Source organism: Mucilaginibacter dorajii (assembly GCF_024808255.1).
GTDB classification, from domain to species: domain Bacteria; phylum Bacteroidota; class Bacteroidia; order Sphingobacteriales; family Sphingobacteriaceae; genus Mucilaginibacter; species Mucilaginibacter dorajii.
This window is the reverse complement of the sequence record NZ_JANTYS010000037.1, coordinates 1-49,483: the sequence shown is the minus strand read 5'-3', so window position 1 is coordinate 49,483 and position 49,483 is coordinate 1. Positions and strand designations below refer to the sequence as shown.

Genomic DNA, 49,483 nt, shown 5'->3' with positions numbered 1-49,483 from the left:
ACAAATTAAACAATAAATAGATATTTGAATTTACAGCAATAAAACATTAGTAATAAAAAAGAGGCTGATCATGATTTATGATACAGCCTCGTTTTTATGTGCTTTTTAATTCTAAGGCTAAGCCACTAATGAACTAATTAACCAGTGAACCAATGAACTAAAGCAAATCAAACCCGATATCTTTCCTGAAATACATGCCATCGTAGTAAATGCGGCTGGCATCGGCGGTGGCTTGCTGCAGGGCGGTAAACATGTCGTTTTGCAGGGTGGTTATAGCTAAAACACGACCACCGGTGGTGATCACATCCTCGCCCTGGGTACTGGTGCCGGCGTGGAACACAATGGAATCACGCACGTTTTCGGTGCCGGTTATTACTTTATTTTTGAGGTATTCGCCGGGGTAACCGCCTGCAACCATTACTACCGTGGCAGCTGTTTTGGGCGATATGGTTAGCTCCCTTTCGTTAAGGTTGCCTTCGGCAACGCCTTGCAGCAGGTCAACAAAGTCGGTTTCAATGCGGCGCATAACGCTTTCAGTTTCCGGGTCGCCCATGCGGCAGTTGTATTCAATTACCCACGGCTCGCCATCCTTGTTCATCAAACCAATGAAAATGAAGCCCTTATAAGGGATATCATCCTTTTTAAGACCTTCAACTGTAGGGATAATCACTAACTCTTCTACCTTTTTCATGTAGGCAGCATCGGCAAACGGCACGGGCGAAATTGAGCCCATACCACCGGTATTTAATCCCGTATCTCCCTCACCTATACGCTTATAATCTTTAGCTTCGGGTAAAATTTTATAGTTGGTGCCATCGGTCATTACAAAAACCGATAGTTCAATACCTTGCAGAAACTGCTCAATAACCACACTTGAACTTGCATCGCCAAACTTGGCTTCGGCAAGCATTTGGGTAAGCTCTGACTGGGCTTCTTCAAGACTGGTACAGATCAATACACCTTTGCCGGCGGCAAGGCCATCGGCTTTGAGTACTACCGGCAGGCCAGCTGTGGCCAGGTAGGTAAGTCCCTCTTGCAGCGTATCTTTGGTGAAAGTACGGTAGGCCGCTGTGGGCACGCCATGCCTTAACATAAACTGTTTACTGAAATCCTTACTGCCTTCTAACTGTGCGCCAAGCGCTTCGGGGCCAACAACAGGTACGTTTTTCAGCTGCTCATCGGCCAGGAAAAAGTCGTGGATGCCCTTTACAAGGGGTTCCTCGGGGCCAACCAGTACCAGGTTAATAGCCTCGTTAACAACTAGTTGTTTAATGCCCTCAAAGTCGGTAACCTTGATGTTAATGTTGGTGCCGTACTGGTGGGTACCGGCATTGCCGGGGGCAATAAATAACTTTTGGCATTTAGGGCTTTGCGCAATTTTCCAGGCGAAGGCGCTTTCCCTTCCGCCCGAACCGAGGATCAGGATATTCATGGGGCAAAGATAGTTTTTTTGAACCGTTAGTTTGATGATGGAATCAGGGCTTTTCAGCATGAAATAAATACGCCAAAAAAGGAGAAAAAATTGAGACAAATACATACCCTCTGATAAATATTGATCAACTAATTTCAAAAAATATGCAGCTGCGTTCGGCATTCGTCGACACAAAGCAACCATTCATCCGCACATGATATAAATGCGTTGTAACGCCTAATATTTTTAATGTAAATTAACCGTTACAATAGCATTCAATCACCCCTGATAAATTTAAGCAAATGAAAGTATTAAGCCTGCTCATCGCGGCATTGCTGTTCTCGTCGGTTACCTGGCTGGGCGACTTTTCTGAGGCCAGTGCCGAGGCCACCAAACAGGACAAACTTATCCTGGTTAACTTCTCGGGATCTGACTGGTGCGGCCCCTGTATCCGCCTGCGCAAGGAGATCCTGGAATCGGCAACCTTTGAGGGTTATGCCAAAGACCACCTGGTACTGGTACGTGCAGATTTCCCTCGCCAGAAAAAAAACCAACTGGAGGCGGCCCAGGTAAAACGCAACGAAGCCCTTGCCGATAAATATAATCCCGACGGCAAATTCCCCTTCACCCTGCTATTGGATAAAAATGGCAAGGTGTTAAAAACATGGGATGGCTTCCCCGGCGAGTCTGCCAATCAGTTTGTATCCGAAATTAATACCAGCGCCAATGCAAGCCGTTAAAACAGCCAACAGCCTTGCCGTATATAAACGCGCATTGCGTTTGATGGGCAACCGCTTTGAGCTAAGCGTAGTAGGCGATAACGAAACACTGGCCCAGGCACAGATAGATGCCGGCATAGCCGAAATCAGCCGGATAGAAAAGCTGTTCACCACTTTTGCTGACGATAGCCAAACCAACCGGATAAACCAAAACGCCGGCATAAAGCCTGTGCAGGTTGATAAAGAGGTATTTGAATTGGTGGCCCGATCGTTAAGAATTTCAGCTATGACACAGGGGGCGTTTGACATCACCTATGGCTCTATTGATAAAAGCCTGTGGAACTTTGATGTGAACATGAAGCAACTGCCCGATGCCTTAACCGCCCTTAATTCGGTAAGGCTTATCAACTACCGCAATGTGATTCTTGATGCCGCCAATACCACCGTGTATTTGAAGGAAAAAGGCATGCGGATAGGCTTTGGCGGCATAGGTAAGGGTTACGCTGCCGAACGTGCCAAAACGGTTATGAAGGCTGCCCGAGCCATTGGTGGGGTGGTAAACGCCGCGGGCGACCTCACCACCTGGGGCCACCAGCCAGACGGCAGCAAATGGACTGTAGGTATTGCCAATCCCGATCTATCCAACCAGGTATTTTCCTATATGGCCATTACCGATATGGCGGTAGCTACATCGGGCAATTATGAAAAGTATGCTATAATTGACGGCCAAAAATACTCGCATACCATTAACCCGCGTACCGGGCTGCCGGTTACCGGCATTAAAAGCGTTACCATTATTACCACCAACGCCGAAATTGCCGATGCCCTGGCCACGCCCGTGATGATCATGGGTATACACACGGGCATGAACCTTATTAACCAGATTAACCAGGTAGAGGCCGTGATCATCGATGATCAAAACCGGCTTTATACCTCCAATAATATAAATCTCAGTTAACAAATGAAAAATCAATTACTAAAAGCAACGGCTATTGTAGCGGTGATGGCCTCCCTATCATCCTGCGTGCATTTAAAGGAGTACCAGAAAAGCCGGCTTAACGACTCGGAAATGGCGCTGAGCAACCGCAAGGTTGAAAAAAACGAATTGAATTTTCAATCGTACCGTGAGGCTGCTTCGGGCGCCAACGCGGGAAAAACAGGTGGCGGCTGCGGCTGCAATTAATCATATTTAATACCCCCCCCCTTAACCTATATGAAAAAGGTTTATTTATCCGTTTTTGGCTTTGCTATGCTATGCCGCATTAACGGTTACGCGCAAACCCGGCGAGATACTCTTGCCAAAAGCAAAACGCCCTTTAGCCTGGCTACCCCTATTGAAAGCGGCAGCGACACCAGTGCCTACCGCCCCCACCGCTTACGATTAGACGAGATTAACCTGGTAAGCAGCTATTACAGCCAGGATGGTAACCACTCGGCCATTACCGGTGGTATTGGCACCGAAAAGGTGACTGACGTATCTAACGGTATCGACCTTAAATTTGTGTGGCTGGGCCAAAACAACAATAAAAACACGCTCTCGGCCGGCCTGGGCATAGATCATCATACCTCGGCCTCATCGGCCTTTGTAACCACCACCGGCAAGGGCAAAAAAGATGGCACCCGCATTTACCCCTCATTGGATTGGACGCTGGAGAACGCCAAATCTGGCAATACCTTTGGTTTGGGTACTTATTACTCAACCGAATATAATTACAAATCATTCGGGGCCGATGTGCATTTCTCCATCAAAACTGCCGATAAAAGCGGCGAGTTTGGAGCCAAGCTGCAAGGCTATTTCGATCATGTAACGTTAATTTACCCTTCGGAACTGGTGGCGTCGTTAAGTCCCGCTGCACCGGCGGGGGCTACCTACGTTACCACGGCCAGCGGCAACACGGTATTAAGTTCGGGCGGGAGCACCTCATCGGGCCTGGCAACAAGTCCGCGTAATACGTATACGGCGGCGCTGTCTTATACCCAAATCATCAATTCGCGCCTGCAGATCAGTTTATTAGGCGATGTGGTGGCACAACACGGCTACCTGAGCCTGCCGTTTCACCGGGTATATTTTAATACAGGGAAGGACACCATCGAAAAGCTGCCCTCATCGCGGTTTAAGCTCCCCATAGGTATCAGGGCCAATTATTTCCTGGGCGATAACATTATCCTGCGTTCCTATTACCGCTATTATACCGATAACTGGGGCAGCCACTCCAACACGGCCAACCTGGAAGTATCTTACAAAATAACGCCCTTCTTTTCCATTTCGCCCTTTTACAGGTATTATACCCAAACGGCGGCCAAATATTTTGCCCCATATGGCACGCATACCGAAAACGAAACCTACTACACCAGCAATTTTGAATACGCCAAATTCAACAGCCAGTTTTACGGCATAGGCTTCCGCGTAGCCCCGCCGGCAGGTGTTTTTGGCTGGCAAAGCTTGCACGAGTTAGAGCTTAGGTACGGGCATTATACCCAAACTACGCAGCTGACTTCGGATGTGGTATCGTTGAGTTTGGGGTTTAAGTAGGGATGGGGATCGTTGTTATAAGGCAGGAGCGATGGTAAATACATGTCTGGGGTATGCCTGGAAAAAATGGTGATGACATTTTAAAACAAGATCGTCATTATAAGTTTTAAAATCCGGGAACTTTGAAGGAGGAAATGACATATAAATCCCGTCATTGCGAGGCACGAAGCAATCCCCGATTTACAGAGTCGCAGTGCAAATCCGCCCTGTAATTTGGGGATTGCTTCGTCGTTCCTCCTCGCAATGACGTTTTTTTTATATTGATGATCAATAACTTACAGTCACACCATTGTAAGAAGGTACGACGAAGCAATCCCGAACTGTGACATCCGTCTGTTTGGGGAACGAAATTACTTTATAGAAGCGAAAACATCGTCCCGCTCATTCGCCGCGGGAAGGGCTTGTTACTTTTGCTTGATCAAAAGTAACCAAAAATCAAGTCAGCAGAAATGCTTCTTTGCGCTCATGGGCCTTTGCCCCGCAAAACTGCCAAAACCTGGGCTGGAATTATTTTGCCCTCACCCTTCCGGCCTCTGCCGCAAAAACTTCCTATGCCCTGCCGCCACACAGCCCCGCATTGTTTTGGCCGTTTTCGCCGGAAGCTGTTCTGCTGACACTTAGGGGAACACATGAGCTTTTTATTATGAACCACACGCAGCTAAAATCAGTAATGCAAGTAATTATGTGGAAAAGGCAGATATTGATGGAGGTAGAAACTTTGTTTTGACGGATCAAAAGTCCGCCATCGCTCATTTTCGTTACAAAAGACTTTCGCTAACGGGTGCCGAAAAGAATAATTAATATAGATTATTAAATATCAAAAATTACTCTGATATTCAATAATAGATAAACCTAAAACTCTGCATATGGCAACCATAGTTACAACCCTAAATGGCTTACGAACTTTCGCCGCCCCCCCTCAAGTTAATGATATTTATGAAATTACTGATTATGGGACCGGAATCTGGTATTATGACAGCACAGATACCTTTTCAGCAGATAACACAGGAACGGTTGTAGTTTCATCTCCATACAGGTTTAAAAGAATATTTACAGAACCAGCCATAAATATAACCTGGTTTGGAGCTATCGGAGATGGCGTAACAGATTGTTACGATGCAATTCAAGCCACTATTAATTATGTTAATGGAAATGGGAGAATATTAATACCAACAGGAGTCTTTTATTTGAATAAACCGCCGCTCAATAGCACATCGCAAATAATAGGGGCGCTTAAATTACCGGTTGACGCAAAAGGTATAGTTATTTCAGGTCAGGGCAAAAGTTCTGTGATAAAACTCAGTGCTAACGTTCCCCGTGCATTTGATATACCTCTTCCACCCAATATTACAACCGTTTATACATATAAAAATATCGCCTTAGAAAAATTTGATGTTGATGCAAACAACATAGATGGAAATGCCCTGGGTCCGACAGTTACCGTAACTGCGGTAGGTGGCTTGGTTGGTTCTTATTATGAGGTTACCGTTAATAGTTCTGCCGGAATGGTAGGGGCTGGGTTTGTTTTTTATCCTTACTCCAATACGGGAACAGCAAAAGCAATTACTGGTTATTATCAAAAAAAAATAGGATTTGCTAATGTATTACAGCTTATGTTGGAAACCGGAGTAACCCTGGCGGTAGGAGATCTGATAAAAGGCTTTTGCAACATGCACGTACTTATTGGCACCTATTTCAACTCTTACCAATATAATATCAATACAGATAATATAAGGATCACAGACATCGATCTGCTAAACCTCCCGCCAGGGGAAATACCCGTTATGCCATATGCAAAAACACAAACAGGAAGGCAGGGAATCAGGATCAATTCTGGCACCCCTGGTGATATTGGGATTTCTGGCGGGTATGACGGCGTTGTATTTGCTACCAACATTTTAATTGAGCGGGTTAGGGTATATGGTGGAAGTACTGGCATAGTAATTACCGATGCAAGCTCGACCGGAATAAGTCATTACTATATTGATAATGTAACTTTTAGAGATTGTTATCATAATACATTGACAAATTATACAGTAGCAGCAGGAAGTGCAAATTTCCAAATAGGTAACAACGCATATGGAAACACTGTATTGATAGAACGGTGTACGGGACATAATAGCGGAGATGTAGGTATTGAAATTGATAGTTTGGCCAATGGCAAAATTATTGATTGTAGTATATCAAATGCTTGCACCGCCGGGTATTATTTAGTGAACTACAATAAAATATCTACCATTCCAACCCCTATTACAACAACTTTAACCACTTCCATATTAAGTACAGATACCATTCTAACTATAGCAAGTTTTCCTGATGTGGGAAGCAGCGGTTTATTAACAATAGATAGTGAGTTAATTTATTATGACTATACTGATTCTCTTAATTTGAATATAATTAGAGGCTGTAATGGAACTGCTTCGGCGAATCATTCCTCTGGCGCAGCCGTTATGTTCGCTCCTATAACAACAACTATAACAGCTTCCGTGTCAAGTACTGATATGACAATGACGTTGGCGGCCTTCCCAAATGTTGAAAGTAATGGTTTCTTAACTATAGATAATGAATTAATTTATTATAATTATACAGGTTCAACTATTTTAAATTTAGTTAGAGGCTGTAATTCAACCGCTGCGTTAGCGCATGCATCAGGTGCAATAGTTACATTTATTGAGTTAAGTAAACAAAAAACTAAGCTCATTGCCTGCAGTTACATAAATAATGTCCCGGGAAATCTATCAAGAGGTTTTTCCATTGTTACAGCTCTGTCTGGCTTGTATCCATTACCTCCGGTAGATATTGAAAATTGCACTTATACAAGGTTAAATAGTAATAACTTAGGTACAGGAGAGGCGTTTTTTTCTTTAGGTAATCCTGACATAAATATAAATGGCTTTGACTGTAATATAAAAGGAATCAACCAGGAAGCTGCGTCAGTTAGTTCGTATAGTTCAGCTATATATATATCAAACAGCATAAATGCCACCATAATAGCCCAATTACCCGCATCCAATGTTAATATGCGAAATGTTAATATTATTGTCGATGGCATTTTAGATAATTGGGGCTACACAAGATATTGGGATATATTCTTAGAAAAAGGAAACTGGCATTTAGATTGGACAAATATTAATATTAAGAATAATTTATTGACCACTTTTACGGGAAGTTCTGGAGGGATCCAATCAGTAGGTTTAGTATTAGGATCAAATGGTAACCCTAATATATCAGGAGTTATTGATGGGTACAAATTCTCATCAAGTGTAGGTTCTGCATCTCCGGCAGGTATAGTGTTTAGTTCTGCCCCTCTTTTTGGCAGGTTATTAATAAGTAATCCTGATTTTACAGATTTAGTTTATGACAATGCTACAAACAATGATAATTATAAACCCTGGAACATAGATCCGACTTTAGCAACATTTAAAAATGTTATATTTTCAAATGTTAAGCATTCAAAACTAATCGCGTTAAGTGCAGCAAGCCAGGTTAAAAACAGGGTGAGCATTAATTCTAATTATACCGTAAGCCTGGCAGAGGAATATTTAGGAGTTAATACAATAAGCGGGGCTGTAGGCATAGCCTTACCAAGCGTAGAGGCTGGAATAACCAGATCTAAAACCAACTACGGGTATACGCTGATTGTAATTGACGAGACATATAATGCTGCTTTTAATAACATAACAATAACGCCATTTGCGGGAGAGAAGATCAACAATTCAACAAGTCCTTTCGTATTAAATACAAATGGAGGTTTTGTTACGCTCATAGCTATACCAGCAGGCTGGGTAATTGTTACCAATTCATCAGTTACCAGCCTGGCAGATAACACGGTTAACGGCGTAGCTATAACCTGGGCAAACAGAAAAACCATACCAACGCCGACAGTTGTCTTGGGAGCTATCACGCCAAGTAACATAACCAGTTCCGGGCAAATTAACGTGGGTACATCCGTAACTAATCCAACAACAGGCTCTCTGGCTCTATCACGTAATGGCGGACAACAATTTTGGGAACAAACAACCGGAGGAACTGACGAAAAACTTTGGGATATTATTAACGCTGGAAATGTTTTTAGGTTGCGGGCTGTAAATGACGTTAATAGTGCGGCTACCACTTGGATACAAGTAGGAAGAAGCGGTACATCCATTAACTACGTTGCATTTCCAAATGGTCCGGTTGGCATAGGTACAATAGCTTTGGCAGCTTCGGCTAAAGTACAAATTGTAAGTACAACACAAGGGACTGTCCCTATGCCTGTAATGACGACAGGGCAAAAACTCGCAATTGTAAGCCCTATCGATGGGCTGCAGGTATATGATAGCACCCTTCATACCCCATCGTACTATAATGGAACAACCTGGCAAACCTTAATTACACCTGTTGTGGAGATAATAACGACTTCACAAGCTGCATCAGTTGATACAAAGTATATTGCTAATAATGCCGGTTTAGTTGTAATCACACTTCCTACAGCAGCCACATTGGGACAACAGCTACATATTAGAGGCAAAGGTGTTGGCGGTTGGAAGGTAGCCCAAAATTCAGGACAAACTATTCATGGGGCAACAAGCACAACAACAGGCACTTCCGGCTCTATCGCTTCACAATCTCAATATGATACAGTCACATTAGAATGTATCGTTGCTAACAGCGATTTTGTTATAGTTAGCAACACCGGGACTTTGACCATTGTTTAGAGATAAATAACAGTATCAATTAAGGCCATATGTCCGGTTCTGCGGCAGCGTAACAACTAACAAACATTCAAAGCAGGGATTTTTTTCATCCCCATTTATGCCCCTACACAAAACTTGCGTTAAAGGGTTTAAACTAAAAATCCCTTGCAATGGATGGAAACGGATACAAGGTCACGAGTCTAATGCCTTGTGCACTTAGTATACCGGGCATTAGGCATCGCTATGGAAAAGAATCAAGTGTTGAAACGAATTGCTTTTTCCCTTACGCTATCTTTTTGTTTCTCCGTCAGCAGAGCAGCTTTGGGCGAAACCGGCCAAAACAATGCGGGGTTGTGCGGTTGCAGGGCATAGGAAGTTTTTGCGGCGGGAGATAATGAAGGCGAGGGCAAAATAATTCCGGCCCAGGTTTTGGCCGGTTTGCGGGGCACAGGCCTTGCGCGCAAAGAAGCATTTCTGCTGACAGCCGTTTGGTTACTTTGCGGCTACAAACGGCGATTGAGCGAGCCGATATTGTCGATTATAACACAATGCTTCGAGAAGCCTTTATGATGACTCTGTAAGTTGGGGATTGCTTCCTACCTACCCATTCATGCTGAACCTGTTTCAGTACCCCACAGGACAGATTTTCCCCATGATGTATACTTAGTGAGTGGGGTGCCAAACAAGTTCGGGCATGACATTGGGTTTAAAGTTGCTTTTTCATTTCCACCTTCACAGTCCGCGGATTTTAAAACTCGCAATAACCATCCCAAGGGAAGTTACTCCTTGCCTAACATAACAAGTCTGGCATCTGCACAACCTGTCGTAGAGCTTCATATGCGCGTCAACTTCCCAGCCAAAGTCCTCACTCCTTTGTCCAAAAATCCTAAAATCCCGCAGTCTAAAAGTCCTTATTAAAGTAAACCCACAACGTGTAGCTTTAACAATTAATCCAGGCATCGAAACAATGCCTCATTTTATACGTAAACAAGCCCATTCGCGGCTGCGGAATATTAATTTGGTTAGTTGAACAAAGTAAACGTACGCCTACTTATTGTTTAACGATGCCAAATAGGTATCTTTAAATTTTCATGCCTTTAGCTTAAAAGGCAACACTTTATTATCAAATGAAAAAAGCACTGGTTATTGGATGGTTGTGTATTTTATGCATGGCTATTGGCGGCATTTTTTGGTATAACGATTATGTTTACAGCCTGCCAACACCGGTACCTGCCAATTACCAGTCGGTAGCCAATGGTAAACATATTGATATCCCATCGCAATTAAAGTTTAGCAACCATAAACCGGTATTCCTGCATTTTTTTAATCCCGACTGCCCATGTTCGCGGTTTAATATCGCCCACTTTAAAACGTTGGTAAAGGAGTACGGCAACCAGGCCAACTTCGCGGTAATATTGATGACCGATAAGTATTATACCGCGGCGCAGGTTAAGCAAAAGTTTAATATTGATGTACCCGTGGTTATTGATGCGACCCTGGCTGTTAAATGCGGGGTATATTCAACGCCGCAGGCCGTATTGTTAAATACCGGCGGCAACCTGTATTACAGGGGCAATTATAACAGCAGCCGCTATTGCACCAATGCCAAAACCGAGTACGCCCGTATGGCTTTAACTGCCTTGCTGCAAAACAGTCAACCTATTGCATTTAACCCCTTGGCTTTAAAGGCCTACGGCTGCAGCCTGCCAGGCTGCAAAAAATAAACCAACCTTTAATGTTCATGGAAAACGCCGCTATTGAATACCAACTTTACAGTAACACCTTAAAAGCCGAAGTAAAAAAACGATCTGATAGATTGATGGACTTTTTTATGGGTGGCTATTTTATAGTTGGCTTGCTGCTGGCCGGCTTTTATGACACCTGGTTTATTGCCATCAGCATTAGCAGTTTGGCCTTGCTGGCCTATTACTCAACCCGGTTTTTACTACCCCGGTCAAACCTGTACCAATACGTTTTGAGCGGGGTAATGGCGGTGTTTATGGCGCAGTTTATTTATGAGATGCATGGCATGTTTGAGATGCATTTTTTCGCGTTTATAGGTAGCGCCCTTTTAATAACCTATCAAAACTGGAAACTACAGCTCCCCATGCTTATTGTGGTGGGCATACACCATGCCTTGTTTGCCTACCTGCAAAACTCGGGTGTTGGCGGTATTTTTTTCACGCAGCTCAACTACTTTGATTTGCAAACGTTTGTGATCCATATTTTGTTAACAACCGTTATATTTTTTGTGTGCGGTTTGTGGAGCTTTCAGCTTAACCGGGCAAGCGAAAGGCAGGTGGCGCAAACCATTCAAATGAAAGAGCTGCAGCAGGAAGCCATGCTGAGCCAGGAGCGCAAAGAGAACCAGGAAAAACTGCAAAGGCTTAACCGGGAGCTTATTGAGTTTAACCAACAGCTGGATGGGTCACGCCGCGAAGCCGAGGAAGCTAACCAGGCCAAGAGCGTGTTCCTTGCTACCATGAGCCACGAAATACGCACGCCGATGAACGGGGTTATCGGCATGTCGACCCTGCTGGCCGAAACTGCCTTGTCAGATCAGCAGCGCATGTATACCGAAACCATTACCAATTGCGGTGAAAGCTTGTTAACAGTAATTAACAACATTCTGGATTTTTCGAAGATAGAAGCAGGTGGTATGGAACTGGAGCATGAGGATTTTCATTTGCGGCTTGCTATTGAGGAGGTACTGGATATATTTAGCACCCGCGTAGCCCAAACGGGTATTGAAATTGGTTATTTTATTGAAGAAGGAGTTCCGCCCCAGTTAGTTGGCGATAAGGTGCGCCTGCAGCAGGTACTTACCAACTTAGCGGGCAACGCCGTAAAGTTTACTTTTCAGGGCGAGGTAATGATATTTGTAAACCTGCTGGATGATACCGATCCTGAAAACCTCATATTGAATTTCGAGATCCGCGATACCGGCATTGGCATTCCCGAAGAGAAAAAAGAACGTCTGTTTAAAGCCTTTAGCCAGGTTGATTCATCAACCACCCGCAAATATGGCGGTACGGGATTGGGGCTGGTGATATCAGAGAAACTGGTTACCCTGATGGGCGGCCGGATAAACGTAAGCAGCGTGAGCGGCAGCGGATCGGTTTTTTCGTTTACCATGGCTACCAGCGTTGGGGTTAAAAAATTGCAGCCTTATAGGGAGTACGATATGACCACACAGGAGGGTAAACGTATTTTAGTGGTAGATGATAACTTAACTAACCGCCATATCCTGGAAATTCAGCTTCAAAACTGGAAGCTGAAACCCGAAACGGTATCGTCGGGCGATGAAGCCCTGATATTGCTTAAGGATAATGCCGACTTTGACCTGGTGATCACCGATGCGCAAATGCCAAACATGGATGGTGTAACGCTATCACAGCAGATTAAGGCGATGTATCCCGGTTTACCTATTATTTTGTTAAGCTCCATTGGCGACGAAAAAAAGAACAAAAAGCACAATATTTTTAGCTTTATACTTACCAAGCCCATTAAACAACATGCTTTAAGCAAATACATTTTGCACAGCCTGCAACCCCGGCCGGAAGCCGGCGCGGGTACCACCCAACACAAAATTCCCGTTGAGTTTAGCCATAAATATCCGATGAATATTTTGGTGGCCGAGGATAACGTGATAAACCAAAAAGTAATATTGCATATGCTGATGAAAATGGGTTACCAGGCGGCCATTGCAGCCGATGGCAGCGAGGCCGTAAAACTAACTTTACAAAACTCATATGATCTTATCCTGATGGATATGCAAATGCCCGTGATGGATGGGATTGAAGCCACCCAACTGATTAGGGCGCGCAACATTAAACAACCCGTAATTATTGCCCTTACGGCCAACACCCTCAAAGGCGACCGCGAAGAATGCCTTGCCGCCGGCATGGATGATTATATTGGCAAACCCATCAAAATAGATGACCTGGTGGGTAAGCTGGAAAGCTGGTACCTGGCGAAGGTATAGGACTTTGAGGTGTGAGGGTCGGGGTGCGGGGGGCCAGATGCGAGATGCTTGCTTGACGTTATGCAGAGTTGTAAAATTTCGCGGAATTCTGAAGCTGGAATGACACTATACAGCTATGTAATTGCGAGTTATAAAATCCCGCGGACTGTGAAGGTGGAAATGACAATCACCTTTACCCCCACTATCATGCTTAACTTGTTTCAGCACCCCAATGCTAAGTATACTTCATGCGGAAAACCCGTGTTGTGAGGCCCTGAAACAAGTTCAGGATGACTTCCTTTTTTATAACTTGTTATGGGTAGGTACGAAGCAATCGCGAACCATACAGAGCGGGTTTGCATGCGTGCGATTGCTTCGTATCTTATAATGACGTGATTGTAAGTTATTGATTATCAAATATATTTTTGTAGAGAGGTAATCTTTTGCGTCTCTACACAAGCGCGTTAACGATGTCATCACTATTTTTTTCAGTTGCGCCTGATGGTTACTCGCAATGACGTAATTGTAAGTCATTGATCATCGATATATAAAAAACCGTCATTGCGAGGAGGAACGACGAAGCAATCCCCTACTTACAGAGCGGATCTGCAAGCGCACCTGCCTATTGGGGATTGCTTCGTTCCTCGCAATGACGATTCAATAAATAACCTCATCATTTTTTTTTCAGGTGCGCCTGATGGTTACTTATAATGACGTCCACGCAAGTTGTTGATTATCAAATATGTTTTTTTTGTAGAGACGCAATATTTTGCGTCTCCCGCTATACAGAGTGGATTTGTGAGATTTTAAATTTGCGTGTTGCATTTGCACGCGGGAGACGCAAAATGTTGCGTCTCTACACAAGCGCGTTAACGATGTCATCACTATTTTTTTCAGGTTTATCCTTGATCGATACTCGCAATGACATGACTACTGAGCGGATAACTACAACCGTGACCTTAGTTATTTTTAAACTTTTAACAAATTGCGCTGTACCGCCTCAAAAATATCGCGAAGCCGCTGCCTTTTTTTGAGGGTGCGGTTGCGGTGGGTTTGCTTAATTAAAAGGATAGGCTTTTGCACCATAGGTAGCTCAATCAAATAATCGCCATGGCGTTTTACCCCGCTGCTGTTAAGCCAAAACTGATCATAGATAGCGTAATATCGCTCGTGCTCGTTGGTTAATTTAGCTGTAAGCTGGTTATCGCAGCCAACGCAAATTGCTTTGGTTATGCCAAAATCAACTGCTGCGGCCTCCAATACTTTCAGTAAAATAGTGGCCATATTATTATCACTAAAGTATTTTGTGGCGGCGTATGCGTTTTCGACCTGGTTACCAACGCGCTGCAAACAGGATATAAAAACGATGTTCTCATCTTCAAGATCAAAAACATCGCCAGGGGCAAATGAAAATAACAAGGATGCTACTTTTTGTTTATTCATTTCAAATACCAGGGACAACGAGCCCTCAAATTCAAGCGCTTCACTTGGCGCAAGTATCACCCTATACTGGTTTTGCTCATGTTGTTCTGCATAAAAAACAATACCGCCGTTATACAATTGACTTAATTGCTCCCCGATAAAAACCTTTCGTAAAAAACCATAGTGGTGTGCAAGTATCTTACGTTTATGGCGTGTGGTAATAGCCCCCGACAGGTACGAAAAAAGATACATCACAGAAGTTTTGAAAACTGGCCTACCAGGCGGCGCAGCTCTTTTTAATATCTGCACCAGCGCCCGGTGTTGTTTCAAATTTGACAACGCCCTCTTATTCCATATAAAATGCAGTGATAGTACTCGGGCAAGCCTGCACCATTTTTTCATATATCCCATTTACGTTTTCAGAATATTTAACTAATAGGATCAATGATTTATAATTGATAAAGTTTTTTTCTTGAAAATGTTTTACATTAGTGACATTTAATGTCACCCGGTTGGGAAATAACACTTAGAAACATCCTGCAATACCTGGTGAGCAAAAGAGCACCATCGCATCACAAGGCTTCCATGCTGATACTTTTACAGCATTTTATATTGATAAATTGGACGAATTTGGATTTCAATCCCGATATCCGCTATCTTGTATCGTTATGAAAAACAGCACAGCTATTGCGTTTATATTATTCATTTTTTGCGGGCTGCAAAGCATCGCGAAAGCAAAACCTACTGACACCCTTTTTGCTGCCGATCTGAAGCCATTGGGCCGCACTATGATTAACGATAAGCACAATTTAGAGCTGATCACCTCTGCCGCGCATTTTGGGTTCCGTTTTAAGGGTACCGAATGTGCCGTATATGTAAGCATTGCAAACGCCGGCGAACATAATTACCTGCAATATGAGCTGGATGGCGTGTATCAAAAGAAGATAAGGATTGAAGGGAAAGGGAGTGCAAAAGAGCCTTTAATTATAAAAGCTACGGGTAATGGCCTACACCGCGTTTGGATCTATAAGGCTACAGAGGCGCATACCGGGGCTTTAATATTTTCAAAAATCGCGGCGCATGATATCAAAAGCCTGGCAATAACCAAACTACCGTTGATTGAATTTATAGGTAACAGCATTACCTGTGGGGCAGCGGCCGATGATTCGGAGATTCCCTGCGGTACCGGCGATTACCACGATCATCACAATGCCTATATGGCTTACGGCCCAAGCGTATCACGAAAATTAAACACGAATTTTGTTTTGGCCAGTGTAAGCGGTTTTGGCATTTACCGCACCTGGAACAGGGATACACCATCTATCCCGCTGGTTTATGAAAATACCAACTTCCAGGTAAACAGCACGCAAAAGTGGAATTTTAAAACCTACACGCCCCGCATCGTAAGCATCGCTTTAGGCACCAACGATATGAGTAAAGGCGATGGCACGCCGCGGGCCGCGTTTGATACCGCTAAGTTTGTGGCCACCTTTGTAGATTTTGTTAAGCTGGTAAAATCAAAATATCCCAAAGCGCAAATAGCCTTGCTATCCAGCCCGATGATGAAGGATACCTCCAGGGAGATTTTACAAAGATGCCTGACCAACATCAAAAAACAAATTGATGCTGCCTACCCCACAGATAAATCCGTAGCCACCTTCTTTTTTGAACCGATGGATCCACATGGCTGCAGCGGGCACCCAAGTGTGGCCGATCACCAGGTTTTGGCTAAGGAGCTTGAACCGTTTTTTGCAGGGTTGTTGAAGTAATAGGGGCTATTTCAGTACCAGGGTTTTCTCATTTACCCCATCAGCAAAATCGCCGGTGCGGGCAAACTGCCAGCCTTTGGTTTGCGCCCATTCGATAAAATTTTTGATGCGGGATACAAATGCGTCGCCAGAGTTTTTGGCTACGTAACCGGGAACGCCAAACCGATCTGGCTGGTGCAGATCTGTAAACTCCCAGGGGTGAAAATACAGGTTAAGATAACCATCCTTACGGTAAGCAGCTGCCGCGAAGCTTTTGATTAACGGCATTGGCAAATTATGAAAGCTAAGCCAAAACAATGGAAACCTGATCACCGGCGATACCGACGCGGGGATCTGCAATACATCGTGATCATAAAACCAGGTGCGTGGCTTGCCGAAATTATTGTACCGTCCCGGGATCCAGGTGGGGTTGATGGATGAGTTGTAGGTATAGCCGGCCTTCTGAATTTCGGCCTCGTCTACAGGCATCATTCTTGCCATCCGGAAGCCGGTTACTTCAGTTCCAGAGAGTTGCTCTAATGCCAGTTTGGATTGCTTTAAATGCTCCGGTTTAAATTCGGAATGATAATACCCATGCGATGCAATTTCATGCCCCTCACTTACTATCCGGGCAATTACATCGGGCTGGTTAATAGCATAATTGGCGGTGCAAAAAAAGGTGGCTTTTATATTTGCAGATTTCAGCATCGCCAAAATGGAATAGGTACCTGTTGTGGAGATACTCAATTGCTCGTTAAAAGGCAGTGATTTGCCGTACTCAAACGGCAAATCAAACTCTTCAACATCAAATCCTAATAAGATCATTATTTACAGCAACAAAATTGGTAGACCGAATGATATAATTGGGGCGATGTTTAGATTGCATAAATATTTTACCCACGTAAACGCCTATGATGCCCAACACCAGCAACTGCAAACCACCAAAAAAAGCGATAGTTGCCATAATTGACGCCCAGCCCGAAACCGCGTAGCCGGCAAAATAGCTGATGAGCACATATGGAATATACAATATAGCCAATGCCGATACAAATAAGCCTATCCCTGTTACCACGTAAAGCGGGCGGGCGCTAAATGCCATGATGCTGCTTACAGCCAGCTTAACCAGGTTAAAAAACGAATAGCTTACTTCGCCGGTATGCCTTTTTGATGGGGTGTATGGCAAGCCTATTTGTTTAAAACCGGTCCATTTGATAATGCCTCTTAAAAAGATCTCGTATTCATCAATAGCCTTAAGCTGTTTTACCACCTTGGCGTCCATCAGCCTGAAATCGGCCGTACCATTTTCCAGCTGAATGTCTGATAGCATATTGATCCCTTTATAAAACATCTTCGAAGTTGCCTTTTGATATTTTTTGGCGTGGGGGTTGGCGTTTTTACGATAGGTGTATACAATATCATAATCATCTTCCCAAAACCGCAGCATAGTCAATATCATTTCTGGCGGGTGCTGCATATCGGCATCCATGGTAATTACGGCATCGCCTTTGGCCAGGCCTATACCGGCTTTAAGGGCATGATCTTTACCAAAGTTTTTTGAAAGCTCCACATAGTACACATTGCTGTGCATGGCCGCATTAAACTTAATTTCGTTAAGTGTATTGTCGCGACTCCCGTCGTCAACAAAAATCACCTCATATTCATAATTGGTGTTACTCAACGTTTCGCCGAGTTGCTCAATTAAGAAGCTGATATTTTTTTCCTCGTTATATGCAGGTATAACGATAGAAATTCGCTTTTTTAAATCGTAAATCATTAATAGTTTCGGTGCTAATTATGACAGGTTGTGTGGGCTCAGCTCGTTATATTTTCGATACTAAATGCATTATTGTGTTACAAGGTTGTTACGATAAACCTGGTTACAACATTACAGCAGGGTTGTAATAAACTTATAATGGGGAGATAAGGCCCATCCATAAATCGCAATTTGTAACTTGGTTGTTACAAACTTATATAATTATCGCATGATTTTTACAAACAACTTTACAATTATTTTGTATTTTTTTAATAAATGACACAAAACTGTCATTGAAACGATTTACGCCACGTTAACTTGCTTTTGAACTGAAAAATTGCGTGTGTAGGTTTCATAAATAATTTTGAGCCAGATCAAAAAACAAGGCAGTGCTTTTAGCCGATACGGCATCACATAATGCACACGCACATATTTGGGGAAAAGATCTGAAGGCGAAAGACTGGTTAATAATAGCGCGGCTACAAACAGCACAATCTCATACCAGGTAACCGGGCGCTTTAAACACATAAACCATATGGCTACTCCCGGAAAAGCGATGATATAAGTACTCGACTCGGCCGAGCTGCTGAAGATAACGGTAAAAATTAAGGCCGATGCCAGGATAAGCAACTGGTACTCGGTGATCTTGTAGCATTTGATCCTTAGGTACGAAAGGCCGAAGAGTAGTATGGCGGGTGCTATTACATAAATATTTTCCAGCCCGGGCCAATGTAATATCTTGCGTAAAAAGCCCATCACACTAATGCCTTGCATGGTTGATGTGGCGTTGGCGTTGTTTTTTGCAATCAGATCGATATACCAATCATGATAGGTTTGAACAATAAATGCCGGCGATGAGATAATCATCGGCAGTAAAAACAAAACTACCGACCAGAAAATAAGCCCGGCGATAAATTTTAGTTTGTTATTCGAGAAGAAGAAGAACGCCAATCCCACAATACCATAAAGTTTGATGAAGGTACCCAGGGCGATCATGAGCGCGGCCCAGAAATCCTGTTTGCGTTTGATGAAAGCGAAGCTTAAAATGATGAGCCCGGCAACCATAGGATTACTTTGCAAATTGGCCGATGCCGTTAACAACTCATGCGCACAAATGAGTAAAACTACCACATATTGGTTTTCTTTTAAAGGCAATAATTGAATAGCCTTAAACAGCACAAAAGCATTAAACATTACCCACAATACTACACCTACGTTGTCGGGAAAAAGCGTAAAGGGGGCAATAATGAGCGAGAATACCGGGCCGTAATGGTTCAGATCAAAATACTGCTGCGGGTATTCTGCAAACAGGTTCTGCTGGTGAATGGTGTGTATAAAGTTATACTTAAAAACCTGGTAATTATTGTATGACGCGTGGATAAGCACACCTTTAACCACCATAATAAAGCTTAGGCCAAACCATAAAGCAAAAACAAGCGGTTTGTTATAAATGAGATTGGAGAGCTTTTTCATTAACCAGGTTTGAGATAAGTCGCGAATATACAAATCCGGCAAACATTAGTAACAAAAATAATACATTGAGATGTGTGGTCTTGGAAATAATAACATGAAACACCTGCAACGTAAATAATACATTTTGAACACATACTAACCGCCAACGCACAACGTTTTTGGGGCTGACTCCTTATTAAATTAAACTATTTGATTGATGAACAAACAAGTTAACCTTGCCCAAATTCGCTATAACACCGATAGCAACGGCTGTGACCAATGCTGGCGACTGGTACTGGATGGTGAAGAGATCCTGGTAGAAGCCGTAAACATACAAGCCCCCGTTTTTACCTCCCGCGACTGGATAGAAGCTATCAGTAAATTCAAACACCATATTTCTGTTGAACGTTGCCACATACATGTTGATGAGGCAGGCGTGGCGCTGATTACGGCGGGGGAATAGATAATCTCCTCTCCCTCGCCGTTGCGAGTTGCAAAATCCGCGGACCGTGAAGGTGGAAATGACGCCAATAAAAAAAGGGGCATGCTGAGTTGTAAAATCCGTGAGCCTCTAAAGGGTAAATGACGTACCAAACAGTCCTCTCCACCCTGTCATGCTGAGTTATAAAATCCCGGGCCTCTGAAGGTGAAAATGACAAGGCAACTCGAAACCCAATGTCATGCTGAACTTGTTTCAGCACCCCATTTTCTAAGTATACATCATGCGGGTCACCTGTCCTGTGGGGTCCTGAAACAAGGATGACTTCCTTTTTTATAACTTGTCATGCTGAGGCACGAAGCATCTATTAGCGAACTTTTCAGGGCGAATAAGCAAGGCGTAGAATAGATCCTTCACTATGTTCAGGATGACAAACGTGTTTTACAATACGTCATGGGTAGGCACGAAACAATGACATGGTCCCTATAGCCCTTTCCCTATAACCCTGTCCCCGTCGGGAAAAACACATTTACACTTACCGGCAGCTTACCCGTTGGCTTTAAATTACCGGATAGTATCTTGGCTACCGCCTTTTGCATTTCGGGACTATTTTGGTAGCACACCATCAGCGCGGTACTTTTTTCAATACCGGGCAAACCCGCAATGGCATAGGCGTTGGCAAATATACTCATGATGGTATTGGCACGGCCGGCCAAGTCGGCAATCATGAGCTTTACATCGCTGGTATAGTTTAGTTTGCTTGCCGGGCGCAGGCGGGTATCATGGATGCCCACTATTACCTGCTCATACTTATTTAACAAACCCAGGATATTTTTCAGTTCAACCGCTTCTGTATTTTTATCAACCATAAATATTTTGCAGTTGGGGAAACTTTTGGCCGTTTCCTGCTGAAAAACAGTTGGCGATGACACGCCGATACTTAATATAGCCGTTTTTAAAAACGGATTGAGTTTCAAAGCCGTGGGGTTGCCTTTTATTAGGGTTACCGATGCATCGCTTAACTGTTGTACCAGGTCTTTAGCTTCGGGCCTGTTCAGGTCTGCTGCTAAGTTACCGGGCAATGCGGGGCGGTATTGGTTAAGCCCGGCCCAGTATTTGGCGGCCAATACTTTTTTTACGCGGGCTTCAAATTCCTCTTTGCTTACTTTGCCCTGGCGTACCGCTTTACGGATGAGCTTAATGGCCCTATCGGAGTTTTCTGATAGTTCGATGATATCATTACCGGCAATAAACGCGCGCACATCAGCCTCGCCATCAGGAAAATACTTTACAACGCCTTTCATTTCCATGGCATCTGATACTACCAGGCCTTTAAATTTCAACGAATCTTTTAAAATGCCGGTAATAATGGGACGCGATAAGGTGGACGGTAAATGCGTGGTACTATCCAACGCCGGGATGCTCATATGGGCTATCATCACACCGCTGATACCGGCATTAATGGCTTCGCGAAAAGGGTATTCCTCCAATGAATCCAGGCGTTTGCGGGTATAAGGTAACAACGGTAAGTCAAAATGCGAATCGACGTTAGTATCGCCATGGCCCGGAAAATGTTTGGCTGTAACCAGTAAGCCGGCATCCTGCATGCCTTTAAAGTAAGCAATACCCTTTTTGGCTACATTGTACATATTATCGCCAAAAGAGCGGTAATTAATCACCGGGTTATTGGGGTTGTTGTTGATATCCATATCGGGGCCCAAATTCATTTGCAGGCCTATGCGCTTAAAATCATAGGCTATTTGCTGGCCCATTTTATAAATAAGGGTATTATCCTGTATAGCACCCAAGGCCATCTGGTATGGGTAAGATATGGTCGAGTCCAGGCGCATGCCCAGTCCCCATTCGCCGTCCATGGCTATCAGCAGTGGCACTTTGGCCAGCTTTTGATACTTGTTGCTCAAATTTAACTGCCTGCCAGGGCCACCCTGAAAAAATACCAGGCCGCCAATTTGCTGATCTTTAATCACCATGCCTACCGAATCTTCATAAGCCTGCCCTTTATTGGTATGCGCCCGCACAAATAACAACTGCGCCACCCGGTGTTTGCGGCTGAGTTTATGATAAACCGAATCGACCCAATGATTTTGTTTATCAAGACTTTGAATATAGCTTTCCTGTTGGGCAAAGCTGTTTATGGCAACAAAATTGATAGCAGTAAATAAAAGGAGGTAGGTATAAATTTTCTGTTTTGGCATGTTCAAATGTAGTGTAAATGTTGTTTTTGCCCGTTGACGGCGACACAATTATCACAAAAATTACACCGCGAATAAACCTTTGCTATAATTTTTAATCTATGACAATATAAAAACATACTAACATGAAGAAATTAATCTTTTTTACGCTCTGCTTATTTGCAGCATACACCGCTAGCGCACAAGGTTATTACGGGCCGCCCCGTCGCAGGCCACCGTACCGGGGCGAGCGCCACGAACGTCGCCAACGCGATGATGATTTTTACCGCATTAAGGTTGGTGTAACAGGCGGCTTAAACATTGCAAACACTATTGACGCCAACAACGCAAATTTCAGCACAGATGCTATTGCAAGCTTTAACGCCGGTTTAACGCTGGATATCCCTATCGCTTACCCAATTTCGTTTGCCCCAGAGATTTTGTACTCTGGCAAAGGCTATGCTGCCAATACCGAGTATGGCAGGTTTACGCAGCGTACCAATTACATTGATGTGCCCTTGTTGTTAAAAGTTAAACTGGCGCCAAACTTTAACTTTTTGGTTGGCCCGTCTATCAACTTCTTAACATCGACCAATAACAAGTACGAAACCGGTTTTCAAACAGATTACGAACACTTTTACAATAACCGCGGTGATCAAACCGACATCAGCGGTGTTATTGGCCTGAGTGTTGACCTAAGTAGAAATGTGGAATTGCGAGGCCGTTATAATATCGACCTTACCTCCAATAATCCGGATAATGACTCCTACCTGCCCAATTACCGTAACCAGGTTTGGCAAATAGGTTTAGGATTTAAATTTCAGTAAATAATAATTGCCCTTGATTTGATAAAAAGCCGCGCCGGGATTGCCGGGCGGCTTTTTTATGCTTTTACAAATACCTTTTTTACAGCTGCTTCAAACTCCTGCTGCTCATTATATAGTGCTTCGCGATAAGGGGCAAAATCGGCTATCAAAATATCGTAGTTTTCAAAGCATTGATTGATCCGGATTATAATTTCGGCGATCTGGTCCTCGTTTTTATCAAACCGATAACGTTCCGGTATGGGCATGTCCTCGGCATAAGCTGCAGAGCCATTTTTACCGATGATCATGCAGCAATGCATAATACAAGCTTCGCGCGGCATGCGTTCCTTACCGGGGTGAAAACCAAAATCAATGTATAATTTGGCTTTGTTCATGGTGGTTGCAACCTGAGCCGGCGTCATGTCTTTGATCGGCATCCAGTTTAGGGTTGGCGTTAAGCTGATGATCTGCTCCAAAAACTTATCATTCTTTACAGGATTGTATATAACGATGTTTTCTTTAGCTGCGGTTTGGTCAACGCTATCAAAAAAGGCGTTGTTCATATAATCGGATATACGGCCAACAGGTTCAATGCCGTTCTCCAGCAAATGCACCTGCGAATACCAGGAGTGGCTAATGTGCCACACATCCTTATGCCGCTTAAGCCGGGCGAAAGAAGCAGTCGGATAGCGCCCAAAGTAATTACGCAGCCAGAAAAAATTTTTATGCTTCAAGCTATTTATCAGCCCATTTTGGATAATGTGGTAGTTCACCACGCTCAACCACCAAATAATTTTCCTGATCTGTTTATGGGCTTTATCAAAAATTGGGGCTAAATGAGTTTCGGGCAAAATAATAATGTTGTGTGAATTATTTTCTAACGCATCGGCTACGGGAACCTGGTATTTTTCGTAGTTTTTATGTACGACATCAACACTATCGGGGGTAGTATAATAATACATAAACGCGTTAAAACCTATCGCTCTTAATTGAGCGCCTAACTGGTGCAGCGCTTCGGGGCCACCGGTGGCATAGCCTGCCGGGCAAAACAAATAAATTTTAGTATCGGCGTAACACTCAATAGGGTTTAACTGCTGTTTCAAAGTAAGGTAAACTGTTTTATATAAATGTACAACGTATTGTTTTAAGCACAATTACACGTTTTATTATCAGCAACAAAACTCAACAACTGTACATTAGCAATCAATATTAATTTAAGTTTTCAATTAAAAAATCATTTTTATAGGCGATACGCTGTAGCATATTAAGAAAAACTCACGTAATTGATTAAAAAGGAATAAAAATTGTATTAAAAAATCGGTTTTATTCGTTAATCTACCAATATTGATTTTTTACTGAAAAGCAGTTCTTTATGATATCAATCATTATCTCATCGGCTAATAGTGCTCATTTGCAACAAGTAAGCAAAAATATTGATACCACCATAGGCATACCGTACGAAATTATCGCCACCGATAACAGCCAGGGCCAGAAAGGCATTTGCGAAGTTTATAACAAAGCGATGTTTAAAGCCCAGTACGATATTTTATGCTTTATGCACGAAGATGTATTGATAAAAAGCCATAATTGGGGACCAACCCTCTTAGCCTTATTTGAGCAGGACCCTAAGCTGGGCCTGGTAGGTATAGCGGGTAGCAGCTATAAGCCAATTACCCCATCGGGGGTTGGTGGCATTGGCGTCAATACAAATTATACCAACATTATCCAATCTTTTAAATACCACAAAAAACGTTCGAAACATGTTTACAGCAATCCTGACAAGCAAAACGTTGCCGAGGTAGTTTGTGTTGATGGCGTTTTTATGGCAACCACTAAAAGCATAGCCGAGGAGTTTATGTTTGATGAAATTACCCTCCAAAAATTTCACGGGTACGATATTGATTTTTCATTATCGGTAAGCCAAAAGTATAAGGTAGGCGTTACGTTTGATATACTGCTTGATCATTTTTCTGAAGGCTTGTACAACGGCGCCTGGATGGAAGAAAACTTAAAGCTTCACGAAAAATGGAATTCACATTTACCTATAGGTGTAGGCTCCCTTACTTCTCAGCAAGTCGTTTATATAGAAAAATGTACTTTTAAAAGCTTCATAGATCAGCTCATTAAATTTAACTATCCAATTTCAACAGCATTTAGAATGCTTTGGAAAAATAAACGCTTTTTTCATCTGAATATCAAGCTGTTCCTTAAATTGAAATTTTATATTCTTAAAAAGTACATGTCGGTTAATATGAGTCATGCACAGGTATCGGCCTAAGCATTGTATCCCTGCTCTTTAAAAAAGAGTCGCCAAAAATCAAGGTTTTTATCACAGGCGTGGCAACCAAAAAGCAAATTACTGCTGGGTTATTTAAAATGGGGCACGGCAAATTTTCCAATCGGCCTGGCAAAAGAAAGAAGCCTGAAATAAGTTTTCATTTAAAATATATAAAGTTCAAAACTATCACTAATTACCATTTATATTTTAAAGTTCATGTTTTTAAAGCCATTAAACAACAAAGGCCTTTCGTAGCAGAGAGGCCTTTGTTGTTTATAGTGCATTTTTATCAACTACCAGGCTACGTTAGCTGTGTAGGTGCTTTTGCCATCTGTGTTCCATGGTGGCAATACTGTTGCAGAATAAGTACCAGTTAATGATACTGTTATTGTTGATTGTGAGGCTTGAAAAGTGCACAAAGTATAATCGAGCTTAGTTATATCAGTTTCAGATAAATTAATGTTTGAACCTGTTACGTAACTTAAAGTTCCATTACCTGTATTAAAAAAACCAACAGTAAAATTCATACCGGTTATCTTTTTTACGTACGATTCGGTAGATGTAGGCAGCCAATTTCCGGGTTTGTTGCCTCCTAAATATTCCTGTTTTATACGGGTACGCACGTAACATATTGACGTTTGGCCGGCAGATTCAACATAATTAAAGATCTCAAACACAAATTTACGTTGGCTGTTAGGGTCGCCGTTTCTTAAAAATTGGTGTTGATAACGAGCATCGGTTCCGCCACCAGGAAGCGACGTACTCTGTGTAGAAAGTGACCCGGATTTAACTTCTGACGAAGTAGTTATAGGCACGATGCCAGCTTTAAATTTCAATGTGGCAAGCGAGGGATCTTTTTTAATTTTATTTAATAATGCTTCATCATTATTAGAAATCAAATATTTGTACCCATTATTAAAATAAACGATAGTATCTGCTATCATATACTCACCCTTATTGTTTAAGATAGAGCCATAAAAAACAGGGAATCCAAAACTGTCATATGCTTGCGATGCAGACGAATCACTTCTTAAAGAAGTAAAATTAAAGTCTTTTTCCCAATTAAGCAGGTAACCTGCGTCTTTGTTAATTAAAGCGCTTGCTGTTTCCTTGAAAGCATCGCTGTTTTTAAATACCAACCGACCATTTTTACTGGTAACAGAGGCTACTGTTCCGTTTTTAGTTTCCGTAGCTGAGCGATTTTCCTTTTTGCAGGAAAAAATTGTTGTTGTTGCGATTAAAGCAACCATTAATTTAATAAGCAGGTTTTTTTTCATAATAGTTATTTATTTATTCGATAAATGTAAATAAATATTTCAATAAGCAACTATTAACTAATATTAAAAAATAGATAACAAATTATTACTATAATAATAAGTCTATATAAATGTCGGCTCGCTTAAACCGTAGTAAGTGGTTTATATAGAAAGGCGTACTTCCAAAAGTTTTGTAGACCAGTTCATCAAATTTAACGGCCCAATTTCAACAACGTTTTGGATACCTTGGAAAAACAAAAAAACCTTCTAACCCGATGTTAAACTCGTCCTTAAACTAAAATATTATTGCCTTAAAAAGTGGCGAGGGTAAACGGTAGCGCGGCATAAAAATGCAAATTAGCATTCGTTTTCGGGATGAACCATTACTTTTACGCCAAGCAGGAGTATTACTATGATATCAATTATTATTTCGTCGGCCAACCCGGCATTTTTACAACAGGTAACTAAAAATATAAATGACACGATTGGTATTACTCACGAAATTATAGCCACAGATAACAGCAACGGGCAACGGGGTATTTGCCAGGTTTACAATGAAGGCGTGGCTAAAGCAAAATACGACCTTTTGTGTTTTATGCATGAGGATATTTTGATAAAGACCAGCAATTGGGGAAGTGTTGTTGCAGATACATTTAATAACTACCCTAAACTTGGCTTGATTGGCCTGGTTGGCAGTGCCTATAAACCATTGGCTCCTTCGGGATGGGGCGGCGTAGGGCCGCACACACATTATACCAATATTATACAATCATATCAATACAGCGATAAGCAACCGGAGCACCAGTACCGTAACCCGGCAGATGAAAAATTAAGCCGGGTAGCTTGTGTAGATGGTGTTTGGTTTTGTACCACAAAAAACATAGCAACCCAATACCCGTTTGATGAACAAAACTTTACCGGTTTCCATGCTTATGATATCGATTTTTCGTTATTGGTAGGGCAAAAATATACGATCTGCGTTATTTACGATGTACTGATAGAGCACTTTTCAGAAGGCAATTACAACAAAACCTGGCTACTTGATACTTTAAAGCTTCATGAAAAATGGAATAGCCAATTGCCTGTAAATTATTCCTCACTAACTGGTGCAGAAGTAATTTATACAGAAAAGGCCACCTTTAAATATTTTATAAAATATCTCTCAACGTTTGGGTTGCCAATAAGTTACGCCCGTAAAATGCTTCATATAAATAACAGGTACCTGAAACTTAATTTTAAACTTTACTTAAAGCTGCAATTTTATATTTTGCTTCAATCTCTCAAATCAAAACGTGCAGGAGTTTAATTAATCGGCGTTAAAGGTTTGCATATCTATCAACCTTTTGTACAGACCGTTATGTTGCATCAGCTCCAGGTGTGTGCCTTGCTCGGCAACGGTACCCTTATCAAGCACAATAATCATATCGGCATTTTGTATGGTGCTTAAACGGTGGGCGATAATAAGCGATGTACGATTTTTCATCAGGTTATTCAAGGCATCCTGTACCAGCTTTTCAGATTCGGTATCCAATGCAGACGTTGCCTCGTCAAGCAGCATAATCGGTGGATTACTTAATACCGCCCGGGCTATACAAATGCGTTGCCTTTGTCCGCCTGATAACTTTGTCCCTCTGTCGCCGGTATTGGTATCATAGCCGTTTTCGGTTTCCATGATAAAGTTATGCGCGTTGGCAATACGTGCTGCCGCTTCAACCTGTTCTTTGGTAACATTGGTTTTACCAAAAGCTATATTGTTAAAAATGGTATCGTTAAAAAGGATGGATTCCTGGTTTACAAAACCCATTAAATCGCGCAGCGATGTTGTTTGTATTTTTTGAATGTCAATATCATCTACCAGGATTCTCCCGCTTTGAGGTTCAATAAACCGAGGGAGCATATCCATAAAGGTTGACTTACCGCCGCCCGAAGGGCCAACTAACGCGATGGTTTTTCCTTTAGGTAAAGTGAGATTGACATTTTTGAGTACTTCCTTTTCATCATACGCGAAAGAAACGTTCTCAAAATGAATCCCCTCATTAAACCTCCTTTTTACAACGGCATCCGGAGCGTCATTTATCAATGGTTTTTCATCAATAAGCGCCAGGATACGTTCACCTGCCACCAGGCCGGAATGGATATTGCTAAAGGCATCGCCTATAGCTTTTGCCGGGCGCATCAGTTGTGAAAATAAAGCGATATACGCAATGAACTGGCCGGCATCCAAATCAGATCTTTTATTAAAAATAAGATAGCCGCCGTACAGCACAACAAAAGAGATCATGGTTACCGATAACGTTTCTGATACCGGCGAAGCCAGTTGTTGACGTTTGGACATTGACCTGGTAATTTTTGAGTAGCGCACGTTTTCATCATCAAAACGTTTAATGATGAAATCCGTTGCGTTAAACGCCTTGATGATCTTGATGCCCGAAAGTGCTTCATCAAGGTAGCTGATCATATTAGCATAAGAGTTTTGCGCTGCTATAGCCTGCGAGCGTAATTTTTTTACAATACGCGATATCAGGAAGCCGGCTACCGGTATAATAAGCAATGAAATTAACGTAAGCTTTGCAGATATGATGAACAACCAGGTTAAATAACCAATGAGTAATAAAGGTTCTTTAAACACCACCTGTAAGGTACCGGTTACCGAAAACTGAACGGTTTGTACCTCCGATGCTATTTTGGACATGATATCGCCCTTGCGCTCGTTGCCAAAATAGCCCATATGTAGCTGCATTACATTATCAAATACCGCTTTACGTATCTTAAGTAAAGTGTGGATGCGCAGGCTCTCCATAATGCGTTGTGACAGATAACGAAAAATGTTACCCAAAAAAACAGCAATAACAATTACGCCGCACACAAACTTTAGAGCTCCCCATTCGCCGTATAAAACGATGAAGTGGTTGGTGTAATATTTAAACCAGCCGGATATATCAAATGTAGAAAGGTGTTTTGGATCGATAACTGCTGCTTTAGGATCGCAGGCCGAGGCCCCAACATGGAAAAGCGTATTCAGTAAAGGGCCTAACAGACCCAAAACAGAGGTACTGAACACAACATATAGTAGCGTGAAAATAATATATGGTATGGCAAATTTCTCAATTGGCCGGGCGAAAGAAAGTAGTCTGAAATAGGTTTTCATTTTTAATATAAAGTGCAAATCTAACAGTAATTAAGTAATTACCGTCAAGCTGCTAAATAGGTGTAAGTTGTACCTGGTTAATAAAAAAGGGTTGCCATTTATTCCTCAAAACTTTTTTGTTTTTTAGAAAACCGGTAAGCAAAGTTTATTTTCGAAATATTTTTACGGGCCTTTACAAACGAAAACAATTCGTCATAATCCCTGGCAACAATTTTAAATAACGGCAGCGAAGTTTTATTTAGCTTTAGTTTAAACGCATTGTTTAGTTTAATAATATAAGCACTGTCTTCTTTTGACAGGTTAGGATACTTTATCAATACATTCAACTGATTCAGCATCATTTTAAAAAAACGGTTCCCCCGTTTTACCTTATCAAAATTAAACGTATTGGTAACCGCATCAGGATGTTCGCGGTATAAAGTTAAAACCTGGTCAACATATGTTAATCGCTGATGATAAAATGCGATGAAGCCCATCCACCAATCGTAAAAACCTATTACCGGGAACGGTAAAATGTATGTTAAAAAATCGCGGATAAATAAGGTATTATGGCCTGTTATGTAATTATTTAGTATAAGAGCTTTGTAGTTTTTACCTATTAACGAAAAATTGCTCAATAATTTTTTATCAGTAGGCGTGCCGTCAGCATTTATATAAACCGAGTTGCAAAACACCAGCCAGCTATCGCCAATGTTTTCTAAAAGAATCTGTATTTTTTGCGGGTCCCAGATATCATCCTGATCGCTTATGGCGATATATGCGCCACTGGTAACACTTAGCGCTTTTTCAAAATTCTTATTAAACCCCAGGGTAGTCTCATTTTCAATGCATTTAATCCGGCTGTCTTTTGCTGCATATTCGTGGGCTATTAAAATGGTATCATCTGTCGATCTGTCGTCAACAATAACAATTTCAAGATTTTTATACGTTTGCCCAATAATACTATCTAACTGCTCTCTAAGGTATTTTTGGCCATTATAAGTGCAAAGCGCTATAGATACCAGTTTATCTTCCATCAGGTACTTAATTTAGATTTTAACTCTTCGGCGGTTTTAATAACCCGCCTAAAAAGCCTTGTTTCAAATAGCATTCGCTTCACTACTGATCCCGAAAGATAAAAACTGGCATTGGTAGTATTTAAATACCTGTTTTTTACAAAGGCCGAATATTTGTTTTTAAGATAGCTAAGGGTGCTGCGGAAATTATCATCAACATTGCCTAAGCTTTTATGCATCAGTAAAAAATCAATTACATAGCAGGTATAACCCAGTAGTCCCGCCGACATGCAAATGTCTAAACCATATAAATGAAAACCTCCAACATCTGTAGACAGACCAACATTAGCACTTTTTTTAACAACTATAAAATTCTCATCAACACTGCATACCTTTTGCGGCAGATTACCCTTAACGTCAATTTTGTTTTGGGGGTAGGCAATTTTATAAACGTTCCTTTTATACAATCTATCCACCGCCCCCGCATTGCCTAACACTCCCCAATTTGCATCCCGTGCATCCATGGCTGCTATCTGTTCATCAAGTAACAATTTGGTGCTGGTTTTGGTAAGCAAAATGTCCTGGTGGCATAAAATAATATACTTCCCTCCTGCTTTTTGTAAAAATGAATTGATGCCCTGGTAGGCGTCCATTTTGTTGGTTTCGCTGTTATCTACCACAAGATACTCGCAAATATCAGTTGTAAAGCCAGCTTCGATAAATGAATTAAGCATTTCAAGGTATTCTTGTTTACGGGTTACCAGGGTACAAACGGAGTATTGGTATGTGTAAACCGGCTGTTCAACTTGTTGTATAAAATCGGGCAGCAAGGTCATTTATTAAATTGTTTTAAATTGCTTATCAAGTGATTGTTTAATACTGTCTTTAACCTTAATGAAGGGAATATATTGTTTTTTGCTAATAGCTTCCTTAATAAATTGCTTTTTATAGACTTTCATTTGTGGCAGCTTTTGTAAGTATAACTGCCATGCTTTATAATAATAAAACTTACCACTTATCCACCGTGTAGATAAAGATAAAAAGGAGATAAAAGCCCACAAATATAAACGCATACCCCGCAGGTGGAAGTAATGTAATAATAACTTATTCCGTGTAACTATGGTTTTAATTTTGTTTTTTGAACTATGCGTTTTTATAGTAACCGATACTGCGTGCCAGCAAACCGCATTGTTTTCATAATAACACTTAAACCCACTTTCCCAGGCACGTAATGATAAGTCGAGGTCCTCATGATAAAACGGTGAAAATATTTCATTAAAGCCTCCAAGCTCAACCAACTTTCGTCTATTAACAAAGGCATTCGCTCCGCTTAAATAAAAGGTGTAAACATTTTCAGCACTGCTTAATGCCACATTTTTAATATGGTTAATTTTAAAAAAAGAGCTTTTGGGATACTTACACGCTTCGGCCATTTTGCCTGTGTCTTCATCAAGTATCAAACCCATTACTCCAAAGGTATCGGGGGCGGCAAAATATTTGAGCTGCCCTTGAAAATAATCCTCGCTTAGTTTGATATCACTATTTAACAACAAAACAAGATCATATGAAGCTCTGGCTATTCCTTTGTTAATATTGACCGAAAAGCCCCCGTTTTGCGGGCTTTCAATAGTGATAATCTCAGGATAATGTTGCCGTAAAAAAGGGATGCTATCATCAGAAGAGCTATCATCGGGTACAATAACCTCATAATTACAGTCACTGGCATTTAAAGCGGCGTAAACAGAAGGAAGATTTTTGGCAAGTAAATTTTTGCCGTTATAGTTTGGTATAACTACAGAAATACCCGGCTTGCTGTTACTACTCTGTTTTAATCCCATGTATATTGATTAATGTTAAAAATTACTGGACAGGCATTCCTCATACAGATCAAGGTATTGCCCGGCCGTTTTTGCCCAGTCGAACTTTGCTGCGCGGGTCATTATAGCCGTTTTAAGATCGACAGCCTGGTATTCCAGCATGCCTTTTAAAAATGTATCCTGCATATGTTTCGGTTCAAAATTTGCAAAATACCATGCCGCTTCGCCACCAATTTCGGGCAGCGAGGTATGGGTTGATAAAAATACAGGTTTACCAAAATGCATGGCCTCAATAACCGGCAACCCGAAGCCCTCGGCTATGGAAGGGAATATAAACGCCTCGCAATTTTCATAGTACCAGGCTTTGTCGGCATCACTTATCAGCCCCGTAAAAATCACGCGGTTGGCACAATTATACTTTGCGGCCTCTTCCAGTACCCTTTCCTGGTAGGCGGTTATTTTTCCGGCAATAATCAGCTCATAATCGTTATGCTCCAATAACGCGGGCAATACATGAAAATTCTTTTTTGCCGATATGCTACCTATCGTAAACAAAAACTTACGGGCAGGTTTGTAAGCTGGTTGATGGCCTTGTGGAACTATAAGTTTATCGGCACCGTTATATATCACCCTAATTTTTTCTGCCGCTTCGGGATAGTATTGCTTTACATCGTTGGCTACAAACTCAGAAATTGTGACAATCCTATCGCAGGCGGCTATGTACCCTCCCAAACGGTCAATATATTTTTTATACCTGCGTGGCGACCTGTTTTTTTCATGCACGGGATTCATGTCATGTATGGTCAATATCTTTTTTGCATTTACCCTTCGGGGGTTTAACTTGCAGTACTGGTTGGTAAAATGCACCAGATCGAATTTATTATATGCCGGAAAAAACGCCTTGTGCAATAGCAACTTGGTGATGCCGTTTTTAAGCCCTTTAAAAGCGTAAATAGCTTTTGGATGCAGGTATCCCCATATATTAAACCTGTTATTTCCTTGTTTTAACAACTCCCCGCCCAGGCTCCGTTCAAAAAAGAACAGCCCCGAGGTTGCCCGTTTCAGTGAATCGAAAGTAATGAGGATGGTGGGTTTCAAACGTGGTTCTATTTAATTTTTACCAATGATTTTACGGCTACAAAAGGCAAATATACATTTTTGGGATTTGATGAATGATGGAGTTCAACACCGGGCATGTAAAATCACTTTTTAAACCTATTAAGTAAAAAAGATAGCTAAAAGGGTAATTTGTTTCGCGCAAAAACGCTATGCCATTTGTTTATTTTTCTTTGCCTCTTAGCGTCTTTGCGCGAGAAAATACCCGACTTAATATCAAACACGATATCTTTCAATCCAATTATGTTATATAAAACACCAATAAAATTTTAAACGCAATTTTCCTGAAACACAGGGTGAGGTTACGCTTGTATAAATGCTTTATATTTGCTTTATCAACATGAAAAACGGCGACACCTCAACATCATCCATCAATTTTAAGCAGGTTGCGCGTGCCTTAAGTATTGTTGAAAATGACCTTTCCGGTAGCGCCCATCTGCTCAAAAGCCTCACATTCAATAAACCTGCGCCTATAATTGGTATAACAGGCCCACCGGGTGCAGGCAAAAGCACATTGGTTAATGAGCTGATAAATAATCTGTTAAAAGAGGGTAATAAAATAGCAGTGTTAGCTATCGATCCTACCTCGCCGTTTAATTTTGGTTCGCTTTTGGGCGATAGGATCAGGATGGCATCGCACTTTAATCACCCGGATGTGTTTATCCGGTCATTGGCAACCCGTGGTTCGTTGGGCGGCTTATCTGCCAAAACCATTGAAATGGCCGATGTATTACGCGCCGCAGGATTTGATTATGTGCTGATAGAAACGGTAGGCGTAGGCCAGTCGGAAGTAGAAATAACCGGCCTGGCCGATGTTACGCTGGTTGTTTTGGTGCCCGAGGCCGGCGACGAGATCCAGCACATTAAATCGGGCCTGATGGAAATTGCCGACGCCTTTATTATCAACAAAGCGGATAGGCCCGACGCGGATATTTTTTTTAACAACCTCAAAAAAATAATTGGGCAAAATAAAGATGGGCAAACCGCGATCTTTAAAACTATAGCTTCGCAAGCCATTGGTATTGATAAGGTTGTAGATTTTATCAAATCAACATCGCCACAAAAAAACAAACGCAAAGAACTGCTGCTTACCGAAAAAGCATACAAGCTTATCCAGCATCAATTAACCCAGCACATTGATAAAAAAAAGCTTCAGCAAGATATTGCTGAAGCTTTAAATATGGGTGGGTTTAATCTGTATACTTTTGTGGATAGCTACCTTTAGCTATTCATGATCTCTTCAATATGCTCTGCCTCAACCGGGATACCAGCCATCAAATCGCGGTTACCATCGGGGGTAATTAAAATATTGTTCTCTATTCTTATCCCCAGGCCCTCTTCCTGTATGTAGATACCCGGTTCGCAGGTTAATATGTTACCTACCTCAAAGTTTTTATACCGGCTTGCAAAATCATGCACATCCAAACCCAGATGATGTGATGTGCCATGCATAAAATACTTTTTATATAGTGGGTTTCCCGCATCCTGTTTGGCAACATCATGCTTATCCAGCAAACCAAGGCCAATAAGCTCGCCGGTCATGATCCGGCCAACCTCTTCCTGGTATTCGTTCCATACCGTGCCGGCAACTATCATACTGGTTGCCTGGCGCATAACGCGTAAAACAGCATTATAAACCGCACGCTGGCGTGGGGTAAATCTGCCATTAACCGGCACCGACCGACTCATGTCGGCGTTGTAATTGGCATACTGAGCGGCCCAGTCAAACAATATAACATCGCCATCATTACATACCTGGTTATTATCAACATAATGCAGTACAATAGCGTTTTTACCCGACGCTATAATAGGACTGTAGGCGTGCCCGGTAGCCCGTTGCCTTAAAAACTCATGGGTAATTTCGGCTTCTATTTCGTACTCGGTAGCACCGGGTTTTAAAAATTTCAGTACCCGTACAAACGCGTCACTGGTAATATCGCAGGCCTTTTGAGTAAGCTCAATTTCTATCTCAGATTTTATAATCCGCAATTCGCGCATAATTGGCGCCGAACGCTCATAATGATGCAAGGGGTACTTTTGCCTTAACGCCTCATACATACGTAAATCGCGATAAGGTACAGTGTGTATATAACGATCGTTCTCGTTGGTGTTGATGTAAATATTTTCGGCGTAATTGATAATGCCATGCAAAATGGTGTCATACTCATGCAGCCAGTGAACGCGCTCAATACCAGATGCTAAGCTCGCTTCTTCTTTGGTGTACTTATGCCCCTCCCAAATTGCGATGTGTTCATTGGTTTGTCTTAAAAAAAGTACTTCTCTGTATGCCTTATTAGGACAATCGGGGTATAATAATAATATACTTTGCTCCTGGTCTATCCCCGTAAGATAAAAAAAATCAGGGTTTTGCTTAAACGGGAAAAGCTGGTCGCCGCTCACCGGAAACTCGTCATTTGCGTGAAAAATGGCAATTGAGCCGGGTTTTGTTCGCGAAACGAAATTTTTTCTATTATTTGTAAATAGCGAATTTGAAATTGCTAAATATTTCATTTTTAAGGGTTGATAATTTTATTAAATCAATTTTTTTTGCTTATTTGTGTAACTATTACATTTTTTGGAACAATGTTTGGTCATCGTTTCAAACATAATTACTAAATTTGACAAAAAATCACAATTAAAATCGTTTAATCTTAAAAACTATGAATTATTCTACATTAAAGAAAACAGTAGCATTGTCATTTGCTTCTTTGATGGTAGCTGGTATGGTTAACGCCCAGACCGACTCCGCAAAGACAACTTCTACCGCCAAATTGTTTGGTGGTATCGGACAGTACAACACCTTCAGCATCGGCATCAGCGCTGGTGTAACTGATGGTTTGGTGCCTTTCAGCATCAACACAACCAACAAGTTCAAAGCTGACTTAGGCTATGGCTTGTCATTAAGGCAACAACTTTCACACACATTTAGCTTACAGTTAGATTATTTGGGTGGTAAAGTTCACGGTATTGATAAAGATGGTACTACTAAATTTGGTATCAGCGAATACAAAACCAGCTTTAACTCAGGTGCTTTAAGCGCGGTATTTAACATTGCAAGTGTAAGCTTCTTACACCGTCAAAACAGTGTTAACTTTTATACCTCTGCAGGTTTAGGTTTAGATTTTTACAAAATCAAAAGCAACTCTATAAAAGATTTGCCATTTGGTGATAAAAACGTAAAAGAATTATTTGCTCCGGTTGGTGCAGGTGTTAAATTCAAACTAAGCGATGCGTTAGCGTTAAACTTAGGTTACACCATTAGCTTTGTACAAGGTTATAACTTTGCTGGTGTAAACACTTATCCTACCTTTAGCCACTACTCATACACTTACGGTGGTTTAGAGTATACTTTTGGCTCAAGCTCAAAGAAAAACTTAGAGTGGGTTAACCCGGTAGCTCAAATGTATGACGAATTGTACGATGCTGCATTACGCCAGGAAGTTGAAGCTTTAAAAGGTCGTGTTACTAACGTTGAAACTGCAGTTAGCGACTTGAAAAAAGATTCTGACGGCGACGGTGTTGCTGATCAGTTTGACAAATGCCCAGGTACTGCTGCAGGTAGCGTAGTTGATGGTTCTGGTTGCGTTATCGTATTCCCTAAACCAGCTGTTGACTCTGTTGTTACCAAAGCTACTGCTTACTCAAACATCCAGTTTGAATTTGATAGCTCAGTATTACGTACTTCATCTTACCCAGTATTAGATGCTACTTCAGCTGATCTACGTGCTTCTGGTAAAGGTGTTGAAGTTGACGGCTTTGCTTCATCTGAAGGTACTGCTGCTCATAACTTATCTTTATCTAAAGACCGCGCTAACTCAGTAAAAACTTACTTAGTTAACTCTGGTGTTGCAGCTAAAAGTGTTAAAGTAAAAGGTTACGGCGAAACCCAACCAATTGCTGATAACTCAACTGAAGAAGGCCGCGTGTTAAACCGTCGCGTTCAATTCAAACAAAAATAATTTTTAATTAAATATTAATATTATTTGCGAAGGCTCCGGATAACCCGGAGCCTTCTTTGTTTTAACACGATTTAGGGATTAGCAGGATTTTAACATTGTGTACAGACATTTAAAAGATAAAATGTCATAGTGGATTATAACATATATTATCCGGGGAGATCCCGAACTATGCAAATCCGTCCGGTGAAATATACAATTATTGCCCCGCGGTAATAGGATGTATAGCCTTAGAAGCTGTTTAAAACAAAAACCATCATGGCGGGTTATAAAATCCACAGACCATGAAGGGGGAGATAACAAAGCGACGAAAGACTTACGAAGTTTTAAAAACTTCGTAAGTCTGGGATCTACAACTTGTCACTCCCGAATGCTCCTAAAAAGATTATATATTATACAAAAAGAGACTCCCCATAAGGCAGTCTCTTTTTGTATAAAGGAAAAAAAATCCTATCAATCCTGCCAAATCCCTAAATCGTGTTTTATTTAACGCTTTTCCTGAGCACAATAAAGTAGCCGGCTATAAATATAACCGTGCCCACAATAAGGCTTACAAATACATCTTTGGTAAAAACATCAATCTGGATACCTTTTACCGGGCTTTCGCCGCGATGCATCATGGTGGTAATGGCTTCCATGGGGTGAGAGTATGGGAACAAGTAGCAATATTCCCAGTTTTTTGAAGCCAGGATAACGCCGGCTATGGTACACACAAAACCAATTCCCATAGGCTTTAAAAAATCGGACCAAATCAAACTCAATAAAAACTGGATGGAAAGGATACCTATAGATGATAAAAACAGCTTGAAATACACTTGTGCCAGCTCTTTTTCTATATGATAGTTATCAAACCTCAGGCTGGGTTTTACCACGCTTAGCAGGTTACCAAAACCAATGGTAAAAAGCACAAACAAAGCCAGGCATAAAAATATAAGAAAGGCCGCATACAAATATTTGGCTCCATAAACAGACCAACGCGCAATAGGTAACCCGAAGATGCTTTTCCAGGTGTCGGCTTTATGTTCAATGCTGTTTACAGAGTAAGCTATAAAAATAGTGTACATGGGCAATAATAATGATCCCATAATGCCTAAAGTAGCGCCTGCAAATTGCAGCCATAACATCATTGGCGGCATCCCGGCCAGCTTTTCGGCCTTAACGTAAAAGCCTATAAAAATAAGGGTACAGATAAATAGCGGCAATATAATGGATGCCCAAAAACCCAATGTTTTGCGGCTCTTGTAAAACTCCGACCGGAACGATAAAATAAATCCTTTCATATGGTTCAGGCTTTTTGGGTGATATCTAAAAATAGGCGTTCCAGGTCTTTTTGCTGTTTGCCAATGCTGTAAATGGCATGCCCGCTGTTGTGCAGCAAAGCGTTAACATCGGCGGTTTGCTGTTTATTGGTGTAGGGCACGTACACGTAATTATCGGTAACGTCAATAACGTTAAAGCTGTTGCGTTTTAACAAGTTTGCAGCGTCAACTGTATTATTCGTCTCGATACATATCATCGGCTGGCTAAGGGCCTGTAATTCGGTTATACTACCCTGAAAAAGCAGCTCGCCATAATTGATGATACCTACATGGGTGGCCATACGCTCCACCTCGGCCAGCAGATGACTTGATATAAAAACGGTTTTGTTATGTTGATTTACCAGCTTTATCAGTAACTCGCGTACTTCAATAATGCCGTTAGGGTCAAGCCCGTTGGTTGGTTCGTCAAGGATCAATAGTTTAGGATCGGCCAGTAACGCCAGTGCTATGCCCAGGCGCTGTTTCATCCCTAAAGAGTATTGCCCCGCCTTTTTACTGGCGGCAGCGGTAAGCTGTACCAGGGCCAGCATTTCATCAACCCGGTTCATGGGCACCTGCAACAGCAGCGCCCGGTTTATTAGATTTTCTTTGCCGGTAAGATGGTGGTATATGGCAGGCTGCTCAATGAGCGACCCGATTTGCGATAATATGCTGATGCGGTTGGTTTGAATATCCTGTTCAAAAATGTGGATACTGCCGTGTTGAATTTTTAGCAGGTTTAACAGGAGTTTGATGGTAGTGGTTTTCCCGGCACCGTTGGGGCCAAGAAAACCATATATGCTGCCTTCGGGAACGTTAAGCGACAGGTTTTTTACCACCTGCTGATTACCGAAGTTAAAAGATAATCCTTCGGTACGGATTACCATACATTGTTACTTTTTGCTACTGAGCAAACAGTTTTTACAAGGGTATAACCTTTGTAAAACAAGGAGGTTGCGTGTGCTGTTGATGCACCACCTAATATGGATGATTCCTTTTTTTGCTCAAACTGGTAGCTTACACCTAAAATAAGGGCAAACATTACAGGTATTAATAACATGATAAAAGGGTTAGAGTTTTTGATAAGCGTTTTCATTGCGAGTGATTTGATAGAACAAAGAAATACTTATTTTTTGGTCCCCTAAAAAGTATTAGACCAACACACGGAGTTTATAGATGAACGCCTTTTTGTGTAGTTTAACCCGTTCATCGATTATAAATGCCCGTTCATCGAAAAAATGGGCTGCTACATATAAATATCCGCCTGCTTAACAATCAAAATACTAAATTACATCCCATTAAACCTTTTATAAAAGGGGTAAATTTTAAGATGCAGGACACTATTTCGACAGGAAAACAAACGCGGGTGATAAAAACGGCCTGGCAGGTTTTTTGGCATATGCTTTTTTGGCTGGGGATGATCTCGTTTTTCATTTTCCTGGCGCGCAGCAATGATGAGCTGAACATGCGGCAGCTGCTGGTAATATTTTTATTGTACCCGGCCATCAATATCACGCTGTTTTACATCAACTTTTTATTTTACATCCCCCGTTTTTTAGATAAGAAACGCTACTGGGCTTATGCCTGTGTAATACTCATCACCATTATCATTTATGGGGTAGGCAAATACGGGGTAGGTTTACAGTTTAAAGATGTGGTGCTCATTCATTCCAAAAACAAAGAGATCAGTTTTACATCCTACTTTTTCAGCACCGTTTTCACCAGTCTCATCTTTGTTTTTTTAAGTACGGTACTGAAATTTACCACAGACTGGTTCCTGAACGAACGGATTCAGCGCGACCTGGAAAACCAGCGGCTGAGCGCCGAACTGGCTTTTTTGAAATCGCAAATCAACCCACATTTTTTGTTTAACTCCTTAAACAGTATTTACTCGCTGGCCTATCAACGGTCAGAAACCACGCCCGAGGCTATCCTGAAACTATCAGAGATCATGCGCTACATGCTGTATGAGTGTAACGATAACCGGGTTGATTTGAGTAAAGAGCTGCAATACCTGCAAAACTATATCGACCTGCAAAAGATCCGCTTTGGTAACAAAGCCTTTATTGACTTTAAGGTGATGGGCGAGGTTACCAACCAGCAAATTGTACCGCTGTTACTTATCGCCTTTATAGAAAACGCCTTTAAACATGGGGTAGCCAACGATGTAATGACACCTATTAAGCTACTTATTAATGTTGATGAATGTAAGCTGCACTTTTACATCCAGAATAAAAAACATACCCACAACCGCGATGCATCGGGCGGCATAGGTTTAAATAATGTGCAGCGCCGCCTTAACCTGCTTTACCCCGATAAATATACCCTGCATATCAGGGATGAAGATGACACTTACACTTGCGAATTATCAATCATATTATAGTACACACTAATCATCACGAATTTTGCAAACACGAACTTTCACCAATTTTATCGAATTTCACAAATCAGGGCGGATACGAATAAAGAAACACTTGGTCGAGAGACAAATATCTTCTAATTCTGACAATCGCTTTAATCTGGTGAATTATTGATTTTTTAAAAATTCGTGTATTTAGAAAAAATTCGTGCAATTAGTGTTTAATTTTACAACATGATCAAATGCCTGGTAGTTGATGATGAGCCTTTAGCGCTGCATATATTGGAAGATTACATTTCCAAAATGCCCTTTTTGCAATTGGTGAAAGCCACAACCAATCCTATTGAGGCACTTACCCTGGTACAGGCGGGCAATGTTGACCTGGTATTTTTAGATGTGCAAATGCCCGAGCTTACCGGTATCCAGTTTTTAAAGATCGCCGGCGGCAAAGCCAAAGTGATATTAACCACAGCTTACCCGCAGTACGCCCTGGAAGGTTATGAACTGGATGTAGTTGATTACCTCCTTAAGCCTATCGCTTTCGACAGGTTCTTTAAATCGGTACAAAAGGCGCAGGGCATCATTCAGCCGGTTGCCAAAACGGTGGTACAGGCAGAGCCAGCACAGCAGGATGATTTCTCGACCGATTTTATCTTTGTTAAAACCGAGCACAAGATCCAGAAGGTTTACCTGCACGATATCTTGTTTATTGAAGGCCTAAAAGATTACATATCCATTTTTACCTCTGCCGAACGCATCATTACGCTGCAAGGCATGAAAAAGATGGAAGATGCCCTGCCCGAAAAGCACTTTGTACGGGTACATAAATCATACATTGTAGCACTCAACAAAATTGACAGCATCGAACGCAGCCGCATTCAAATAGGTGATAAAATTATCCCCGTAGGCGATACTTACCGCGATGAGTTTTTTAAAATTATAGAAGATAAAAACGTTTAGGCGAAGCCCCCTAACCCCCTGAAGGGGGAATGACAAACCGCGAAAAACTTACGAAGTTTTGAAAACTTCGTAAGTTTGGCATCTACAACTTGTCATGGGTAGTAGTACAATTCGTTGACTCCGAAGGGAGAAACGACGCAAAACATCTCCACATTTAAAATCGACTGTTTACTCTACCTCAACAGTAAGCTTCTCCCCTATTTGCTGGCGCCACATGGCGTAGTAAAGGCCTTTTTGGGCTATCAGATCGGGGTGTTTGCCAGATTCAATGATACGGCCTTTTTCAAGCACGTAAATGCAATCGGCGTGCATAATGGTTGATAAGCGGTGGGCAATCAATATGGTGATGTGATTTTCAAACTCAGATACGTTGCGGATGGTTTCGGTGATCTCTTCTTCGGTAATGGAATCTAAAGATGAGGTAGCCTCATCAAATACCAGGATATCGGGCTTGCGTAACAGCGCGCGGGCTATGCTCAGGCGTTGTTTTTCGCCGCCGGACACTTTTACTCCACCTTCGCCGATAACCGTGCTGAGGCCTTTATCTGCCCTTGCCAGCAAGGTTTGGCAGGCTGCACGCTGCAACACATCCATGCATTCCTCATCAGTAGCGCCGGGGCGCACAAATAACAGGTTTTCGCGGATGGTACCCGAGAACAGTTGCGTATCCTGTGTTACAAAACCAATCTTTTCACGCAGCTGATCAAGATCTATCTCTTTACTTAAAATATTGTTGTACAAAACGTCACCTTCCAATGGTTGATACAAACCTACCAACAGCTTTACCAACGTAGTTTTACCAGAGCCAGACGGACCAACAAAAGCGATAGTTTCACCGCTATTGGTTTCAAAATTGATATGATTAAGCGCGTTGCGGTTGGCGGTTAAATGCTTGAAGGTAACATCGCTAAAGGTTAACGTATTTACCTTATCAACCATCACCGGCTTCTCCGGCTTTTTATCAATAGGGGTGCTCAGGATGCCTTTAAAATTACCTAAGGAAACTTCTGCTTCGCGCCATGATAAGATCACGTTACCTAACTCCTGTAATGGGTTGAACAGGAAGAACGAGTAAAACAAAAAGCTGAAGTATTGCCCTGGCGTTAAAGTACCCTTAAAAATAAGCAGCAGCAATACAACCACCATTACGCTACGTACAAAGTTTACCGTAGTACCCTGTACAAAGCTCATGCTGCGTACATATTTTACTTTTTTAAGCTCCAGGTCGAGGATCTTGTAGGTGGTATTGTTAAGGCGCTCTATTTCCTGCTTGGCCAGGCCAAGGCTTTTCACCAATTCAATGTTTCTTAATGATTCTGTTGTTGAGCCGGCAAGCGCTGTGGTTTCAGAAACGATGCGTTTTTGAATGGTTTTTATTTTGCGGCTCATGGCCATGCTCACAAAGGTGATGATAGGTATAGCAGCAAAATATACCAGCGTTACCTGGTAGTTAACACGCACCGAATAAACAATCACAAACAACATCCCAATGAGGGATACAAATAATATGCTGATGAAGGAGGTGATAAACTTTTCGCAATCCAAACGAACCTTTTGCAAAATGCCCAAAGTTTCGCCGCTGCGCTGGTCTTCAAAAACCTGGTATGGCAATTCCAGTGAATGTTTTAACCCATCGGCATACATTTCGGCACCAACCTTTTGAGTAATAATATTGGTAAAATAATCCTGGAAGTTTTTAGCGATACGCGATACCATGGCCACACCAATTGCAGCGCCAACCAGTACCAATACCTGGTTTAAATAATGATGATAATCTAAACTGGTGCGTTTTTCGATAACCTGATCCACAATATGCCCTGTTATCCAGGGGTCAAGTAAGGAGAAGCCTATATTCATAGCCGCCAGAAATAGCGCCATCACCACTATCCAGCGGTGTTTTTGCAAGTAAGAAAGTAATATATTCATGTTTCGATAACAAAAATAAAAAAAGGGAATGGCTAAGTAGCTCATTCCCTTTTAATTTGACATAAGGTTAATATTAAACCGTCATGATATCTTTTTCTTTTGCGTCAGAAAGCTGATCGATTTTGATGATATAAGCATCAGTAAGTTTTTGAACTTCAGCCTCGCCTACTTTGATCTCATCTTCAGATACACCTTCCGATTTTAATTTTTTGATCTTTTCGTTAGCATCCTTACGGATGTTACGGATAGCAACCTTACCGGTTTCGGCTTCGCCTTTTGCCTTTTTAACCAAATCGCGACGACGTTCTTCGGTTAATGGCGGTACGTTTATACGAATGATGATACCATCATTTTGAGGGTTAACACCCAGGTTTGCTTCTTTAATGGCTTTTTCAATTGCAGTAAGCAATGATTTTTCCCATGGCTGTATTACAATTGTACGTGCATCCGGTGTATTTATGCTACCTACCTGGCTTAAAGCTGTTGGCGTACCGTAGTAATCAACCTTAACATCATCCAGCATAGCTGGGCTTGCTTTACCGGCACGTATTTTATTTAATTCGTTGTCGGCATGCTCAATGGCCCTATCCATGGATGCCTTTGCATCAGTCACTTGTTTTTTAATGAGTTCGCTCATCGGTTTAAATTTTTCACAAAAATAATAAAATCTGCCATTTTATCGCAGGCCGATGTTGTTAATCGCCGGGCCCCGCAAAGGTTTGCCAATTAACGCAAAAACTTTAGGTATGTTTTTTGTGACAAATGTTAAATAACTTTTTTTAACATTTTTAATAATGAATTGTATTTATCTTAGTATAAACCTGTTACAAAATGAAAAAAGTACTCATAATTACGTTATTGGCAGCTTGCGCCGGCCAGCTAAAAGCACAAACATTGCAGCAATCGGTTTGGGGTAATAAAAGTTATTGGAGCCCATACATGAAACCAAAAGCCAACGGAGGACTGCTTAAATTAGATTCGTTAAAACCAATTCTGATTCAGCCAACGCCTAATAATAACTTTAAAAGCAATCCCGAAATTGTCGCGATTCCTATGGCCTATAATATGCCGATAGTAAAAGTAAGCAGCGATGACCGAATGCCGATAGTAAAAACCGATGAGCCGGGCATGCATTATGATATGCTGATTAAAAGATTGGGAACAGCTAAGCGGGATAGCACGGTTAAAATTGTCCCTTAATTGGTGCCGCTACATTAGCTTCATTTATGACCGTGGTCGATTTTTCTTCCCGCTTTTCAACCACCGTGTCAAAGCTTTTTTCATAATCGGGATGATTGGTGTTCATCAACCTGTCCCAGATATTAAAGTACAAACCGTAATTGCATTTTACCAGGCGGTGGTGCATGTTATGATGCGTTGAAGTATTGTGCCACTTAAAAAGCCTGTGACTGGCAAAACCTTTCGGAAAAAGTTCGAAGCCCAAATGCCCGGTTACATTAAGCAATAAAGAATACAATGAAAATATGGTTAAGGCCGTGCCATGATAGGGTATAGTAAAAGCGATGAGCGGCACTATCCCAACTTCAATAACAGCTTCTAATGGATGAAATGCATAAGCAGCAAATGGTGTTGGATTGGTTGACAGGTGATGTGTTTTATGCACAAGTTTAAACAAGGGTTTCCAGTGCATGACCCTATGCGTCCAATAAAAATAGGTATCATGCATTAATATCATCAGCATAATGCTCAGGATATAATAGCCATAGCCACGATCTCTGATGTTTGGATAAATGCGGGTGAGGCCTGCCTTGCTTGCAAAAATAACCCCCATAATCACCAGGCCGAAAATAATGATGGTTACAAACGAGTTTACAATCTCGCGGATCACATGTTTATTTTCGGGGTAACGCTGCTGAATTTTAGCACGCCAGATGGTTTTATTCTTCCACACATAAAATACCAGGTAAAACGAACCCGCAAACAACAGGTACCGCACAGCCAACCGAAGTAGTAAATTCGATATGGTAAATAACTGATCTATATGGAATCCTTTAAACATGCTTTGCTGTTAAACGCTTAGGGCGCAGATGATCATATATTAAAAATCTTTATTCAGTAACTTTTCCAGTTCGGCAAAGCTGATATTCATTTTTACACGGCCTTGCTTGGCGTAAGATAGTTCACCGGTTTCTTCGGATATAATGATGGCCGTGGCCTCGTTGGCCTCGGTAACACCAATACCCGCACGGTGGCGCAAACCAAACTGTGCCGGCAGGTCTGTTTTTTCGGTAAGCGGCAAAATACAGCTTGCAGATTTGATCTTATTCTCGGCTATCACCACCGCTCCGTCATGCAGCGGACTCGTTTTTTGAAAAATACTTTCCAGTAACCGCTTGCTGATCTTGGCTTCTACCACTTCACAACTGTTTTGATAAAACTGCTCATCATAATATTTGGCGAACACAATGAGCGCGCCGGTTTTGGTTTGCTTTAAACTTTTGCAGGCATCAATAATAGGCTTTATACGGGCGTAGTTATTTTTCTCCACTTCTTTCTTCCCAAAAAAATACTGCCACCAGGCCTTATTGCGCTGCAACGACGCGTTTTTACCAACCAGTAATAAAAATCGCCTCACCTCCTGCTGAAAAACCACAATTACCGCTATGATCCCTACATCAACAAACTTACCCAAAATGGCAGTAAGCAGCTTCATGTGCAGTTGGTTTACAATAAAGTTCATGGCAAATATTACCGCGAAGCCTATGAAAATATTGGCCGCTATAGTACCCCTGATGAGGTTGTATAACTGGTAAATAATAAAAGCCACCAATACCACATCCAGGATATCGAAGATGGTGATCTTGGGGAAATTGAGGAAAAAGGAATGCATTTACGAAGTTAACAAGTTTAAGGAAGTTAAGAAACGTGAATGATTACATTGACATTTAAAGGACGTTATTGATCAGCAATATAAGGTCCGCCCGGCACTCCCCAACCCCATTGCGGCATGGGCGCGTCAATGGCCTCGTTAGCATCATCCATTTTTGAGTTGATAACCGCTATACGGGTACCCCATTCCAGGTAAGCCAAAAATGCCGACCGAAACTCAGGGTCGTCGGGCAGCAGCAACTCATCGGCAGTTTGCAGCAATAGCTCCATCCAGCGTTTGCGGTGCGCCTCGGTGAGGTATTTTTGCAGATGTTTGCTAATCATAATGAAGTGGCTTCCCTCCTCTTCACTGTACACTTTCGGTCCGCCCAAAACCTCAGCTACAAAATGAGCAACATGTAACCTGTGTTGGGCCGACATGTGTTTAAATACCGGCTCCAGCAGGTCGTCGGCCAAAACCTTGTCATAAAATTTATCAAAAAGATTTACAAAGGCAGGCATGCCGCCCGCCCATTCAAAAAGCGAGGGAACCTGGGGTTTATCGATATCGGTCATAATGGTAAGTTTGATTTTAATAAAGATAACCCTCATCAAACAATATGCCCAATAAATTAAACAGATAGGCGTGTCAGCTTATTTATTGCAGGGGCAAACCCATCTAATTGGGTTAACATAACTTAACACATTTCAGATGAAATTACATTTAATTACCTAACAATCAATACTTTATATTTATACATGGTTAACACTAAACTGATGTATCGCGCAATTTAGGCGCATTCAAATATTGGTGCCTGTTGTTGCGCTATACAGGTGCCGGATGGACCTGGATCTTTTAACCAGGACCAGGTGATACACAAGGTATCGTTTGATGCTTATATAATCCGTCGGCATAAGTTTATTCCGTTAGCTATTATTAAAAAACAGCTTCTCCGTTAACTATTTAGATGCGTTTGCCCTGTTATTTATTGCGCTCGGTGGTAAAGCGTACCAGTTGCTCCAACGCTTTATGCGATTCACTCTCGGGGAAAGTATCGAGAATAGCAAAAGCCTCATCCTGGAATTTTTTCATTTGTGTTTCGGCATATTGCAAGCCACCGGTTTCGTTCACAAATTTTATGATTTGTGCTATTTTGACAGGGTCGTCATTATGGTTTTTCACCAGGTTAATGATCCGTTTCTTTTCGGAGGAGGTAGTGTTAGCCAGCGAATAGATCAATGGCAGCGTCACTTTCTTTTCTTTAATGTCGATACCCAGTGGTTTACCCACATCATCGGTACCAAAATCAAACATATCATCCTTGATCTGGAAAGCGATGCCTATCTTCTCGCCAAAAAGGCGCATTTTTTCAACCACTTCATCACTTGCCCCGGCCGATGACGCCCCACATGCGCAGCATGACGCAATAAGCGAAGCTGTTTTCTGACGAATCACCTCGTAATAAACAGGTTCGCCAATATCCATTTTGCGCACCTTTTCAATCTGCATCAACTCACCTTCGCTCATTTGCTTTACAGCATCGGATACAATACGCAGCAGCTGAAAATCATTATTATCTATAGAAAGTAACAGTCCTTTGGATAGCAGGTAATCGCCAACTAAAACAGCGATCTTATTTTTCCATAAAGCGTTGATAGAAAAAAAGCCACGACGCTGGTAAGAATTATCAACTACATCATCATGTACCAAAGATGCCGTGTGCAACAGTTCCACCAATGCGGCGCCCCTGTGGGTTGATTCATTGATGCCACCGCAAATTTTGGCAGCAAAAAAAACAAACATCGGCCTTATTTGCTTGCCTTTGCGCTTAACAATGTAGTGGGTGATCCTATCCAGCAATGGCACAGAGCTTTGCATAGAAGATTTAAACTTCTCTTCAAACGCATCAATATCGGCAGCGATAGGTTTCTTAATGTCGTTGATGCTCAGCATTTAAAACTAAACAAGCTTTTATGGTGTAAAACTGCCATGTGGCAATATGAGGCAAACATAAGCTAAAATTATTTATCTGCATTGTTGCCGATTATTTTTTACCTAAATTAAACCATTGGCCACATTTATAGTCAACATAAACAGATGCCATATTTATAAGTTGAGTTAAAGTTTTTGTGAGAGCGGGTCCCTGTGAGAAGGTCCCGCTTTTTTTATTACCTGCCGTGCCATTATTATTTTATCTTTGCCCTCCGCTTAACTGCACGGAGAAGTGTCTGAGTGGTCGAAAGAGCACGCCTGGAAAGTGTGTATACTTCAAAAGGGTATCGAGAGTTCGAATCTCTCCTTCTCCGCAAAACGGGACTTTGTAAAAATTTCCAGGGAGGCCGTATCATAATTCAAATGATGCGGCCTCTATGTTTGCAACGTATTGGCTCCATGTTTATCTGTTTTCGTTGAATTTCTCAGCAAGGAGT

40 protein-coding genes and 1 tRNA gene are annotated in these 49,483 nt (G+C 41.8%); 18 read left to right on the top strand and 23 right to left on the bottom strand.

Translation table 11 applies throughout. The features are described 5' to 3' along the window. Nucleotides 1-157: 157 nt before the first annotated feature. The gene (gene purD / locus FHS10_RS28205; RefSeq protein WP_259097483.1) at nucleotides 158-1,432 is read right to left on the bottom strand and encodes a phosphoribosylamine--glycine ligase; all 1,275 of its coding nucleotides are present in this window, start codon (nucleotides 1,430-1,432) and stop codon (nucleotides 158-160) included. A 281-nt stretch (nucleotides 1,433-1,713) separates the two neighbouring features. Between purD and FHS10_RS28200 the strand changes: the two genes are divergently transcribed. The 7 genes from FHS10_RS28200 to FHS10_RS28170 all read left to right on the top strand — a co-directional run bounded on the left by FHS10_RS28200 (nucleotide 1,714) and on the right by FHS10_RS28170 (nucleotide 13,324). Continuing rightward, nucleotides 1,714-2,151, top strand: a complete 438-nt coding sequence (locus FHS10_RS28200; protein WP_259097482.1) for a thioredoxin family protein — start codon at nucleotides 1,714-1,716, stop codon at nucleotides 2,149-2,151. Then, nucleotides 2,138-3,088 (top strand): FAD:protein FMN transferase, encoded by a 951-nt coding sequence (locus FHS10_RS28195; RefSeq protein ID WP_259097480.1) that lies wholly within the window; start codon nucleotides 2,138-2,140, stop codon nucleotides 3,086-3,088. The genes FHS10_RS28200 and FHS10_RS28195 overlap by 14 nt, the downstream gene beginning before the upstream one ends. Nucleotides 3,089-3,091: 3 nt before the next feature. Further along, entirely contained in the window at nucleotides 3,092-3,313 is a 222-nt protein-coding gene (locus FHS10_RS28190; RefSeq protein ID WP_259097479.1) for a DUF4266 domain-containing protein, read from the top strand. 30 nt (nucleotides 3,314-3,343) lie between these two features. After that, the gene (locus FHS10_RS28185) at nucleotides 3,344-4,663 is read left to right on the top strand and encodes a DUF3570 domain-containing protein (RefSeq protein WP_259097478.1); all 1,320 of its coding nucleotides are present in this window, start codon (nucleotides 3,344-3,346) and stop codon (nucleotides 4,661-4,663) included. 866 nt (nucleotides 4,664-5,529) lie between these two features. Beyond that, nucleotides 5,530-9,360 carry a putative phage tail protein gene (locus FHS10_RS28180; protein WP_259097476.1) on the top strand — a complete coding sequence of 1,277 codons (3,831 nt, stop codon included), beginning with the start codon at nucleotides 5,530-5,532 and terminating at the stop codon, nucleotides 9,358-9,360. A 1,106-nt stretch (nucleotides 9,361-10,466) separates the two neighbouring features. Beyond that, nucleotides 10,467-11,063, top strand: a complete 597-nt coding sequence (locus FHS10_RS28175) for a DUF6436 domain-containing protein (protein WP_259097475.1) — start codon at nucleotides 10,467-10,469, stop codon at nucleotides 11,061-11,063. Between the two features lie 17 nt (nucleotides 11,064-11,080). Then, nucleotides 11,081-13,324, top strand: coding sequence for a response regulator (locus FHS10_RS28170; protein ID WP_259097473.1), 2,244 nt, complete (start codon nucleotides 11,081-11,083; stop codon nucleotides 13,322-13,324). A gap of 948 nt (nucleotides 13,325-14,272) precedes the next feature. Here the strand turns inward: FHS10_RS28170 and FHS10_RS28165 are convergent. After that, the gene (locus FHS10_RS28165) at nucleotides 14,273-15,127 is read right to left on the bottom strand and encodes a DUF535 family protein (protein ID WP_259097472.1); all 855 of its coding nucleotides are present in this window, start codon (nucleotides 15,125-15,127) and stop codon (nucleotides 14,273-14,275) included. 266 nt (nucleotides 15,128-15,393) lie between these two features. On the opposite strand from FHS10_RS28165, the gene FHS10_RS28160 reads away from it, so the two are divergent. Beyond that, a complete protein-coding gene (locus FHS10_RS28160) occupies nucleotides 15,394-16,494 on the top strand; it encodes an SGNH/GDSL hydrolase family protein (protein ID WP_259097471.1) in 1,101 nt (366 codons plus the stop codon). Between the two features lie 6 nt (nucleotides 16,495-16,500). Here FHS10_RS28160 and FHS10_RS28155 read toward each other — a convergent pair whose 3' ends face one another. From FHS10_RS28155 to FHS10_RS28145, 3 genes are all read right to left on the bottom strand, one after another. Next, a complete protein-coding gene (locus FHS10_RS28155) occupies nucleotides 16,501-17,298 on the bottom strand; it encodes a polysaccharide deacetylase family protein (protein ID WP_259097470.1) in 798 nt (265 codons plus the stop codon). Continuing rightward, on the bottom strand, nucleotides 17,279-18,247 hold the full coding sequence (locus FHS10_RS28150) for a glycosyltransferase family 2 protein (RefSeq protein WP_259097469.1): 969 nt from the start codon (nucleotides 18,245-18,247) through the stop codon (nucleotides 17,279-17,281). The genes FHS10_RS28155 and FHS10_RS28150 overlap by 20 nt, the downstream gene beginning before the upstream one ends. A 282-nt stretch (nucleotides 18,248-18,529) precedes the next feature. Next, nucleotides 18,530-19,699, bottom strand: coding sequence for a glycosyltransferase family 87 protein (locus FHS10_RS28145; RefSeq protein WP_259097468.1), 1,170 nt, complete (start codon nucleotides 19,697-19,699; stop codon nucleotides 18,530-18,532). Between the two features lie 196 nt (nucleotides 19,700-19,895). Between FHS10_RS28145 and FHS10_RS28140 the strand changes: the two genes are divergently transcribed. Continuing rightward, nucleotides 19,896-20,141: a hypothetical protein gene (locus tag FHS10_RS28140; RefSeq protein WP_259097467.1), complete on the top strand. Its 246-nt coding sequence runs from the start codon at nucleotides 19,896-19,898 to the stop codon at nucleotides 20,139-20,141. A gap of 473 nt (nucleotides 20,142-20,614) precedes the next feature. Here FHS10_RS28140 and FHS10_RS28135 read toward each other — a convergent pair whose 3' ends face one another. Then, nucleotides 20,615-22,333 (bottom strand): glycoside hydrolase family 3 protein, encoded by a 1,719-nt coding sequence (locus FHS10_RS28135; RefSeq protein WP_259097465.1) that lies wholly within the window; start codon nucleotides 22,331-22,333, stop codon nucleotides 20,615-20,617. Nucleotides 22,334-22,455: 122 nt separating this feature from the next. Here FHS10_RS28135 and FHS10_RS28130 point away from each other — a divergent pair, with 122 nt between their 5' ends. Further along, the gene (locus FHS10_RS28130) at nucleotides 22,456-23,136 is read left to right on the top strand and encodes a porin family protein (protein WP_259097464.1); all 681 of its coding nucleotides are present in this window, start codon (nucleotides 22,456-22,458) and stop codon (nucleotides 23,134-23,136) included. A 56-nt stretch (nucleotides 23,137-23,192) separates the two neighbouring features. Here FHS10_RS28130 and FHS10_RS28125 read toward each other — a convergent pair whose 3' ends face one another. Continuing rightward, nucleotides 23,193-24,218 carry a hypothetical protein gene (locus tag FHS10_RS28125; RefSeq protein ID WP_259097463.1) on the bottom strand — a complete coding sequence of 342 codons (1,026 nt, stop codon included), beginning with the start codon at nucleotides 24,216-24,218 and terminating at the stop codon, nucleotides 23,193-23,195. A 269-nt stretch (nucleotides 24,219-24,487) separates the two neighbouring features. On the opposite strand from FHS10_RS28125, the gene FHS10_RS28120 reads away from it, so the two are divergent. Beyond that, nucleotides 24,488-25,393 carry a glycosyltransferase gene (locus tag FHS10_RS28120; protein WP_259097461.1) on the top strand — a complete coding sequence of 302 codons (906 nt, stop codon included), beginning with the start codon at nucleotides 24,488-24,490 and terminating at the stop codon, nucleotides 25,391-25,393. A 293-nt stretch (nucleotides 25,394-25,686) separates the two neighbouring features. Here the strand turns inward: FHS10_RS28120 and FHS10_RS28115 are convergent, their stop codons facing one another. Further along, nucleotides 25,687-26,670 carry a hypothetical protein gene (locus tag FHS10_RS28115; protein WP_259097460.1) on the bottom strand — a complete coding sequence of 328 codons (984 nt, stop codon included), beginning with the start codon at nucleotides 26,668-26,670 and terminating at the stop codon, nucleotides 25,687-25,689. A gap of 391 nt (nucleotides 26,671-27,061) precedes the next feature. Between FHS10_RS28115 and FHS10_RS28110 the strand changes: the two genes are divergently transcribed. Continuing rightward, nucleotides 27,062-27,955 (top strand): glycosyltransferase, encoded by an 894-nt coding sequence (locus FHS10_RS28110; RefSeq protein WP_259097457.1) that lies wholly within the window; start codon nucleotides 27,062-27,064, stop codon nucleotides 27,953-27,955. Here the strand turns inward: FHS10_RS28110 and FHS10_RS28105 are convergent, their stop codons facing one another. The 5 genes from FHS10_RS28105 to FHS10_RS28085 form a co-directional block, all read right to left on the bottom strand. Continuing rightward, nucleotides 27,956-29,797 (bottom strand): ABC transporter ATP-binding protein, encoded by a 1,842-nt coding sequence (locus FHS10_RS28105; protein ID WP_259097455.1) that lies wholly within the window; start codon nucleotides 29,795-29,797, stop codon nucleotides 27,956-27,958. A gap of 98 nt (nucleotides 29,798-29,895) precedes the next feature. Next, complete coding sequence (locus FHS10_RS28100) at nucleotides 29,896-30,813, bottom strand: glycosyltransferase (protein WP_259097453.1); 918 nt, start codon at nucleotides 30,811-30,813, stop codon at nucleotides 29,896-29,898. Beyond that, nucleotides 30,813-31,628, bottom strand: a complete 816-nt coding sequence (locus tag FHS10_RS28095) for a hypothetical protein (protein ID WP_259097451.1) — start codon at nucleotides 31,626-31,628, stop codon at nucleotides 30,813-30,815. The genes FHS10_RS28100 and FHS10_RS28095 overlap by 1 nt, the downstream gene beginning before the upstream one ends. 3 nt (nucleotides 31,629-31,631) lie before the next feature. Next, nucleotides 31,632-32,630, bottom strand: a complete 999-nt coding sequence (locus FHS10_RS28090) for a glycosyltransferase family 2 protein (protein WP_259097449.1) — start codon at nucleotides 32,628-32,630, stop codon at nucleotides 31,632-31,634. 15 nt (nucleotides 32,631-32,645) lie between these two features. Then, nucleotides 32,646-33,707 (bottom strand): glycosyltransferase family 4 protein, encoded by a 1,062-nt coding sequence (locus tag FHS10_RS28085; RefSeq protein ID WP_259097447.1) that lies wholly within the window; start codon nucleotides 33,705-33,707, stop codon nucleotides 32,646-32,648. Between the two features lie 358 nt (nucleotides 33,708-34,065). Between FHS10_RS28085 and meaB the strand changes: the two genes are divergently transcribed. Further along, complete coding sequence (meaB, locus tag FHS10_RS28080) at nucleotides 34,066-34,950, top strand: methylmalonyl Co-A mutase-associated GTPase MeaB (protein ID WP_259097444.1); 885 nt, start codon at nucleotides 34,066-34,068, stop codon at nucleotides 34,948-34,950. Here meaB and FHS10_RS28075 read toward each other — a convergent pair. Beyond that, nucleotides 34,947-36,236, bottom strand: coding sequence for an aminopeptidase P N-terminal domain-containing protein (locus tag FHS10_RS28075; RefSeq protein WP_259097441.1), 1,290 nt, complete (start codon nucleotides 36,234-36,236; stop codon nucleotides 34,947-34,949). The genes meaB and FHS10_RS28075 overlap by 4 nt on opposite strands. A 149-nt stretch (nucleotides 36,237-36,385) precedes the next feature. On the opposite strand from FHS10_RS28075, the gene FHS10_RS28070 reads away from it, so the two are divergent. After that, on the top strand, nucleotides 36,386-37,684 hold the full coding sequence (locus tag FHS10_RS28070; protein ID WP_259097439.1) for an OmpA family protein: 1,299 nt from the start codon (nucleotides 36,386-36,388) through the stop codon (nucleotides 37,682-37,684). Between the two features lie 479 nt (nucleotides 37,685-38,163). Here FHS10_RS28070 and FHS10_RS28065 read toward each other — a convergent pair whose 3' ends face one another. The 3 genes from FHS10_RS28065 to FHS10_RS28055 are packed head-to-tail and all read right to left on the bottom strand — an operon-like array spanning nucleotide 38,164 to nucleotide 40,075. Then, nucleotides 38,164-38,961: an ABC transporter permease gene (locus FHS10_RS28065; protein WP_259097436.1), complete on the bottom strand. Its 798-nt coding sequence runs from the start codon at nucleotides 38,959-38,961 to the stop codon at nucleotides 38,164-38,166. 5 nt (nucleotides 38,962-38,966) lie between these two features. Continuing rightward, nucleotides 38,967-39,866 carry an ABC transporter ATP-binding protein gene (locus tag FHS10_RS28060; RefSeq protein ID WP_259097435.1) on the bottom strand — a complete coding sequence of 300 codons (900 nt, stop codon included), beginning with the start codon at nucleotides 39,864-39,866 and terminating at the stop codon, nucleotides 38,967-38,969. Then, entirely contained in the window at nucleotides 39,860-40,075 is a 216-nt protein-coding gene (locus FHS10_RS28055; RefSeq protein WP_259097433.1) for a hypothetical protein, read from the bottom strand. The genes FHS10_RS28060 and FHS10_RS28055 overlap by 7 nt, the downstream gene beginning before the upstream one ends. Before the next feature lie 234 nt (nucleotides 40,076-40,309). Between FHS10_RS28055 and FHS10_RS28050 the strand changes: the two genes are divergently transcribed. Both FHS10_RS28050 and FHS10_RS28045 read left to right on the top strand, forming a co-directional pair. Next, a complete protein-coding gene (locus FHS10_RS28050; protein ID WP_259097431.1) occupies nucleotides 40,310-41,362 on the top strand; it encodes a sensor histidine kinase in 1,053 nt (350 codons plus the stop codon). Between the two features lie 210 nt (nucleotides 41,363-41,572). Continuing rightward, complete coding sequence (locus FHS10_RS28045) at nucleotides 41,573-42,298, top strand: LytR/AlgR family response regulator transcription factor (protein WP_259097429.1); 726 nt, start codon at nucleotides 41,573-41,575, stop codon at nucleotides 42,296-42,298. Between the two features lie 168 nt (nucleotides 42,299-42,466). Here the strand turns inward: FHS10_RS28045 and FHS10_RS28040 are convergent, their stop codons facing one another. Then, nucleotides 42,467-44,224 (bottom strand): ABC transporter ATP-binding protein, encoded by a 1,758-nt coding sequence (locus FHS10_RS28040; protein ID WP_259097428.1) that lies wholly within the window; start codon nucleotides 44,222-44,224, stop codon nucleotides 42,467-42,469. Between the two features lie 73 nt (nucleotides 44,225-44,297). Beyond that, entirely contained in the window at nucleotides 44,298-44,861 is a 564-nt protein-coding gene (gene frr, locus FHS10_RS28035) for a ribosome recycling factor (RefSeq protein ID WP_259097427.1), read from the bottom strand. Between the two features lie 194 nt (nucleotides 44,862-45,055). On the opposite strand from frr, the gene FHS10_RS28030 reads away from it, so the two are divergent. Then, nucleotides 45,056-45,424 (top strand): hypothetical protein, encoded by a 369-nt coding sequence (locus tag FHS10_RS28030; RefSeq protein WP_259097425.1) that lies wholly within the window; start codon nucleotides 45,056-45,058, stop codon nucleotides 45,422-45,424. Here FHS10_RS28030 and FHS10_RS28025 read toward each other — a convergent pair. The 4 genes from FHS10_RS28025 to FHS10_RS28010 all read right to left on the bottom strand — a co-directional run bounded on the left by FHS10_RS28025 (nucleotide 45,408) and on the right by FHS10_RS28010 (nucleotide 49,007). After that, nucleotides 45,408-46,244, bottom strand: coding sequence for a sterol desaturase family protein (locus FHS10_RS28025; RefSeq protein ID WP_259097423.1), 837 nt, complete (start codon nucleotides 46,242-46,244; stop codon nucleotides 45,408-45,410). The two genes, FHS10_RS28030 and FHS10_RS28025, sit on opposite strands and share 17 nt — an antisense overlap. A gap of 39 nt (nucleotides 46,245-46,283) precedes the next feature. Further along, nucleotides 46,284-47,075: a diadenylate cyclase CdaA gene (gene cdaA, locus FHS10_RS28020; RefSeq protein ID WP_259097421.1), complete on the bottom strand. Its 792-nt coding sequence runs from the start codon at nucleotides 47,073-47,075 to the stop codon at nucleotides 46,284-46,286. A 65-nt stretch (nucleotides 47,076-47,140) separates the two neighbouring features. After that, a complete protein-coding gene (locus FHS10_RS28015) occupies nucleotides 47,141-47,629 on the bottom strand; it encodes a group II truncated hemoglobin (protein WP_259097419.1) in 489 nt (162 codons plus the stop codon). 406 nt (nucleotides 47,630-48,035) lie between these two features. Further along, nucleotides 48,036-49,007: a polyprenyl synthetase family protein gene (locus tag FHS10_RS28010; protein WP_259097417.1), complete on the bottom strand. Its 972-nt coding sequence runs from the start codon at nucleotides 49,005-49,007 to the stop codon at nucleotides 48,036-48,038. A 265-nt stretch (nucleotides 49,008-49,272) separates the two neighbouring features. Here FHS10_RS28010 and FHS10_RS28005 point away from each other — a divergent pair. After that, nucleotides 49,273-49,360: transfer RNA gene (locus FHS10_RS28005), tRNA-Ser, on the top strand. The last annotated feature ends 123 nt before the right edge of the window (nucleotides 49,361-49,483 follow it).

Bases quoted from the DNA above. Each gene is read 5' to 3' on its own strand.
- FHS10_RS28120 (WP_259097461.1), top strand. From the start codon at position 24,488: ATGATATCAATCATTATCTCATCGGCTAATAGTGCTCATTTGCAACAA.
- FHS10_RS28065 (WP_259097436.1), bottom strand. From the start codon at position 38,961: ATGAAAGGATTTATTTTATCGTTCCGGTCGGAGTTTTACAAGAGCCGC.
- cdaA (WP_259097421.1), bottom strand. From the start codon at position 47,075: ATGCATTCCTTTTTCCTCAATTTCCCCAAGATCACCATCTTCGATATC.
- frr (WP_259097427.1), bottom strand. From the start codon at position 44,861: ATGAGCGAACTCATTAAAAAACAAGTGACTGATGCAAAGGCATCCATG.
- FHS10_RS28140 (WP_259097467.1), top strand. From the start codon at position 19,896: ATGAACAAACAAGTTAACCTTGCCCAAATTCGCTATAACACCGATAGC.
- meaB (WP_259097444.1), top strand. From the start codon at position 34,066: ATGAAAAACGGCGACACCTCAACATCATCCATCAATTTTAAGCAGGTT.
- FHS10_RS28150 (WP_259097469.1), bottom strand. From the start codon at position 18,247: ATGATTTACGATTTAAAAAAGCGAATTTCTATCGTTATACCTGCATAT.
- FHS10_RS28075 (WP_259097441.1), bottom strand. From the start codon at position 36,236: ATGAAATATTTAGCAATTTCAAATTCGCTATTTACAAATAATAGAAAA.
- FHS10_RS28165 (WP_259097472.1), bottom strand. From the start codon at position 15,127: ATGAAAAAATGGTGCAGGCTTGCCCGAGTACTATCACTGCATTTTATA.
- FHS10_RS28105 (WP_259097455.1), bottom strand. From the start codon at position 29,797: ATGAAAACCTATTTCAGACTACTTTCTTTCGCCCGGCCAATTGAGAAA.
- FHS10_RS28185 (WP_259097478.1), top strand. From the start codon at position 3,344: ATGAAAAAGGTTTATTTATCCGTTTTTGGCTTTGCTATGCTATGCCGC.
- FHS10_RS28070 (WP_259097439.1), top strand. From the start codon at position 36,386: ATGAATTATTCTACATTAAAGAAAACAGTAGCATTGTCATTTGCTTCT.
- FHS10_RS28130 (WP_259097464.1), top strand. From the start codon at position 22,456: ATGAAGAAATTAATCTTTTTTACGCTCTGCTTATTTGCAGCATACACC.
- FHS10_RS28115 (WP_259097460.1), bottom strand. From the start codon at position 26,670: ATGAAAAAAAACCTGCTTATTAAATTAATGGTTGCTTTAATCGCAACA.
- FHS10_RS28045 (WP_259097429.1), top strand. From the start codon at position 41,573: ATGATCAAATGCCTGGTAGTTGATGATGAGCCTTTAGCGCTGCATATA.
- FHS10_RS28015 (WP_259097419.1), bottom strand. From the start codon at position 47,629: ATGACCGATATCGATAAACCCCAGGTTCCCTCGCTTTTTGAATGGGCG.
- FHS10_RS28170 (WP_259097473.1), top strand. From the start codon at position 11,081: ATGGAAAACGCCGCTATTGAATACCAACTTTACAGTAACACCTTAAAA.
- FHS10_RS28180 (WP_259097476.1), top strand. From the start codon at position 5,530: ATGGCAACCATAGTTACAACCCTAAATGGCTTACGAACTTTCGCCGCC.
- FHS10_RS28200 (WP_259097482.1), top strand. From the start codon at position 1,714: ATGAAAGTATTAAGCCTGCTCATCGCGGCATTGCTGTTCTCGTCGGTT.
- FHS10_RS28110 (WP_259097457.1), top strand. From the start codon at position 27,062: ATGATATCAATTATTATTTCGTCGGCCAACCCGGCATTTTTACAACAG.
- FHS10_RS28145 (WP_259097468.1), bottom strand. From the start codon at position 19,699: ATGAAAAAGCTCTCCAATCTCATTTATAACAAACCGCTTGTTTTTGCT.
- FHS10_RS28040 (WP_259097428.1), bottom strand. From the start codon at position 44,224: ATGAATATATTACTTTCTTACTTGCAAAAACACCGCTGGATAGTGGTG.
- purD (WP_259097483.1), bottom strand. From the start codon at position 1,432: ATGAATATCCTGATCCTCGGTTCGGGCGGAAGGGAAAGCGCCTTCGCC.
- FHS10_RS28030 (WP_259097425.1), top strand. From the start codon at position 45,056: ATGAAAAAAGTACTCATAATTACGTTATTGGCAGCTTGCGCCGGCCAG.
- FHS10_RS28100 (WP_259097453.1), bottom strand. From the start codon at position 30,813: ATGGAAGATAAACTGGTATCTATAGCGCTTTGCACTTATAATGGCCAA.
- FHS10_RS28025 (WP_259097423.1), bottom strand. From the start codon at position 46,244: ATGTTTAAAGGATTCCATATAGATCAGTTATTTACCATATCGAATTTA.
- FHS10_RS28090 (WP_259097449.1), bottom strand. From the start codon at position 32,630: ATGGGATTAAAACAGAGTAGTAACAGCAAGCCGGGTATTTCTGTAGTT.
- FHS10_RS28190 (WP_259097479.1), top strand. From the start codon at position 3,092: ATGAAAAATCAATTACTAAAAGCAACGGCTATTGTAGCGGTGATGGCC.
- FHS10_RS28175 (WP_259097475.1), top strand. From the start codon at position 10,467: ATGAAAAAAGCACTGGTTATTGGATGGTTGTGTATTTTATGCATGGCT.
- FHS10_RS28010 (WP_259097417.1), bottom strand. From the start codon at position 49,007: ATGCTGAGCATCAACGACATTAAGAAACCTATCGCTGCCGATATTGAT.
- FHS10_RS28135 (WP_259097465.1), bottom strand. From the start codon at position 22,333: ATGCCAAAACAGAAAATTTATACCTACCTCCTTTTATTTACTGCTATC.
- FHS10_RS28095 (WP_259097451.1), bottom strand. From the start codon at position 31,628: ATGACCTTGCTGCCCGATTTTATACAACAAGTTGAACAGCCGGTTTAC.
- FHS10_RS28195 (WP_259097480.1), top strand. From the start codon at position 2,138: ATGCAAGCCGTTAAAACAGCCAACAGCCTTGCCGTATATAAACGCGCA.
- FHS10_RS28155 (WP_259097470.1), bottom strand. From the start codon at position 17,298: ATGATCTTATTAGGATTTGATGTTGAAGAGTTTGATTTGCCGTTTGAG.
- FHS10_RS28060 (WP_259097435.1), bottom strand. From the start codon at position 39,866: ATGGTAATCCGTACCGAAGGATTATCTTTTAACTTCGGTAATCAGCAG.
- FHS10_RS28160 (WP_259097471.1), top strand. From the start codon at position 15,394: ATGAAAAACAGCACAGCTATTGCGTTTATATTATTCATTTTTTGCGGG.
- FHS10_RS28050 (WP_259097431.1), top strand. From the start codon at position 40,310: ATGCAGGACACTATTTCGACAGGAAAACAAACGCGGGTGATAAAAACG.
- FHS10_RS28055 (WP_259097433.1), bottom strand. From the start codon at position 40,075: ATGAAAACGCTTATCAAAAACTCTAACCCTTTTATCATGTTATTAATA.